Origin of the sequence: Myroides sp. 1354 (assembly GCF_030324495.1) — a bacterium.
GTDB lineage: Bacteria > Bacteroidota > Bacteroidia > Flavobacteriales > Flavobacteriaceae > Flavobacterium.
On the sequence record NZ_JACAGN010000005.1, the window covers coordinates 173,015 to 230,685 of the forward strand.

At 35.1% G+C, this 57,671-nt stretch carries 56 protein-coding genes and 1 pseudogene; 45 read left to right on the forward strand and 12 right to left on the reverse strand.

Annotated elements, in window-relative coordinates; genetic code table 11:
• The first annotated feature begins 1 nt into the window (after position 1).
• The 4 genes from HX004_RS07645 to HX004_RS07660 all read left to right on the forward strand — a co-directional run bounded on the left by HX004_RS07645 (position 2) and on the right by HX004_RS07660 (position 4,467).
• Positions 2-415: a hypothetical protein gene (locus HX004_RS07645; RefSeq protein WP_286441824.1), complete on the forward strand. Its 414-nt coding sequence runs from the start codon at positions 2-4 to the stop codon at positions 413-415.
• 252 nt (positions 416-667) lie between these two features.
• Positions 668-1,408, forward strand: coding sequence for a sensor histidine kinase (locus tag HX004_RS07650; RefSeq protein ID WP_286441826.1), 741 nt, complete (start codon positions 668-670; stop codon positions 1,406-1,408).
• Positions 1,374-2,084, forward strand: coding sequence for a LytR/AlgR family response regulator transcription factor (locus tag HX004_RS07655; protein WP_286441827.1), 711 nt, complete (start codon positions 1,374-1,376; stop codon positions 2,082-2,084). The genes HX004_RS07650 and HX004_RS07655 overlap by 35 nt, the downstream gene beginning before the upstream one ends.
• Positions 2,085-2,199: 115 nt before the next feature.
• A complete protein-coding gene (locus tag HX004_RS07660; RefSeq protein ID WP_286441829.1) occupies positions 2,200-4,467 on the forward strand; it encodes a cation:proton antiporter in 2,268 nt (755 codons plus the stop codon).
• Between the two features lie 43 nt (positions 4,468-4,510).
• Here the strand turns inward: HX004_RS07660 and mdtD are convergent, their stop codons facing one another.
• Together mdtD and HX004_RS07670 are read right to left on the reverse strand one after the other, a co-directional pair.
• Positions 4,511-5,950 (reverse strand): multidrug transporter subunit MdtD, encoded by a 1,440-nt coding sequence (mdtD, locus tag HX004_RS07665; RefSeq protein WP_286441830.1) that lies wholly within the window; start codon positions 5,948-5,950, stop codon positions 4,511-4,513.
• 165 nt (positions 5,951-6,115) lie between these two features.
• Positions 6,116-6,694, reverse strand: coding sequence for an anthranilate synthase component II (locus HX004_RS07670; RefSeq protein ID WP_286441832.1), 579 nt, complete (start codon positions 6,692-6,694; stop codon positions 6,116-6,118).
• 39 nt (positions 6,695-6,733) lie between these two features.
• Here HX004_RS07670 and HX004_RS07675 point away from each other — a divergent pair, with 39 nt between their 5' ends.
• The 5 genes from HX004_RS07675 to HX004_RS07695 all read left to right on the forward strand — a co-directional run bounded on the left by HX004_RS07675 (position 6,734) and on the right by HX004_RS07695 (position 14,109).
• Positions 6,734-7,702 (forward strand): aminodeoxychorismate synthase component I, encoded by a 969-nt coding sequence (locus HX004_RS07675; protein ID WP_286441834.1) that lies wholly within the window; start codon positions 6,734-6,736, stop codon positions 7,700-7,702.
• A gap of 175 nt (positions 7,703-7,877) precedes the next feature.
• Positions 7,878-8,279 carry a hypothetical protein gene (locus HX004_RS07680; protein ID WP_286441835.1) on the forward strand — a complete coding sequence of 134 codons (402 nt, stop codon included), beginning with the start codon at positions 7,878-7,880 and terminating at the stop codon, positions 8,277-8,279.
• A gap of 121 nt (positions 8,280-8,400) precedes the next feature.
• A complete protein-coding gene (locus tag HX004_RS07685; protein WP_286441837.1) occupies positions 8,401-9,486 on the forward strand; it encodes an efflux RND transporter periplasmic adaptor subunit in 1,086 nt (361 codons plus the stop codon).
• Between the two features lie 29 nt (positions 9,487-9,515).
• Positions 9,516-12,680, forward strand: coding sequence for an efflux RND transporter permease subunit (locus HX004_RS07690; protein WP_286441839.1), 3,165 nt, complete (start codon positions 9,516-9,518; stop codon positions 12,678-12,680).
• Positions 12,673-14,109 (forward strand): TolC family protein, encoded by a 1,437-nt coding sequence (locus HX004_RS07695; protein WP_286441914.1) that lies wholly within the window; start codon positions 12,673-12,675, stop codon positions 14,107-14,109. The genes HX004_RS07690 and HX004_RS07695 overlap by 8 nt, the downstream gene beginning before the upstream one ends.
• Positions 14,110-14,252: 143 nt before the next feature.
• Here the strand turns inward: HX004_RS07695 and HX004_RS07700 are convergent, their stop codons facing one another.
• Positions 14,253-15,794 carry a hypothetical protein gene (locus tag HX004_RS07700; protein WP_286441840.1) on the reverse strand — a complete coding sequence of 514 codons (1,542 nt, stop codon included), beginning with the start codon at positions 15,792-15,794 and terminating at the stop codon, positions 14,253-14,255.
• A 203-nt stretch (positions 15,795-15,997) separates the two neighbouring features.
• On the opposite strand from HX004_RS07700, the gene HX004_RS07705 reads away from it, so the two are divergent.
• The gene (locus tag HX004_RS07705; RefSeq protein ID WP_286441842.1) at positions 15,998-16,816 is read left to right on the forward strand and encodes a hypothetical protein; all 819 of its coding nucleotides are present in this window, start codon (positions 15,998-16,000) and stop codon (positions 16,814-16,816) included.
• A 225-nt stretch (positions 16,817-17,041) separates the two neighbouring features.
• On the opposite strand, the gene HX004_RS07710 is transcribed toward HX004_RS07705, so the two are convergent.
• Positions 17,042-17,581 (reverse strand): response regulator transcription factor, encoded by a 540-nt coding sequence (locus HX004_RS07710; RefSeq protein WP_286441843.1) that lies wholly within the window; start codon positions 17,579-17,581, stop codon positions 17,042-17,044.
• 70 nt (positions 17,582-17,651) lie between these two features.
• Here HX004_RS07710 and HX004_RS07715 point away from each other — a divergent pair.
• The 4 genes and pseudogenes from HX004_RS07715 to HX004_RS07730 form a co-directional block, all read left to right on the forward strand.
• Positions 17,652-18,509: pseudogene (locus HX004_RS07715) on the forward strand (peptidase domain-containing ABC transporter); the annotation flags it as partial.
• A gap of 22 nt (positions 18,510-18,531) precedes the next feature.
• Positions 18,532-19,119: a HutD family protein gene (locus tag HX004_RS07720; protein ID WP_286441844.1), complete on the forward strand. Its 588-nt coding sequence runs from the start codon at positions 18,532-18,534 to the stop codon at positions 19,117-19,119.
• An 8-nt stretch (positions 19,120-19,127) separates the two neighbouring features.
• Positions 19,128-20,474 carry a HEAT repeat domain-containing protein gene (locus tag HX004_RS07725; RefSeq protein ID WP_286441846.1) on the forward strand — a complete coding sequence of 449 codons (1,347 nt, stop codon included), beginning with the start codon at positions 19,128-19,130 and terminating at the stop codon, positions 20,472-20,474.
• Positions 20,475-21,017 (forward strand): RNA 2'-phosphotransferase, encoded by a 543-nt coding sequence (locus HX004_RS07730; protein ID WP_286441847.1) that lies wholly within the window; start codon positions 20,475-20,477, stop codon positions 21,015-21,017.
• 50 nt (positions 21,018-21,067) lie between these two features.
• On the opposite strand, the gene HX004_RS07735 is transcribed toward HX004_RS07730, so the two are convergent.
• From HX004_RS07735 to HX004_RS07745, 3 genes are all read right to left on the reverse strand, one after another.
• Positions 21,068-21,385, reverse strand: coding sequence for a hypothetical protein (locus HX004_RS07735; protein WP_286441849.1), 318 nt, complete (start codon positions 21,383-21,385; stop codon positions 21,068-21,070).
• The gene (locus HX004_RS07740; protein ID WP_286441850.1) at positions 21,357-22,379 is read right to left on the reverse strand and encodes a M28 family metallopeptidase; all 1,023 of its coding nucleotides are present in this window, start codon (positions 22,377-22,379) and stop codon (positions 21,357-21,359) included. The genes HX004_RS07735 and HX004_RS07740 overlap by 29 nt, the downstream gene beginning before the upstream one ends.
• 268 nt (positions 22,380-22,647) lie before the next feature.
• Entirely contained in the window at positions 22,648-24,204 is a 1,557-nt protein-coding gene (locus HX004_RS07745; protein ID WP_286441851.1) for a hypothetical protein, read from the reverse strand.
• Positions 24,205-25,012: 808 nt separating this feature from the next.
• Between HX004_RS07745 and HX004_RS07750 the strand changes: the two genes are divergently transcribed.
• On the forward strand, positions 25,013-25,822 hold the full coding sequence (locus HX004_RS07750; protein WP_286441852.1) for an SDR family oxidoreductase: 810 nt from the start codon (positions 25,013-25,015) through the stop codon (positions 25,820-25,822).
• Positions 25,823-25,904: 82 nt separating this feature from the next.
• Positions 25,905-26,561 carry a fructose-6-phosphate aldolase gene (gene fsa, locus HX004_RS07755; RefSeq protein WP_286441854.1) on the forward strand — a complete coding sequence of 219 codons (657 nt, stop codon included), beginning with the start codon at positions 25,905-25,907 and terminating at the stop codon, positions 26,559-26,561.
• Between the two features lie 205 nt (positions 26,562-26,766).
• On the opposite strand, the gene gltS is transcribed toward fsa, so the two are convergent.
• Positions 26,767-27,972 carry a sodium/glutamate symporter gene (gltS, locus tag HX004_RS07760; protein ID WP_286441856.1) on the reverse strand — a complete coding sequence of 402 codons (1,206 nt, stop codon included), beginning with the start codon at positions 27,970-27,972 and terminating at the stop codon, positions 26,767-26,769.
• Positions 27,973-28,223: 251 nt separating this feature from the next.
• Here gltS and guaA point away from each other — a divergent pair, with 251 nt between their 5' ends.
• The 5 genes from guaA to HX004_RS07785 all read left to right on the forward strand — a co-directional run bounded on the left by guaA (position 28,224) and on the right by HX004_RS07785 (position 34,105).
• Positions 28,224-29,750, forward strand: coding sequence for a glutamine-hydrolyzing GMP synthase (gene guaA / locus HX004_RS07765; protein ID WP_286441857.1), 1,527 nt, complete (start codon positions 28,224-28,226; stop codon positions 29,748-29,750).
• Between the two features lie 68 nt (positions 29,751-29,818).
• Positions 29,819-31,855, forward strand: coding sequence for a LysM peptidoglycan-binding domain-containing protein (locus HX004_RS07770; protein WP_286441858.1), 2,037 nt, complete (start codon positions 29,819-29,821; stop codon positions 31,853-31,855).
• Positions 31,855-32,262 carry an OsmC family protein gene (locus HX004_RS07775; RefSeq protein WP_286441860.1) on the forward strand — a complete coding sequence of 136 codons (408 nt, stop codon included), beginning with the start codon at positions 31,855-31,857 and terminating at the stop codon, positions 32,260-32,262. The genes HX004_RS07770 and HX004_RS07775 overlap by 1 nt, the downstream gene beginning before the upstream one ends.
• The gene (locus HX004_RS07780; RefSeq protein WP_002985168.1) at positions 32,262-32,483 is read left to right on the forward strand and encodes a DUF3820 family protein; all 222 of its coding nucleotides are present in this window, start codon (positions 32,262-32,264) and stop codon (positions 32,481-32,483) included. The genes HX004_RS07775 and HX004_RS07780 overlap by 1 nt, the downstream gene beginning before the upstream one ends.
• Before the next feature lie 317 nt (positions 32,484-32,800).
• Positions 32,801-34,105: an NAD(P)/FAD-dependent oxidoreductase gene (locus HX004_RS07785; RefSeq protein WP_286441861.1), complete on the forward strand. Its 1,305-nt coding sequence runs from the start codon at positions 32,801-32,803 to the stop codon at positions 34,103-34,105.
• Position 34,106: 1 nt separating this feature from the next.
• Here the strand turns inward: HX004_RS07785 and HX004_RS07790 are convergent, their stop codons facing one another.
• Positions 34,107-35,201, reverse strand: a complete 1,095-nt coding sequence (locus HX004_RS07790) for a DUF3810 domain-containing protein (RefSeq protein ID WP_286441862.1) — start codon at positions 35,199-35,201, stop codon at positions 34,107-34,109.
• 65 nt (positions 35,202-35,266) lie between these two features.
• On the opposite strand from HX004_RS07790, the gene HX004_RS07795 reads away from it, so the two are divergent.
• The 19 genes from HX004_RS07795 to HX004_RS07885 all read left to right on the forward strand — a co-directional run bounded on the left by HX004_RS07795 (position 35,267) and on the right by HX004_RS07885 (position 47,963).
• On the forward strand, positions 35,267-35,545 hold the full coding sequence (locus tag HX004_RS07795) for a (2Fe-2S) ferredoxin domain-containing protein (RefSeq protein ID WP_002985161.1): 279 nt from the start codon (positions 35,267-35,269) through the stop codon (positions 35,543-35,545).
• A gap of 24 nt (positions 35,546-35,569) precedes the next feature.
• Positions 35,570-36,391: an AraC family transcriptional regulator gene (locus HX004_RS07800; protein ID WP_286441864.1), complete on the forward strand. Its 822-nt coding sequence runs from the start codon at positions 35,570-35,572 to the stop codon at positions 36,389-36,391.
• 75 nt (positions 36,392-36,466) lie between these two features.
• The gene (locus HX004_RS07805; RefSeq protein ID WP_286441867.1) at positions 36,467-37,231 is read left to right on the forward strand and encodes an MBL fold metallo-hydrolase; all 765 of its coding nucleotides are present in this window, start codon (positions 36,467-36,469) and stop codon (positions 37,229-37,231) included.
• Positions 37,232-37,587: 356 nt separating this feature from the next.
• Entirely contained in the window at positions 37,588-38,844 is a 1,257-nt protein-coding gene (locus tag HX004_RS07810; protein ID WP_286441869.1) for a hypothetical protein, read from the forward strand.
• A gap of 37 nt (positions 38,845-38,881) precedes the next feature.
• Positions 38,882-39,022 carry a hypothetical protein gene (locus HX004_RS07815; RefSeq protein WP_286441871.1) on the forward strand — a complete coding sequence of 47 codons (141 nt, stop codon included), beginning with the start codon at positions 38,882-38,884 and terminating at the stop codon, positions 39,020-39,022.
• Positions 39,022-39,204 carry a hypothetical protein gene (locus tag HX004_RS07820; RefSeq protein WP_286441874.1) on the forward strand — a complete coding sequence of 61 codons (183 nt, stop codon included), beginning with the start codon at positions 39,022-39,024 and terminating at the stop codon, positions 39,202-39,204. The genes HX004_RS07815 and HX004_RS07820 overlap by 1 nt, the downstream gene beginning before the upstream one ends.
• 886 nt (positions 39,205-40,090) lie before the next feature.
• Positions 40,091-40,798, forward strand: coding sequence for a type IV secretion protein Rhs (locus HX004_RS07825; RefSeq protein WP_286441876.1), 708 nt, complete (start codon positions 40,091-40,093; stop codon positions 40,796-40,798).
• A gap of 74 nt (positions 40,799-40,872) precedes the next feature.
• Entirely contained in the window at positions 40,873-41,169 is a 297-nt protein-coding gene (locus HX004_RS07830) for a hypothetical protein (RefSeq protein WP_286441877.1), read from the forward strand.
• 292 nt (positions 41,170-41,461) lie between these two features.
• Positions 41,462-42,331: an RHS repeat domain-containing protein gene (locus HX004_RS07835; RefSeq protein WP_286441879.1), complete on the forward strand. Its 870-nt coding sequence runs from the start codon at positions 41,462-41,464 to the stop codon at positions 42,329-42,331.
• Entirely contained in the window at positions 42,332-42,796 is a 465-nt protein-coding gene (locus HX004_RS07840; protein WP_286441881.1) for a hypothetical protein, read from the forward strand.
• A gap of 1,064 nt (positions 42,797-43,860) precedes the next feature.
• Positions 43,861-44,007: a hypothetical protein gene (locus HX004_RS07845; RefSeq protein ID WP_286441883.1), complete on the forward strand. Its 147-nt coding sequence runs from the start codon at positions 43,861-43,863 to the stop codon at positions 44,005-44,007.
• Positions 44,008-44,221: 214 nt separating this feature from the next.
• Entirely contained in the window at positions 44,222-44,989 is a 768-nt protein-coding gene (locus HX004_RS07850) for an L-histidine N(alpha)-methyltransferase (RefSeq protein ID WP_286441885.1), read from the forward strand.
• A gap of 23 nt (positions 44,990-45,012) precedes the next feature.
• Positions 45,013-45,249: a DUF8617 domain-containing protein gene (locus tag HX004_RS07855; RefSeq protein WP_286441886.1), complete on the forward strand. Its 237-nt coding sequence runs from the start codon at positions 45,013-45,015 to the stop codon at positions 45,247-45,249.
• 149 nt (positions 45,250-45,398) lie between these two features.
• On the forward strand, positions 45,399-45,596 hold the full coding sequence (locus tag HX004_RS07860) for a hypothetical protein (RefSeq protein WP_286441888.1): 198 nt from the start codon (positions 45,399-45,401) through the stop codon (positions 45,594-45,596).
• Positions 45,597-45,600: 4 nt separating this feature from the next.
• On the forward strand, positions 45,601-46,149 hold the full coding sequence (locus HX004_RS07865) for a hypothetical protein (protein ID WP_286441890.1): 549 nt from the start codon (positions 45,601-45,603) through the stop codon (positions 46,147-46,149).
• Positions 46,150-46,232: 83 nt separating this feature from the next.
• Complete coding sequence (locus tag HX004_RS07870) at positions 46,233-46,475, forward strand: hypothetical protein (RefSeq protein WP_286441891.1); 243 nt, start codon at positions 46,233-46,235, stop codon at positions 46,473-46,475.
• Positions 46,476-46,586: 111 nt separating this feature from the next.
• Positions 46,587-47,024, forward strand: coding sequence for a hypothetical protein (locus HX004_RS07875; RefSeq protein ID WP_286441893.1), 438 nt, complete (start codon positions 46,587-46,589; stop codon positions 47,022-47,024).
• A gap of 169 nt (positions 47,025-47,193) precedes the next feature.
• On the forward strand, positions 47,194-47,523 hold the full coding sequence (locus HX004_RS07880) for a hypothetical protein (protein WP_286441894.1): 330 nt from the start codon (positions 47,194-47,196) through the stop codon (positions 47,521-47,523).
• A 2-nt stretch (positions 47,524-47,525) separates the two neighbouring features.
• Positions 47,526-47,963: a hypothetical protein gene (locus HX004_RS07885; protein ID WP_286441895.1), complete on the forward strand. Its 438-nt coding sequence runs from the start codon at positions 47,526-47,528 to the stop codon at positions 47,961-47,963.
• A gap of 424 nt (positions 47,964-48,387) precedes the next feature.
• Here the strand turns inward: HX004_RS07885 and HX004_RS07890 are convergent, their stop codons facing one another.
• Positions 48,388-49,614, reverse strand: coding sequence for an MFS transporter (locus HX004_RS07890; protein ID WP_286441898.1), 1,227 nt, complete (start codon positions 49,612-49,614; stop codon positions 48,388-48,390).
• A 241-nt stretch (positions 49,615-49,855) separates the two neighbouring features.
• Between HX004_RS07890 and HX004_RS07895 the strand changes: the two genes are divergently transcribed.
• The 5 genes from HX004_RS07895 (at position 49,856) to HX004_RS07915 (ending at position 55,374) form a co-directional block, all read left to right on the forward strand.
• A complete protein-coding gene (locus tag HX004_RS07895) occupies positions 49,856-50,725 on the forward strand; it encodes a helix-turn-helix domain-containing protein (protein WP_286441899.1) in 870 nt (289 codons plus the stop codon).
• Positions 50,726-50,811: 86 nt separating this feature from the next.
• Positions 50,812-52,131: a TolC family protein gene (locus tag HX004_RS07900; RefSeq protein ID WP_286441900.1), complete on the forward strand. Its 1,320-nt coding sequence runs from the start codon at positions 50,812-50,814 to the stop codon at positions 52,129-52,131.
• A gap of 17 nt (positions 52,132-52,148) precedes the next feature.
• Complete coding sequence (locus HX004_RS07905) at positions 52,149-53,267, forward strand: HlyD family secretion protein (RefSeq protein ID WP_286441901.1); 1,119 nt, start codon at positions 52,149-52,151, stop codon at positions 53,265-53,267.
• Positions 53,268-53,279: 12 nt separating this feature from the next.
• Complete coding sequence (locus HX004_RS07910; protein ID WP_286441903.1) at positions 53,280-54,854, forward strand: MFS transporter; 1,575 nt, start codon at positions 53,280-53,282, stop codon at positions 54,852-54,854.
• A gap of 160 nt (positions 54,855-55,014) precedes the next feature.
• The gene (locus HX004_RS07915) at positions 55,015-55,374 is read left to right on the forward strand and encodes a four helix bundle protein (protein ID WP_286441904.1); all 360 of its coding nucleotides are present in this window, start codon (positions 55,015-55,017) and stop codon (positions 55,372-55,374) included.
• 59 nt (positions 55,375-55,433) lie between these two features.
• On the opposite strand, the gene HX004_RS07920 is transcribed toward HX004_RS07915, so the two are convergent.
• Positions 55,434-56,195, reverse strand: a complete 762-nt coding sequence (locus HX004_RS07920) for a sulfite exporter TauE/SafE family protein (protein ID WP_286441905.1) — start codon at positions 56,193-56,195, stop codon at positions 55,434-55,436.
• Positions 56,196-56,238: 43 nt separating this feature from the next.
• On the reverse strand, positions 56,239-56,775 hold the full coding sequence (locus tag HX004_RS07925; protein WP_286441906.1) for an AAA family ATPase: 537 nt from the start codon (positions 56,773-56,775) through the stop codon (positions 56,239-56,241).
• Between the last annotated feature and the right edge of the window lie 896 nt (positions 56,776-57,671).

A 57,671-nucleotide genomic window follows, 5' to 3' on the forward strand; every position in this document is an offset into this window, starting at 1 on the left:
TATGAGAAACTTATTTGTGATTATTTGTACCGTTCTACTATTTGTTAGTTGTAAAGAAACGAAAAACAGTCGAGCGTTGGGGGATGAGAATGCAGGAAAGACTTTAATAGGTTGGTATTACTATAATTTAGGAGAAAAAAAGTATGACGATTTAAAACAATATCTCGATGAAGATTTCTTTAAAACGACTACAGAAGCAGAGTTTTTTGGTAAATTAAAAGAGAGAGAAGCTACATTAGGACACATCATTAAAGCCGTTTTTAAAGAAGGTGATTTGATGGAGGAAAACAAAAAAGAAAAAATTAAAGAATTCGAATTTGATTATGATGTACAATATGAAAAAAGTGCAGCTGTCGAAACCTTTCACTTAATCAAAAGAGGGGATGAATTCAAGATTGCTAAGATTGATTTCTAAAATTAGCACCTATAACATACAACTGTAGTTGAAATGAAAAAGAGAAGTTTTAAATAAGCTTCTCTTTTTTTGTTTTTAGAGGAATGATTAAATATTCTATTTGAAGAAAAGGGTATGTACTGAGAAAACTGTACATTTGTTTGCAGTACAAAGTATACCTACTACAACGAAAAGAATACGATAACGTCTTTGTAAAAGTAGTAGAAGTAGCAAGTACTTGTATGGATAAATTAGCCACTAAAAGAGAAACTCATGCAGTATTTATATCTTTTTATCATTTTTTTATTGTTGGTCATCGTTGGAATCTTGCTGTATTTTCTATTGCAATACAATAAACAACGTGTGGCTTTTGAGAAGGAAAAGGATTTATTTGATACAAAAATTAAATATTTACAGTTAGAGAACCTCGAGTCGAGGTTGGACCCTCATTTGTTCAAGAATATTTTAAATTCAATTCAATCCCATGCATATCAAACCTATTATGCTTTGGATAAGATGGCTGGGGTATTGGATTATATACTGTATGATAGTCAACGAAAATTAGTTACCTTAAAAGAGGAACACGAATTTGCCTTGCGTTTGATTGACATTAATAAAATCAAGTTGAATCCCCTTTTTCGCTTGGATGTACGTTCGAATATAGGAGAGGTCGAAGCGCTCTATACGGAAGATTTAGTGGCGCCTTTAATCTGTGTTGAATTGATTGAAAATGCGTTTAAACACGCAGATTTAACAGGAAATGATGCATTTATTACGATTCTTTTTAAGTTGAAAAATGGACAGTTTGATTTGGTTGTTTCAAACAAAAAATCGGCCAAAGGGTCCTTGAGAAAAGAAAAAGGCGGTTATGGATTATCTGCTTTACGCGAGCGTTTACATTTAATATACGGTTCCTATTATAAATTGGAACGATCAGAAGACGAACAAGTACACTCCATGCATTTAAAAATTAATTTGTATGATTTCAAAGCTAAAATGTATACTCTTAGATGATGAGTTATTGGGATTAAAATACTTGAAAATGCTATGTGAACAAATCCCAGAGATTGAAGTAGTAAAAGTATTTGATGATCCGACACAGTTTTTAGAAGAAGCACCTTCTTTGGATTTTGAATTGGCGATTCTCGATATCAATATGCCTGGTATGGATGGGTTGAGCGTTGCTCAATTGTTACCGAATAAAGGAATTGTATTTGTTACCGCGTATAAAGAATACGCATTAGAAGCCTTTGAAGTAGATGCGATAGATTATATTGCCAAGCCAATAAAAAAGGAACGATTGCAACGCGCGATACAAAAAGCCATGCGTCAACTGAAGCCTATAGAGCAGAATATGTCGCTGACCATAAATTCGAATAAAGGCAAAGCTATTTTGCAGTTTGATGATATCTTGTACGTCAAAACGTGTGAAAACGACGGACGTGATAAAGAAATTTTTTTAGAAGGAGATCAACAGTTAATTGCCAAGAATATTTCATTAGATAAGTTAGTGGAAGTACTACCTGCTACTAAGTTTTGTCGTATCAATAAACGCGAAATTATAGCCTTAAAAATCGTGCGTTTTTTTGGACATGATTTGATTACCACCCAACTGCTTACGGAGCAGGGAAAACCTTTGGAATTGACACTTGGTGTTACCTTTAAGACAGATTTCTTAGATAAGATATAATTTCATTACAAGAATTTAGCGTTTCATTACAAGAAAGCTTGGTTTGAACTCAGGCCTTGTTTTTTCATGCTTTATATTTCGGAGTTTTGCTCTAGAAATCGAAAACTTATTTACAATGTCAAAATATAGAAATTCTCTACTTTACGTTTCTATTATTGGTGGATGTACTGCACTTATTTATTGGGTAGTGACCCAAGGATCAAAATTAGAGGTGAATACAAAAGCTGTCGTTTCCGATAATACAGCTTGGGAAAATTTCCTTCAAACATTAATACACAATTTAGAAAGCCCTTTAGCCTTGTTATTAGCTCAGATTGTAACCATTGTTTTGGTTGCTCGAGTATTTGGCTGGATTTGTAAAAAAATTGGACAACCTTCGGTAATTGGTGAGATTATTGCGGGTATTGCCTTAGGTCCCTCTCTTGTAGGAACTTATTTTCCCGAATTTTCCGCTGTGATGTTTCCAACTCAATCCTTAGGAAATTTAAGCTTTTTAAGTCAAATTGGATTGATTCTCTTCATGTTTGTGATTGGAATGGAATTGGATCTCAAAATATTGAAAAACAAAGCACATGATGCTGTTTTAATTAGTCATGCTAGTATTGTTATTCCTTTTGCTTTAGGAATGGCATTGGCTTACTACATATTCGAATCTTTTGCACCTGATGGGGTGGATTTTCTATCTTTTGGATTGTTTTTAGGTATTTCCATGAGTATTACCGCCTTTCCTGTATTGGCGCGGATTGTACAAGAGAGAGGGTTGCAAAAGACGCGAATAGGAACCATTGTCATTACCTGCGCTGCAGCAGATGATATTACGGCTTGGTGTTTACTAGCGGCTGTAATTGCCATTGTGCAAGCAGGAAGTTTTGTAAGTTCCCTTTATATCATTGCATTAGCTATTATCTATGTAATCGTAATGCTAAAATTGGTTCGTCCCTTTTTGGCGCGTATTGCAAAATACCAAGGAAGTAGTAAATTACTCTCTAAGGGAACGGTCGCTATCTTTTTGTTGACGTTAATTATCTCTGCGTATTGTACGGAAGTAATTGGTATTCACGCGTTGTTTGGAGCGTTTATGACTGGTGCTATTATGCCAGATAACATGAAGTTTAGAAACATATTCATTGAAAAAGTAGAAGATGTAGCTGTTGTTTTATTCCTTCCTCTATTCTTTGTTTACACAGGATTACGTACGGAAATAGGCTTATTAAACGAACCGTATTTATGGGAAATTACAGGACTTATCATTCTAGTTGCAACCGTTGGTAAGTTTGTGGGAAGCGCCATAACCGCTAAATTCGTCGGAATAAATTGGCGGGATAGTTTGACTATTGGCGCCTTGATGAATACCCGTGGACTAATGGAACTCATTGTCTTGAATATTGGATTTGACTTGGGTGTTATGACGGGTGAGGTATTTGCTATGATGGTGATTATGGCCTTAGCAACTACTTTTATGACAGGACCTTTACTGGATTTGATTGCCAAGATTTTTGGACCTTTAGGAGATGAACCTCAACACAAAGGCGTAATCATCGGAAAATATCAGGTATTTCTATTCTTTGAAAATAAATTGAGCTTGGCGCCTTTGATGAAATTAGCCAATGCATTTACGGGAAAATCAAGTGTAGATACGCGTATTACTGCTATGCATATGATTGATAGCCAGGAATTAAATTCCTTCAATACACAAGATTACGAGGAAGAAATCTTTGAAGCCGTACAAGAGCAATCTACCGAAATGGATCAAGAAGTCCAGACCTATTACAAAGTGTCTAATGACATTGAAAGTGACGTTGTGGGTATGGTTCATCAAGAAACGTGTGATCTCTTACTAATTGAAATGGGATATTCCATTTATCGCGGTTCAGTTTTAGGAAATATTCTCGGCTTTACAACGCGTATCATCAATCCAGATGTCTTGTTGAATAAAGTTACAGGACGAGAAAAGCTATTTGAAAATTCGTGGTTTAATGCGCGTACACAGCAAATAATGAATCGTACAAAAGTACCTTTGGGAATCTTAATCAACAAAGATTTTGAAAAGTTAGAACATGTATTCTTGCCAATTTTTAGCAAAGGTGATTTGAAATTATTGCCTTATGCACAAAAAATGATTCGCAACAATGATGTACAAGTTTCGATTTTAGATGCCACAGGTGAATTGGAAAATCACACAGAGTTTAAAGAAAATATAAGGCTTATCGAACAGTATAAGCCGAATCATATACGCATCGTTAGCAATAAGGTGGTGTCCAAAGAATTCATAGAAGAATTTGACCTCATGCTCATTACCTTAGATAGTTGGAAGAAGTTGATTGAAACTAGAAGTATTTGGTTAAATCACGCTCCTTCTATGCTGTTGATGCAATCGTTATAACTATTTAGTTATGTTGTTTTATATTAATTTGCAGAACCTCAAGCTATTCAGCTTGAGGTTTTTTATTTGAATTGTAATCTTGGGTACCTGATAAACTAGCTCCGTCGTTTTTGTTGAGTTTCATAAACACGGCACTTGATAAGATGGTGAGTATCCCCATCACTAAAAAGGTGTAATTGAATACTGCTGTAGGGTGATCTGGCGTATCAATAGAACTGTCTCGGAAGAGTTGTAAAAACATAGCAGAGATTGAAATACCCAAACTAATCGCCAATTGTTGTGTGACAGATAGTAAGCTATTTCCATCACTGGAGGTTGAATTATCTAAATCCGCGAGGGAAATTGTATTCATCGAAGTAAATTGAACGGCGTTAAAAGCACCATTACAAACCATTAATAGGATTATGATAAAAAAAGGAGTGTTTTGATCTACGAAGAAAAAGAGACTGATGAGTATTCCGGTTGCAATTGTATTGAAAACTAAGGTTTTTTTATATCCATATCGCTTGACAATAGGGATAACAAAGTTTCTTGAAATGAGGTTGGATAGGGCTTGAGGAATCATCATCAAACCGGCGTAAAAAGCAGAATAACCAAAGCCCAATTGTAGGAGAAGTGGAATCATCAAAGGCATTCCTCCAATACCAAATCGCGTGACTAAATTGCCGATTAACCCAATATTAAGCGTTTTAATTTTGAACAAATCGAGTTTAATTAATGGATGGGAACTTCTTTTTGCGTAAGCGATATACGCTACAATAAGCAGTATGGCCAAGATTAAAAGTCCAGCCAATTGAAGCACAGATAAAGTGGGCGAATTCCAGCGTTCAATGACTAAAGTTAATAGGGTTAATCCACCACTGAAAAAAATCCATCCTATTACATCAAAGCGTTCAACTTTGTTTGTGAAGTTGGGGATGATGGATCGCGCAAGGATAATCGCGATTATTCCCACAGGTAAATTGATTAGGAAAATCCAGTGCCACGATAGTTTTTCGACTAAAAACCCCCCAGCGGTAGGGCCTAACATGGGACCAATCAAGGCTGGAATTGTAATGAAGTTAATGATTTTTAAAAGTTGATCTTTAGGATACGCATAAAGCAGCGTTAATCGCGCAACGGGCACCATCATAGAACCTCCAATTGCCTGAAATATACGGGCAAAGATCAGTTCATTTAAGGTATTCGATAAAGCGCAAAATAAAGATCCCAACGTGAATAAAGCAACGGCAAGAATAAAAATTCGCTTGGTACCAAATCGATCTGCAAGCCATCCACTTAGGGGAATTAACAAAGCTACCGTTAGGGTATAAGAGACAATAATACTCTGCATTTCTAAGGGAGATTCTCCCAAACTTTTAGCGATAGAAGGAAGACCCGTATTTAGAATTGTACCATCTAAAGCCTGCATGAAAATAGCTAAAGCGCCTAAATAGGGAAGGTATTTCTGAACTTTGGGGTCTTGTATGATTCCAGCTTTCATCTAAAAAATGTGTGTTTTATATCAAAGACTGAATTTACCATTTTACATTTAGGCGGACAATATTTTTTAGAAGTTTTATGATTTGTCTACAATGGGTATAAAATTCGAATAAACAATACGCTTTAAAAAGTAGTATAAAGACGAGGGATTTTATCCAAAATGTCATTATTGTTCAATCCAATTGGCTAGCATTTGTCGCCCCATTAGGGTGATATACGATTCGGGATGAAATTGTATTCCTCGAACGTTTTTGGTTTGGTGCCTAAAAGCCATAATCACTTGATCATTGCTCAAGGCCGTTATTTCAAGCGTTTCAGGGAAGTTTTGTTGAGCTAATGCCCAAGAATGATACAATCCAATTGGAGTTTGATTGGGAATATTGTGGAAGAGTAAATCAGAGGTCATCAATTGTAAGAAACGCGTTTGTCCGTGAAAGACTTGGTCTACATTGTATAGTTGTGCGCCATAGTATTCACCAATTGCTTGATGCCCCAAACAAACGCCAAGAATAGGTTTGCTATCTTCAAAACGCGCAATAATATCAAATAAGATAGGGTAAGCGCGGGGTACATCTGGCCCCGGAGATAAAACTAACTGATCATAGACCTCTAAATCGTCGAGTTGCACTTGATCACTTTGTACAATATGAATATTGCAAAGTGGGTGTTCATCAAAAATTTGATACAAATTGTAAGTAAACGAATCTCGGTTATCGATAATTATAATTTCCTTCTTCTGGCTCATAAACAATTTGTATTTTTGACCTTCAATTTAGATTAGATTATGGGCATCAAAGATACAATTATCTCAAGTATGAATACATGGGGAAAGGAGAGAAAACCTTTTTTATTTTTTGTGGACTACCAAGGAGAAAATGGTCAGGTTATTCCCTTAGATGAAGTTGATAACAAGGAAATAGGATATAATTTTAATGGTCAAACCAATCAATTAGGACCTTTTGATTTTAAACTTCCAATATTAACTGCTCAACCTATCGCTTTTAAAACCTATGAAACGAAATTTAATCAAGTCATGCATCAAATTCAAAAGGGAAATACCTATTTGATTAATTTAACGGTATCAACCCCCATTGAACTAGAAGGAAGTTTAAAAGATATTTTTCACGCGAGTAAAGCCAAATATAAGTTGTGGGTAAAGGACAATTTTGTTTGTTTTTCACCTGAGATATTTGTTCAAATCAAAGAAAATAGAATTTATTCTTATCCGATGAAAGGAACGATAGATGCTTCAATTCCTCAGGCTGAGCAGTTGATTTTAGCGGATGACAAAGAAACGGCAGAGCATTATACGATTGTTGATTTAATTCGCAATGATTTAAATATTGTAGCAAAAAATGTAGGAGTTGATCGTTTTCGTTATTTGGATCGGTTGCAGACCACAAAAGGGGAGTTGTTGCAGATGAGTTCACAAATTAGCGGAGATTTACAAGAAAATTGGCAAGATCATGTAGGTGATATTTTAGCTCAATTGCTACCCGCTGGATCCATTACAGGTTCGCCCAAAGAAAAAACAGTTGAAATTATAGCCGAAGTAGAAGGCTATGCTCGTAAGTATTATACGGGAATTTGCGGCATATTTGACGGCACAACCTTAGATAGTGCAGTTATGATTCGATTTGTAGAACAACAAGAGAATCAAATGGTATACAAAAGTGGCGGAGGCATAACTTTTGCCAGTCAAGCAGAAAAAGAATACAAGGAAATTTTACAAAAGATCTACTTGCCTATTTAAGAGATTTTATTGGGAAATAGATTGTTTTTATTCAATATCTACCTTTCCCATATCTAATGAATCTACTTGATTTATAGGATGTTTCTCTAGGAATATTTTGTTTGGTTTTTCATCGTGTTAAAAACAGTTAAGTCGAATTATAGATGCAAATCTCGCATTATATTTGGTACGACTTATGAAAAACATTTACACCCATATTTTTCTTCTCTTTTTTCTTCTATTTGTAGGAGCAACAAAGGTATTGGGTACACCAGTGAATGTTGAAAATATAAGTTTAAAGGCTGTCAATAAGGCCATTGTATTTCAGGTAAACGAATTTGAACAACTGAAGTATAGTGAGACCAAAATTTACAATCCAGTTAATGCCTTTTCAACGATAGAAGCGGATAATGGAGATTTTAATTTTCAAGATCAACAAGATCAGCTTGTTTTAGGACTTCCTTTAGTTAAGGTGTTTTTCTATGCAATCTCCTTGCATTTTATCTTTTTTGCTATTAAAAGACGCCGTACTTCCTATCAGGCGCTTATACAATTATTCGATCATAAATATATTGTATATCGTATACTGAGAATTTGATTTACATCGGTTCTAAATTCTTACTTGTACTTCCTTAAATCTTAGTTAGGGAAAGTATATAGCGGGCTTATGTGTTATAAGCACCGATTTTTAAATCCATTTATTTAGCAAAATTTATTGTATGAAAAGAGTAGCATGTATTGTTTCTCTCAGTACTGTTTTGGCGGTAGTTAGTTGTAATATGTCAAAGCAAGAAAAAGAAGAAGTTAAGGATTATCCCATTGCAAATCCGATAACGATGGATACAGTTGTAGCCAAAGATTATGTTTCACAAATTAGATCTGTTAAGAACATTGAAGTTCGTACACAAGAAAAAGGTTATTTAGAAGCCACTTTTGTTGATGAAGGACAATATGTTTCTGAGGGACAGTTGTTATTTCGCATTAAACCTCAATTACATAAAGCTGAATTAGAAAAAACGAAAGCAGAAGTAACAGAAGCGCAGCTAGAATTGCAAAATGTTGAAACACTAGCGCGTAACAATGTTGTTTCAAATAATGAAAAGGCAGTAGCCATGGCGCGTTTACAAAAGGCAAAAGCAGAAATGCAACTCGCTCAGATTCACCTTAATTACACTGAGATACGCGCTCCGTTTTCTGGATACATCGGACATTTACCCAAGCGTTTAGGAAGTTTATTAGAGGAAGGAGAACTATTAACTACGCTATCAGATAATAGCAATATGTATGCCTATTTTAATGTATCAGAAGTAGAATATTTAAACTATACCACTCATCCACAAGGAAAAGGAAGTGATGGCGTTGATTTGATTATGGCAAATAACACCGTTTTGCCAGATAAAGGAAAAATTGAGACAATAGAAGGAGAATTTAACAATGAGACAGGTACCATTGCATTTCGCGCTAAATTTCCCAATCCCAATCAGTTACTTCGAAATGGAGAAACGGGAAAAGTCCGTCTTTTTATACCCTTAGTACACGCATTGCTTATTCCTCAAAAAGCAACCTATGAGCAACAAGATAAAAAATATGTTTTTGTGGTGAATAAGAAGGGAGAGATACAGACTAAACAAATCGAAATTAGTCAGGAATTACCTGGTTTGTATGTTGTAAATCAGGGAAGTATCGCTGAGACGGATCAAATACTACTTGAAGGAATTCAAAAGGTAAAAGAAGGGGATCACATTCGAGGTCGTGTTCAAGATTCGAAAGAAGTGTTACGATCATTGCATTTAGATGCAAACTAGTTGAGTAGTAAATAATTTAGTGTTTAAAGATGTTTAAAGCATTTATTCGCAGACCCGTTCTGTCGATTGTTATTTCGTTAATTATTGTGTTCTTAGGTATTTTATCCTTGCTAAAATTGCCAGTCACACAATATCCTTCCATATCTCCACCCAAAGTAAATATTACAGCTGAATATCCAGGTGCTAATGGTGAATTGTTAATTAAATCCGTTATTATTCCATTAGAAAGAGTCTTAAATGGTGTTCCTGGTATGAAATATATGGAGTCTAATGCAGGGAACGATGGAGAAGCCTCTATTCAAGTGATTTTTGAATTGGGAACAGATCCAAATTTAGCTGCAGTTAATGTGCAGAATCGAGTTTCTTCAGCTGTAAATAAACTTCCGCCACTTGTTGTGCGAGAAGGAGTTAAAATTACACGAGAAGAATCTAATATGTTGATGTATTTGAATCTGTATAGTGATGATCCTAAGGCAGATCAGAAGTTTTTATATAATTATGCAGATATTAATATTCTATCTGAATTAAAAAGAGTAAACGGCGTAGGAGTTGCGGATATCTTAGGAAATAGAGAATACGCGATGCGTATCTGGTTAAAACCTGATCGAATGACTGCTTTTTCTATTTCTTCCCAAGAAGTTATGGAAGCACTACAAGAACAAAGCATAGAAGCTTCTCCAGGGCGTATTGGAGAAAGCTCAGGTAAAAAAGCAGAAGCTTTTGAGTATGTATTAAAATATACTGGACGTTTTAACTCTGAAAAGGAATACGGAGATATTATTTTGAGAGCTACACCAGATGGAGAAATTCTTAGACTCAAAGACATTGCAGATGTGGAGTTTGGAAGTACGATGTATGATATCTACTCTAATTTAAACGGTAAGCCTTCGGCAGCCATTGTAATTAAACAATCTTTTGGAAGTAATGCTAGTGATGTAATTAAACAAGTAAAAAAATTAATGACAGAACTACAAGAAGACTTTCCCAAAGATATGCATTATGAAATTAGTTATGATGTCTCTTCTTTTTTAGATGCATCCATGGAAAAAGTAGTGCATACCCTAGTTGAAGCTTTTGTATTAGTAGGGATTGTCGTATTTCTATTTTTAGGAGATTGGCGATCAACTTTAATTCCAACCTTGGCAGTACCGGTATCCTTAATAGGGACATTCGCTTTGATGAGTGTATTTGGGATTACCTTAAATCTAATTTCTCTGTTTGCGTTAGTGATGGCGATTGGTGTGGTAGTCGATGATGCTATTGTCGTCATTGAAGCTGTACACGCCAAGATGGAAGTGGAGCATCTTTCCCCTTATAAAGCAACACAAGAGGCAATGAAAGAAATCAGCGGAGCTATTATTGCAATTACTTGTGTTATGGCAGCGGTATTTATCCCTATTGCATTTATGAGTGGACCTGTTGGAGTCTTTTACCGTCAGTTTTCCATTACCATGGCTACCGCAATTATTTTATCAGGAATTGTCGCTTTGACTTTAACTCCCGCTTTATGTGCGATGATTCTAAAAAATAATCATGGCAAAGTGAAGAAATCAACTTTATTGAACCGTTTTCTAGCTGCATTTAATCGCTTATTTGTAAAGGGAGCCTATCGTTATAAAGGATTACTAAATAAAACAGTGAGTAGAAGGCTGGTAACTTTTGGTTCGTTAGGAGTATTTTGTGTGGCCATTTATTTCTTGAATACAAAACTGCCAACGGGATTTATTCCCAATGAAGATCAAGGGATGTTTTATGCTATTATTCAAACTTCACCAGGTGCTACTTTAGAGCGCACCAATCAAGTAGCTGCTCAATTACAAAAATTAGCTGAAGGAATTGATGGGGTACAATCCGTATCCTCTTTAGCGGGATATGAGATTTTGACAGAAGGAACAAGTGCTAATACAGGATCTTGTTTAATCAATTTAAAAAGTTGGGAAGAACGCGATCAATCGGCTCAAGAAATTATAGAAGAATTAGAGGAAAAATCGAAGAAATTGACAGGTGCAACGATTGAATTCTTCCAGCCACCAGCAGTACCAGGATATGGAGCAGCGGGGGGATTTGAGCTTAGACTTTTAGACAAAGCAGGAAGTGGAGATTATAAACAAATGGAGGAGGTGAGTAAAGAGTTCGTAAAAGAATTGAGTAAACGCCCAGAAATAAGTGCAGTATTTACTTTTTATAGTGCGAGTTTTCCTCAATATGTACTCAAAATAGACAACGATAAAGCAGAGCAGAAAGGAGTGTCAATTGCTACGGCTATGGATAATTTATCTACATTAATCGGAAGTGATTATGAAACCAGTTTTATCAAATTTGATAGACCTTATAAGGTAATGGTTCAAGCTGCACCCGAATACAGAGCGTTGCCAGAAGATGTGTTACATATGTTTGTTAAAAATGATAAAGGAGAGATGGTTCCATACGCTGCTTTTTTGACGATGGAAAAAGTATATGGATTGTCGGAGTATACGCGTTTTAATATGTATAATGCTGCAGAAATTAGCGGAAGTCCAGCTTCAGGATATAGCAGTGGTGCGGCGATTCAAGCGATTCAAGAAGTAGCAAAAAAAACGTTACCTCGTGGATATGGAATTGATTGGGCCGGAATTTCAAAAGATGAGGTCTCAAGAGGAAATGAAGTTATTGGCATTTTTGCCATTTGTTTGGGATTTGTATATTTAATATTAGCTGCTCAATATGAGAGTTTTATCTTGCCTTTGCCTGTTATATTATCGTTGCCTGCAGGTATTTTTGGGGCCTACTTGTGTTTGAGTATGTTAGGACTAGAAAATAATATTTACGCTCAAGTAGCTCTAGTGATGCTCATTGGTTTATTAGGTAAAAACGCAGTTCTTATTGTTGAATTTGCCCTATTTATGCACAGGCAAGGAAGTAGTGTGTTCAAAGCGGCTATCGAAGGTGCAACTTTGCGTTTTCGACCTATTCTGATGACCTCGTTTGCTTTTGTTGCAGGGCTAATTCCATTAACATTGGCAAGTGGTCCTGGTGCAATCGGCAATCGAACGATTGGTACAGCGGCGGCTGGAGGTATGTTAATCGGAACACTTTTTGGATTACTTGTAGTACCAGGGTTGTACTATATTTTTGGGACCCTAGCAGAGAAAACAAAATTAACGCATTATGAAGAGGAATCAACCATTTATGAACACATTGAAAAAGATGAATAAAGCAATCTTACATAAAGGAAGTATACTTATTCTTGTTAGTTTGAGCTTGTGGAATTGTAAAGCTCCGCAAGAGGCGATTGACTTTAATAGTGAGGCTAAACTCCCAACAAGTTATAGTGGGGAAACAAGCACTGTAAATTCTGGATTAATTCCTTGGAAACAGTTTTTTACAGATAAAAACTTAATTCTTTTAATTGAAGAAGCATTAAAGAATAACCAAGAACTTCTGATAACAATTCAGGAAATTGAGGTGGCAAAAAACGAAGTTTTGGCTAAAAAAGGAAAGTTGACGCCACAGGTTAATGCTAAATTAGGAGCAGGAGTGGAAAAAGTAGGTAGATATACTAGCCAAGGTGCTGGAGACGCAGGAACAGAAATGAAACCAGGAATGAAGGTTCCAGAGCAAATAGGTGATTTTTCGGCCGCACTTTCAGCTTCATGGGAAATTGATATGTGGGGAAAACTCCATCATGCTAAAGAGGCAGCAGTCAAACGTTATTTGAGTACAGTCGAAGGAAAAAATTATGTTTTATCTTCTTTAATAGCTGAAGTAGCTACTTCTTATTATGAATTGTTGGCTTTAGACAATCAACTTGATCTAACCATGCAATATATTGAATTACAGCAAAAAGCTTTAGCGGTTGCAAAGATTCAGAAGCAAGCAGCTAGAGGAACAGAACTTGGGGTAAAAAAATTTGAGGCAGAGTTATTGAAATCACAGAGTTTAGCTTTTAGTATTCATCAAGAAATTACTGAAACAGAAAACAGAATTAATGCTTTATTGGGACGTTACCCTCAACCAATTGTACGAGAGAAAGACAGTTTTATGCATTTAATTCCGTCAGTTATCAAAACGGGGATTCCTTCTCAGTTATTGTCAAATCGTTCTGATATTAAACAAGCGGAATTAGAATTAGAAGCAACTAGATTAGATGTAAAAGTTGCGAGAGCGGAGTTTTATCCCTCTTTAGAAATTTCTGCAGCTATAGGATTAAATGCTTTTAAACCTTCTTATTTAACTAGATTACCAGAATCTGTGATGTATTCTTTTGTAGGGGAATTAACCGCTCCCCTAATTAATAGAAGTGCAATAAAAGCAGCGTTTAAAACGGCTAATGCACATCAGATACAAGCGTTATATGAATACGATAGAAAACTGCTCAATGCTTATTTAGATGTTGCTAATCAGATGACTAATATTGACAATATGCAACAAGCATTTGAATATAAGAAGCAGGAGACGCAAACATTATCTGATGCAGTAGTTATTGCAAATGAATTATTTAAATCCTCAAGAGCAGATTATCTAGAGGTATTAATGACACAAAGAGAAGCAATGAATGCAAAAATTGAATTGGTTGAAGCTAAATCAAAACAATTAGAAGCTGTAGTTGATATTTACAAAAGTTTAGGTGGAGGATGGCAATGAGTTAATGTATATTAAAAGTTAATAATTCAAAAGTTCCAATTACCTTTTTTTAGGTAAAGGGACATAATAAAAAAAGGAGCGTAAGCTCCTTTTTTGTTTGGTTTTATAGTAAAAATCGATTCATAAAAATGCCTTTGTTGTGCTTACTCTGTTGACTCGTCAATTGCTATGGTATCTAGTAATTGTTGAAGTTGTTGCATCACAAGGGAATCTAAAATTAAGTTGTTTTTTTTCTCCTTCTTCTTATTGATGGTATAGGTAAGTACGGTAGGAACTAATGCCTTGTAGAGGGCATGTAATTTAGTTGTTTTTTGGTTTTCGGCATACAAGGCCAAATGAAGTAATGTATTTAGGTTGTTGGTATTGGGTAGATAATGGAGGTGATGTATAATGTAAATTTTGAATTTAGCGCTTAGGCAAGTATACAATTGATTCGTGGTAATAAACGTATGATTTTGAGAGTTTTTTAAATCTTGTCGAAGGGTTTGATGGATTCGTTCTGTACGTTCTTTTAAGGGGCTAGTAAAATCGCTGTAATCCTTCATTTGACTTTTGTACCAGTGAATTTGGGGATAATAGTCACTGGCGTAAATTTTGTTTTTGGGATGTAAGGCGGTTTTGAAAAAATCAGAAAATTCATAGACAGACTCTTGAATGTAAAAACGAGTATGCGCTAATAGCGTAAATTGAATATTCTCTTTTTGAGCTTCAATTGTTTGGATGATTTTCTTTATTTCTTTTGAAGGAGTTTCTTTGGTAAGTACTACTAAATATACGTGTTTTTGCGGATTGGTTTGGTTGAGAAATAGCATTTCGTGAAATTGATAAATCTCTTCTATCTGATTGGTACTTAGTAAAGGAAGTAATTTTTCTTTGTATTTGAACGGTTTAATTTTTTTCTTTTTTAAGGTTCTTTTTGATTGGATAATCGTGGTTTGTCCATCAATTTGCTCGAGTACAGTCAGTACGATATGATTGAGTTTTTTTTGAACTTTTTGCAAGGATAATCCCCACATATTGTAGGGGACATCTTCTGTATTTTGTGCTAAATCATTGAGGATGTAGTAAACATCGGCTTGGCGTTTGACAAATAATGTTTTCATTTTAGGTATAATTTGTTCCAAGACCAATAGACGATGGGTTAAGGTAGCTGTGGTTTGTTTAACGCCAAGTAAGACCGTTTCTAAGACATCGAGGTCATGGGTAAATGATTTTAAAAAGGCGTGACTACTTCCGTGGAATTGTTGCTCTAGGAAATCATTACAGTAGGAAGACAACAAAGCTTGTTTGTCTTGATAGAGAGCAATGAAGTTTCCCATCGATTTATTTACACCAAAGGAAGGAGGAAGGGACGTTGTTTGATAAAGGATTCGATTTGCAGTTAGACTTGTCTTGAATAGAGGATTCCCTATGGATGCGTGGTAGTTAAAATCTACGGTGTCTAAGGAAATGAAAACAAGTTGTTCTTCGTCTAACAGCGTTTTGATGTAGGACGGAGTAAATAACGCTTTTACTTGCTGTTTATCCTTGGTGTACATCCATAAGCCACGAAGGGTTGGAGAGGCCCAAATGGGACCGTACCAAAGAGTCAATACGTTTTTTGTTTGAATGCAATCGCTTAACTTCTCGAGAAGTTCTTGCGAAAAATTTTGTTGGGATATGTCTGAGCATGCTGTTTTCATCATTATCGTTTTTTAGAGGATTAAATATTTGTTTTTTATAATAAAATCTATTTTTATTTGAATTATTATAAATAAAATTGATTATTTGTTGTTGAATTTTCTGTAATTTTGCTATTCAGGTATAAATTCAAATATACGTACAAAGTTTTTTTCTACCATGAAAAATTACGTATAACGTTCGTGTATTTTTTGTAAATTTTTTAGATATGGATAAAATTCAGCGCCTCAACGAGGCTATTAAGTGGATTGTTTTTGAAGGTTTGGCTAAAAACCATACCGACCTTGCCCAAAAATTAGGGTACAAGAAATCTTCTTTCTCACAAATCGTCAATGGGAAAGTTAACATCAGTAATAGTTTTATTAATCGATTGGTCTCTTTTGCTCCGATATTGAATCGGAAGTGGTTGCACAATGGAGAGGGAAGTTTATTTATTTCTCAGCCCAAAACAATTCACAAAGAAGCGATTAGAGGACAAAAAAACGGCATCAACTTATTATTTGAAAGCGAAGCAACTTATTTGACAAAAAGTCAGATTCCCGAAGTTTTCTATAATAAACGAGGCAATACGTTTACGTTCTATTCGGGGGGGAAAATGGATATTGAGGTGTTTAAAATCCCGTTTACAGCGCATACGGCCTATATTGAAAAATACAGAGACGTTCAGTTGCTCCAAGATCATTTTGTTCGGGTAGAATTCAGTGTGGATTATTTTGAGTTGGGCTATTATCAAGCATTTGAAGTAGTTGGAGACACGATGAATGGAGGAAATATTGAAGATACACCCAATGGAGCACAAATCCTAGCCAAAGAAATCAATAGAGATTTATGGGAAGGAGGTTTTAAAGCCACGAGATATGGTTTTGTCTTAGTGACCAAGGACCATATTCTACATAAAGATATCGTTGATTACAATGTTGAAACTGGAATGTTGAGGTTGTCTAATCGCAATGCTAGCTACTCTACGATGGAATGTTCAATGCAAGAGGTTAGCCAGATTTTTTACGTCATTAAACGCTTTTTTTAAGTCGATAAAAACAAACCAAAAAAACTAACGCTTGAAATAAAGAGAAATCTTTTTAGGTCTAATATACAGTTCTCATTTGTATATTAGACCTATTTATCTTGTAGCAAGACCAATTAATGTTCCTTTTCTGTTTCAAACCTGGGGGAGAATACAGGGAGGACTGCTAATGGAAAAGAATACCTAATTAGAAAATCAATAGATTAATCTGATACTTCATTTCGTAACTTATAATAACTTATGGACTATAGCAAATCGAATAGCCTTTGCTATGGTGCTTACCTGTAGTTTTTCTAACACTTTTCGTCGATGAAATTTAATTGTATCTGTAGAGAGATACAATAGAGCAGCTATCTCCTGAATCGTATATCCTTGGAAGGCGTACTGTATAATTTCTAATTCTCGATGAGAAAGCTTTGGCTTTGTTTGCTCTTCCCAAATTGCTCGTTCTAGTGTATACATCCATAGTATAGGAGAATTTACTTTAAATATTTTAATATTTCCAGATTGGGATGCTGTCGATAAAGATACAATACAAATGGATTTCCACAATTTTCCTGTTGCCGTTAAAAGTAAGGGAGTCATTTCATGATGTATTAAAGTGGTGTGTTTTAAATGATGGATAAGGTGAATGTCAAATGATAAAGTATAGTTTTTTCGCTCTTCTATAGGAAGAGAAGAAAAAAAGGAAAATCCTGCTTTTGCTATTTGAGTCAACATTTCTCGTTCTTGGACAAGGATGCACCGATTGTAAAAATCAAACCCCATTGCTTTCACTTCTTGAGGAGAAAAACCGCAACAAAATAGGGGATTGTCTGATACATATTCAAATTTTTTACTCCAAGATGCAAAGTTGAGTTTAACTCGATTAAATGAAGTGCAACAGCATCCCATTGAGGAACATGAGTTCTTAAGACCATTAACTATTACAAAAGAGAAACAAGAAAACGTTACAATCCGTGGGATTTATTTAAACAATGTATCCTTTCAGTATGAAGGTCCCAAATCGCCTTATGTATTGAAAAACCTAAATTTGTGTTTTCCAGAAGGTAAGGTCACCGCTATTGTAGGGGCTAGTGGAAGTGGTAAAACAACACTGATGAAGTTGCTTTTGCGATTCTATGAACCCACCCAAGGGAGTATTCGGTATAATGGAGAAGATATATCAACCTTATCTCCCAAAAGCATCAGAGAAAATACTGGGGTAGTCATGCAAGACGGTTACATTTTTTCGGATACGATCGCACGTAATATTGCAACAAGTGATCAAGCAATTAGTGAATCAAAATTAGCTAATGCTGTACGAATAGCTAATATTGAATCCTTTATCTCAGCATTACCTTTGGGGTATCACACTAAAATTGGTGCCGTAGGCAATGGTATTTCTGGAGGACAAAGACAACGTATTTTAATTGCTCGCGCCGTGTATAAGAATCCGCATTACCTCTTCTTTGATGAAGCGACTTCTGCTTTAGATGCTGAAAATGAAAAAGTCATTCACGATCATTTACAAGCTTTCTTCAAAGAAAAAACTGTATTAATTATTGCGCATCGACTATCTACCGTTAAACAAGCCGATCATATTGTAGTATTGCAACACGGACAATGTATAGAACAAGGAAGCCATCAAACCTTAGTCAATCAAAAAGGAGCCTACTACAACGTAGTAAAAAATCAACTAGAATTAGGGAGTTGAGGACGTAGAAAATGTAGTAATTTTGAGTTTTCAAGAACCAATGAGCATGCATATTGAATTCATAGCAAAAGAAAGCGCAACCGCTAGTCAATGGACAGGCGGACAAACGAGAGAATATAGTATCTATCCCAAAGAGGCCCTATATGGTAATCGAAATTTTGATTTTCGAATCAGCAGTGCCACCATAGAGGCTATTCCTTCCGAATTTACCAAATTCGAAGGCTACCATCGCTATTTGGCTATGCTTGATGGTCAGTTGCAATTAACCATCAATGGGATAGATAAACAATATCAAAATCACGAATTGTTTACTTTTCAATCGACGGATGATATAACTTCTTATACGCTAGGAACTGATTTTAATTTGATGTTGCGAAATGATATTGTTGATGAGGTTGTGGAAGTGAGAAATCAACCTTTTCTAACCAATCAACCTTTTATTTTGTTATTTGCGTTAGAAGAAGGAACTGTAGAAATCAAGGAAGATTCCCTGGTTTTGAAACCCTGGGATGCAGTATTAATTGCAAACGAGCAGAAAGAAACAGTAGAGGTAATTTTGAAACAACAAATGATAATAGCATATTGGTCTATTCCTGAATTAAAGCAGTAGAAGTGAAAATGAAAGAACAAATTAATAGAATCAAAGAAAAGTTAGTAAACATTGAACAATACGATGAGGACTTTGAAGTGTTTGGAGCAGATTCGCATGAATATCAAGTAGGCCCTTGTGTAACCACTACTGAAGTAAGCACTTTTGAACAAAAGTGTTCCATTGCATTACCTGAAGCTTATGTGACATTTGTTACCCAAATAGGCCATGGTAGTACAAATGAAAATGCCTATATGGGAAGTGCTGCGGGACCCTATTATGGCATTTATCCCATGGGAGAAGGATTAGACGATTTACCTGTAGGTGATAATAAAAAGTATCTAAGTTATCCTTGTTTGTTGCGCCCTGACATGACTGATGAAGAATGGAACATGCTAACAGTACCCATGAATGACGATAATTTGTCCGATGAGGCTTATGATGCGATTGTAGGTCCTTTATATGGTGGAATATTGCCCATTGGAACCCAAGGATGTGCAATTACGACAGGTTTAATTCTCAACGGAACCTATAAAGGGCGAATCGTTTACCTCAATGAAGACTACAAGCCCATATTTGCCTACGAATCTCATTTTTTGGATTGGTATGAACGCTGGATAGATGAAATTATATCAGGTGATTTACGCGCAGAACACGCAGGTTGGTTTGGGTATAGAAGAGGAGGAACAAGTGCGTTTTTATGGGAGGCCTTTCAAACTGCTAGGGAAGAAAAAGAACAATTGGAATATCTGGAGGGACTCATCAATAAAGGTGAGATTAGCGATGAAATTCTTCAAGCCATTGTACAGAAAATTCCTTTGGCAACTCCCGATGTAAAAGAAAACTTAATCACAATATTAGCAAAAACAAAATACGATTTAGCTTTGCCATTTTTACTCCAAGAAGTGGAGGTAAATTTGTTGTTTGTCTTACAGAAGATTCACTGGTACGGAAAAAACGAGGCTGATTGGTTGCCGATTTTAGATCGATATAAAGAGCAAATAGACGAAGAAGAAACGTATCGTTTTTATACCTATATTGCTAGTAAAGCAACGGAAGATTTTGCTCATTTGATTCTACCAGGCTTATCTTCGAGTAAGGCATCAATCCGAAGTCAGGCGATTTATACCTTGGGAAAATTGAGTACTAAACAAGCCTATGTCTCTTATTTTATTACCGCTCTAGAAGACGACGATGAAAGTGTTGTCCTTTATAGTCTGCAAGCCTTAAGAGGAGTAGAGGATGATCGACTGTCTCAAGCATATACTTCAGTGTATCACAAGTATAAAAATAGGGAAGAGGAGAATTATATTCTGATTAATCTAATGCATCGTTTAGAGGAAATGAAATTAACATTAGAAGATTTACAAGGATAAATGGAAGAAGCAAGAAAAAAGAGTATAGGAAAGTTTTTGTCTTTGATTTTACGACACGAACCTAGTAAAATTGGCATTCAATTAGACGCTAATGGTTGGGCTGATATTGAAGAACTAATTCAGAAGTGTGGAAAACACCGCGTTTCTTTTACTCGAAAAGAGTTAGATGAAATTGTCGCAACAAATAATAAGAAAAGGTATTCGTTAAATGAAGATCAAACAAAAATAAGAGCTAATCAAGGACATTCCATTGCAGTAGATATGGAGTTTACCCCTCAAGAGCCTCCTGCTTTTCTGTATCATGGAACAGCTGATCGTTTTTTACCCTCTATTTACAGCGAAGGCATCAAAAAGATGAGTAGACAACACGTACATTTAAGTCAGGATAAAGAAACGGCAATAGCTGTTGGTTCTCGTCATGGACGCGTGGTGGTACTCACTATTTTAGCCGGAAAAATGCAAGAAGAAGGCTTGTTGTTTTATTGCTCAGCGAACGGGGTTTGGCTAACCGATTATATTGATCCTAAATATATCTCTAGTTGATGATTGGGAGTTACCAACGAACGACGTACAACAAACAACGTACAATTCTCCTATCTCAAAATAAAAATAAGCACATAGGTAATTACCAACGATTTAAAAGAAAGAAAAGCGAAGGAGTCCACGGATAATTTTCTGTTGATTACACTAAACCCTAAAGCAATAGGCAGAGCGTAAAGTGCATAATACATGGGAGTATACAATTCATTGTATACCCAAGCGGCCCATTCTCCTGTGTGAAAACCCGTGAGGTAGGAAGCGCGTATAATCCAAAGAATTAAGTGAATAAAGCACAAAGCAAAAATTGAAATATCAGCAATTTTTGCCCATTTTACTCTTGTTTTAGTTGAGTTTTGGTCGATGTTCTCCATTTGCTAATTGCCAAGCCGTTTCAAAAATAAATTGCGTTCTCTTCGTTAAAATAGGAAAGTCGATTTTATCAAACGTATCTGAGGGAAGATGATAGTCATCATGTGTGCCGTTGTAAAAGAAGATAGCTGGAATATTGTGCTTCGCAAAATTATAATGATCCGAGCGATAATAAATGCGTTGAGGATCATTGTCGTCATTAAATTTATAATCCAATACTAAATTGACCGATTCTTTATTGGCTCTTTCTGCCGTATGATGTAAATCTTGACTGAGTTTATCCGAACCTACTAAAAAGATATAATCTTGTGTAGAAAGATGCTCTGTACTACGTCTGCCAATCATGTCAATGTTTAAATTGGCAATTGTTTGTTTTAGTGAAATAGGCGGATTTTGGGTGTAAAATTTAGATCCAAATAAGCCAAACTCTTCTCCTGTTAGGTGGAGAAAAAGAACTGAGCGTTTTGGTCGAATACCTTCTTCTATGAGGGATTGAAAAACACGTGCAATTTCCATTACTGCTGAGGTACCTGAACCGTTATCATCTGCTCCATAGTATATTTTGTCTAACAAAATACCCATATGATCAAAATGAGCTGAAATAACTAACACTTCCTCTGGTTTTTCACTTCCTTCAATATAAGCCCAAACATTTTCACTGTCTTTTAGTTTCATTTGCCAATTCGTCATGAAAGAAGCAGGGATGGGCTGAAAATAACTGTTAGTATTAGGAGGTGTTCCAATACCCAGTTTTTGATAGTAATTCGCTAGATAATGAGCTGCTTTTCGCTGACCAGGTTCTCCAGTACGACGCCCTCCCAAACTATCTGCTGTTAAAACCAATAAACTCTTTTTAATCGAATCAGAAGAGATACGGGTAAAATAAGCCTTTTGAACTTCTGTTGTATTGCTTTGTACTGCGGATTGTGGGGATTGACATTGAACAAATCCCATACCAAACAAACAAAAGGCAGATAAAAGCAGTAGTTTTTTCATAAACAATCAAATTAACGATGTAGTCTCGTGAGTAGACAAAAATACTAATTATTTTCCGTTGTATATAATGGTTTTTACCTATTGTGCTGAGACGTTTAAAACCTTGATAATTTATTTAAAATGCAAAAAAATGATGTATTTAATAATACTATTGCAGGTTTCTCCTTGCTGTAGTATAAAGATTTTGCGTGCATATATTTTAAAAACATAAAAAACGAGCTAAAATACCATGATATCTTAGCTCGTTTTTTATGCTAATCATTTTGAGTTAGTAATCCGCGTTTATTAAATTGTGATTAACTGGTAAATAACAACTATACACCGTTGTATATATTGATTTGATTTCCTCTTCAATAGGTTCTCCTAGATTATTTAAAGGGCGAAGCTTAATTAAGTAGTTGCCGGGTTTTTTAAATGAATGCCTAAGCTCCTCAACATTATCAATAATTAGAGGACCATCTCCTTCATCAAAATCGATTTCAATTCTAGCAGCGTTTGAACTGAGAGTGTACACCGCCTCTTCACCTACACAAATAGTTGTACTACCTTCAATTGCTACAAAAAAAGAAGATGCAAAAGTTGGAAGACCAGCACGAGTTCCTGATACACCATCAGCTCCTGTTCCTATTCCTGGAGATAAATCTTTCAACGTATAAACCTTTGTGGTTAATGGTTCATTTGGGGTTTCAAACATATATAATATTGATGGATATGAGACAGAATAGTTAGGAGGGCTCATAGTCATATACATACGAAGATCTGGCCCTAATTGAATCGCTCCACTAAAATAGTAGTTCGTTGGAACATCGTATTTTTTTAGAATCGCAGCATTTCCACGAAGCAATTCTTTAAAATCAAATACAGAAGCTACATATCTTGTTGTACCACCAGAACTTACGTATAAATAATTCCCGTCAGGAGAAAACTCTCCTCCATAATTGGTAATAGTTTTATTTGTACTTGCTTTATAATTGCTGATATTGGTAAATTCTCCTGTTTTATTATTAAATTCTCCCCAATATATATTATTTGCAAGATGTTCCATTAAAGCAAAATATTTTCCATTAGGTGAAATTTTAAGATAGCCATAAGCTGAACTACCTGGATTAAGTATACTATTTTGAATTGGAGATGTTACGGGATAGCTTGATACACCATCTTTAGTTAATAACCAAGCTACCATTTTTGAATTGGCTGCAGCTCTGGATACAGCAATAATCCAATAATCAATACCATTAGCATGTTTTGTAGCTGCTAATGATTCAATAAAACTTGATTTCACAACCCCCGGAGGCATCACAAATTGTCTGTTTTTGGGTAATTCGAGTTTTCCTAAACCATTGTTTGCTTCAATATCAAGTATATTGTATGCAAACATGTTTAGACCAGTCATTCCAATTGAAATGGCAACATACTTCTTTTTATTTCGCGGAAATGGAACAATAATACCCGACTGAGCTGAGCTATAATGTCCTTCTAAATCTGTTGCATTTTCCATTATAACGTGGTTAGCGTTGTAGATGGTACTACCACTCGAATAAAACAATAGATTACCTTGAGGATCCGACAATGAAAAAACACCTTCTCTTGTACTAATAGGATACATTTCAGGTCGAACGCTTTGAGGTTCATAACGTGTAGGTATTCCCGTCAATGCTACTGTTGTGTTAGGTGCATCAATTGACGATGCATTAAAAGTTTGTGTCTTATTCCAAGTAATTCCTTGACCTGATCCATAAAACCAATTGTACGTTTCTTTTTGTGCAAAAACATTGAAACTGAGCATAATTAATACTATACTACAACATAAATTCACTTTTTTCATTTTCAATTTTATTTTATCTATTATAGATTTAAATTCTTTCTAAGACTCTTGATACAAGGAGACTTAAATCATTTTAGGAGGATATCAATTCCTAAATTTTAACAGGAATTACGTCTTTGGAATTAGAAAACCAAATACCTGACTTTATACTCCCTTTCATCTGATTCATGCTATTGTTGTTTTTAGTATTGTTTTATACTTCTAAAAGATATTCTGATGATTCCAAAGAAAGGCTCCTATAGTAACAACACTATAAATAATTGTTCCATTCCTTTTTTATACTATTTAACTGTTATGGATTAATGTATATCATTTTTTAGCACAACGACTTGTATAAATTTAAATGTTAACAAGTGTAAATATATTAATTAAAAACAATTAAATGTGTGGTTAATTTGTATATAATTTATTTTTAAAAGTGTTTTATGAATAATCTTAAAAAATAATTCTCAATTAGTTAATCTATTTTCTTTATTTTTTTCAAAAACTACTTTTTGTATATTAATTCAGGTATAAAGTTCTCTTTAATAGAGGTTGTTAAAAATGTTGTTTTGGTCTTTTTTATATGTATTATATAAAGATTAACAAAGTATACGCGCGAATTTTGATTATTGCACTAATGCTTTTTTAAGTAGTTAAAAACAAAAACACTAAAGGCTGTTAAAAAATAGAACATCACGATGTTACAGTCAGTAATAAAATATGGAGTTACTCAAGTACATTCATTTTGTTTTTCCTTTGTTTATATCTTCACTTACAATTGTCCTTTTTATTAGTTGTGCTATATTTGTTGAAATAAAGAAAAAACATGGCGAAGGTAGTTTTTATTACAGGTGGATCATCTGGTATTGGTAAATCAATCGGTAACTTTTTATGCGAAAAAGGTTTTAAAGTGTATGGTACAAGTAGAAATCCTGAGCGCGTAACTACGTCGCTATTTCCCTTAGTTCAATTGGATGTTCGAGATGAGCTTAGTATTGCTAAGGCAATTCAGACCGTAGTAGAAAAAGAAGGACGCTTGGATATTCTAATTAACAATGCAGGAGTGGGAATTACGGGAGCCATTGAGGAAGTACCAACAGATGAAATTGTCAATAATTTTCAAACCAATGTATTCGGACCTATTGCGGTAATGAAAGCAGCTTTACCAACGATGCGTCAACAAAAAAAAGGATTGATTATCAACGTAACATCCATTGCAGGATACATGGGACTGCCTTTTCGTGGGTATTATTCTTCTTCCAAAGGAGCGTTGGAATTGATTACAGAATCCTTGCGTATGGAATTAAAACCTTTCGGAATTGAAGTAACCAATGTGGCACCTGGAGATTTTGCTACCAATATTGCTGCAGGACGTTATCACGCACCTGTGATTGAAAATTCCCCTTATGAAGAAATCTATAAAATGTCGTTGGATATGATGAATGAACACGTAGATAGCGGGGGAGACCCAATTGAAATGGCGCAGGCTATTTACAAGATTATTCAAACACCTAAGCCTAAAGTGCGCTATGTAATTGGAGCACCCATGCAAAAGTTCTCTTTGTTTTTGAAAAAAATTCTCCCAGGCAAAACCTATGAAAAGCTCTTGATGAATCACTATAAAATTAAAGGCTAAAAAAGAAGAGAGAGAATGGCGGAAACGCGAATTAATATTGTATTTTTGACACACAACATAACAAATTTTAAGTTTTAAAATTATGAAGTTTTTTATTGACACCGCTAACTTAGATCAAATTAAGGAAGCAGAAGCGCTGGGGGTATTAGATGGAGTGACGACAAATCCTTCTCTAATGGCTAAAGAGGGAATTACAGGCGCAGCAAACATTTTAAACCACTACAAAGCAATTTGCAATATTGTAGAAGGAGATGTAAGTGCAGAAGTAATTTCAGTAGATTACGAAGGAATGATTAAAGAAGGAGAAGAGCTTGCTGCTTTACACCCGCAAATCGTTGTAAAATTACCCATGACAAAAGAAGGAGTAAAAGCGTGTAAATACTTTTCATCAAAAGGTATTCGTACAAACGTTACTTTAGTATTCTCTGCAGGTCAAGCTTTATTGGCTGCTAAAGCAGGAGCTACTTATGTTTCTCCTTTCATCGGTCGTTTGGATGATATTTCAACAGATGGATTAGTACTTATTGAAGAAATTCGCCAGATTTATGACAACTACGGATATGAAACACAAATCTTAGCCGCTTCAGTTCGTCATACGATGCATATCGTAAACTGTGCAAAAATCGGAGCTGATGTAATGACAGGTCCATTATCTGCAATTTTAGGCTTGTTGAAACACCCTTTAACAGATAACGGATTAGCTCAATTTTTAGCGGATTACGCAAAAGGGAACCAATAACCTTTACAATACAAAACTTATTTACAAACATACAAACTAAAAAAAGCCAACTTCGAACGAAGTTGGCTTTTTTTAGTTTGTATGTCGTTTGTTGATTGTTGATTGTTGTTTGTTGTTTGTTGAATTCTCGATGAAAGAAAAAGTATGCTTCAATCAAGAAAATCCGCGGTCAACCGTTAACCGTTAACTGATAACCGTTAACCAATTACGAGATAAAAGTTAAAAATATATTTAAAATCAAGGCGTTGATAATATCAATAAAGAAAGCACCTACTAAAGGAATAATTAAAAAGGCTTTATAAGAAGGACCAAATCGATTGGTAACCGCTTGGATATTAGCCACCGCAGTTGCAGTTGCACCAAGTCCAAAACCACAATGTCCAGCACTTAAAACGATAGCATCATAATCTTTCCCCATCCAACGATACGTAACATAAGCGGCGAAAACGAGCATAAGAACGACCTGAATCAATAGAATTAGTAAAATAGGTAAAGCTAAATCGACAATTAACCACAGTTTTAATGACATTAATGCACAAGCTAAAAAGATAGAAAGACCCGTATTTCCAACCACATCAATATTTCTACTGTGTACTTTATATTTAAAGATATAGGTTAAGCTATTGCGGATGATTAATCCAATGAACAAACACCATACAAAAGTAGGTAGTTTAAAGGAGAATTGAGCATTCCAATCCGCCAACCACTGTCCTAAAACGAGGCAGATTGCCATCATAGTAACCGTGTGCATCATGGTGGTATAACTAATAGGAGAAAAATTCTTTGATTTTGTAATATCTTGTTCTTCTTCCTGTTTTTCTATTGTTGCAGGATCCACCTCTTTGTAGTTGTTTTTCTTTAACAGACGATAAGCTAAAGGTCCACCAATTGAACCACCGAAGATAAGTCCGAAAGTAGCGCAGGCCATTCCAATTTCTTTAGCTCCTAACAGCGGATTTCCACTAACAGCAAAATCATCCGCCCATGCACCAGCTGTACCGTGACCACCAGTGAGCGTAATCGAACCTGCAATCAGTCCAAATCTCAAATCGAGATTGAGAATTTTAGCTAAAATTACCCCTAAAGAATTTTGACAAATGATAAACACAGCTGCAATCACGAGAAAAATCACCAATGATTTTCCGCCTTGAAGTAGTTTTGAAAAATCTGCATTTAATCCAATCGAGGAGAAAAAGACAAGCATCATACTTTGTTGAATAGCCTCGTTAAAAGTGAAGTCCGTACCTAAAAAAGAGTGAGCACCCCAAGTAAATAGGGCAATTAAGAACCCCCCAACTACGGGTTCTGGAATATTATATTTTTGTAGCCAATTGACTTTTGATACAATAAAATGACCTAATAAAAGAACTAGACAAGCTAACATTAAGGTTTCATAAATTCCAAAATCCATAGTAAGTATATTTAAGTTTTTTCCTCCTGTTTGTAAGGGAAACAAGCGTACTCGATGCACAAATATAAGTAAAGATCAAGTCAGTTGGCACTATGTGAAATATTTTTTGCGAGTTTTTTAAGTATTTTATTTAGTAGAATGTGAAAATATTTGAATATTTCATTTTATTGCCTGATACTGTTGTGAATTGTGCAATAAAAAAAATGCAGTAAAACTTTTTTGTAGTCTGTGTGAAATATCTATTTTTGCATATGCAACACAATGTACTTATTTTAGATTTTGGTTCGCAATACACACAGTTAATTGCGAGAAGGGTTCGAGAATTAAATATATTCTGCGAAATCCTTCCTTATAACGGTTTACCCGAGGATTTATCAGCGTATAATGCGGTAATTTTGTCAGGAAGTCCTTATTCTGTTCGTTCACAGGAAGCTTTACATCCAGACCTTGCTCAGATTAAAGGTAAAATGCCTTTATTAGCAGTGTGTTATGGAGCACAGTATCTAGCTCATTTCTTTGGTGGTGAAGTAGCTCCATCAGATACACGTGAATACGGAAGAGCGAATCTTGCTTTTATTGCAGAGGATCCTTTCTTAAAAGATATTCCACAAAACAGTCAAGTATGGATGAGCCATAGTGACACAATCAAAGTTTTACCTACCAATGCAGTTTTATTGGCGAGTACGGCTGATGTTACGAATGCAGCGTATAAAATCGAAGGAGAGCAAACGTATGCCATTCAGTTTCACCCAGAAGTATACCATTCAACAGATGGTGCTCAATTATTGAAAAACTTCTTAGTTGATATCGCAGGTGTAAAACAAGATTTCACTCCAGCTTCTTTTGTAGATGAAACAATTGCTGACTTACGTGCGAAAGTAGGAGAGGAGAAAGTTGTTTTAGCGCTTTCTGGAGGAGTTGATTCTACAGTTGCTGCTGTATTGTTGAGCAAGGCAATTGGAGATAACTTACACTGTATCTTTGTAAATAACGGATTATTGCGCAAAAACGAATTTGCTAACGTATTAAAGCAATATGAAGGAATGGGATTAAACGTGAAAGGAGTGGATGCTTCTCAACGTTTTATGGATGCTTTAGCTGGTCAAGAGGATCCTGAGACAAAACGCAAAACAATTGGACGCGTTTTCATCGAGGTATTTGATGACGAATCAAAATTAATTAAAGATGCTACATTCTTAGGTCAAGGAACAATTTACCCAGACGTAATTGAATCCATCTCGGTAAAAGGACCTTCAGCTACGATTAAATCGCACCACAATGTTGGAGGATTACCAGACTTCATGAAATTGAAAATAGTAGAACCTTTGCGTATGCTATTCAAAGATGAAGTACGTCGAGTAGGAGCTTCATTGGGTATTGATCCTGAATTATTAGGACGTCACCCTTTCCCAGGTCCTGGTTTAGCTATTCGTATTTTAGGAGATATCACACCAGAAAAAGTAAGTTTATTACAAGAAGTGGATGCTATCTTTATCAATGGATTAAAAGAACACGGATTATACAATTCAGTTTGGCAAGCAGGAGCAATCTTGTTACCTGTAAATTCAGTTGGTGTAATGGGTGATGAGAGAACATACGAAAAAGTAGTAGCTTTACGCGCAGTAGCATCAACAGATGGTATGACCGCAGATTGGGTACACTTACCGTATGAGTTCTTAATGGAGATTTCAAATAAAATCATCAATAAAGTTAAAGGGGTAAATCGAGTGGTATATGATATCAGCTCAAAACCACCTGCAACAATTGAATGGGAATAAAATTAGAAAAATAAATAAGTCGCTGTATATTTGTATAGCGACTTATTCGCTTTTATAAAAAGACCAAGATGAAAAAGAGAATTGTTATAGCTATTGCAGCATTTATTTTTACCAGTGGATTCGCGTTCGCTCAGGAGCAAAATTATACAACGTATCGCGTGAATAAAGGTGATACAATTAGTAAAATAGCACGTGAACATAAAATTTCTGTCAGTGAAATTTTGCGTTTGAATCCAGAGGCTAAAACAGGGATTAAAGAAGGAGATGTTATTCAAGTTCCCGCAGGTAAAGTGCAAACCCAATCTGCTGTAACGAGTAAATCTGCTATAACTCAAGCCGCACAGTCAACCGATACAAAACGCAAAACACATTTAGTACAGCCCAAAGAAACAGTCTTTGGAATCAGTCGTCAGTACAACGTTAGCGTACAAGATTTGTATCAATGGAATCCTGAATTGGAGCGCAATGGATTAAAAGCGAATACTTATCTTTTTATCTCACCTTCTTCTACTGCGGTTGCAACGGATCCATCAGCACAAGTCAATGTAATGTTACCTGCTACAAAAGCAGTTACTGCTGGAGATAAAGCTAAAATAGAGTATAAGGAAATTGAGATTGAACCCAAACAGACCTTATATAGCTTAGCCGTAGAATACCAAACCAGCGTGCAAAAGATTATGGAGTTAAATCCAGAACTGAACGAAGGATTGAAAAGTGGACAAAAAATAAAGGTGCCTACTTCAGGAAAAACAACCGTTTCAACAACGACTTCAACTGAAGCAAAACCAACAGCTACGGTGAGTGCACCTAGCACACCCAAAGAAACCGAACAATATCGTACGATTACCATAGAACCTAAGCAGACTCTATTTAGTCTGGCGAAGGAAAATAATATTTCCATTGAAGATTTAATTGAGCTTAACCCTGAGTTGAGAAAAGGATTGCAGGTAGGGATGGAAGTAAAAATTCCAAAAACAGGAGAGTCCAAAGGGAGTAGTATTACTGCGCAATCCAAATGGAATCTCGAATCTTCCGGTAGTTTTGTCGATTTGACTCAAAGTTTAGATCGTTATACTTCCAAAGAATTGGTGTTGTTGTTGCCTTTTAATACTTCGCGTATTGGGGATAATGCCAATGAGCGTATGAAGACGGATGGTTTCTTGAATATGACGATGGATTTCTATTTAGGAGCCAAATTAGCTATTGATAAAGCAGTGGGAATGGGATTGCCCCTTACAGTTAAAGTTTTTGACTCTAATGAGACGAAAAGCAGCTCTGATGTAAAGCGAATCTTAGAAAGTGAAAACTTAACTAAGGCAGAAGTGGTTATTGGTCCTTTTTTCCAAAGCAACGTAGATGATGCAGTCAAAGCATTGCCTAATACCGATATTGTCTTAGTATCTCCTTTATCTAATGAAAAAGCGAATCCTTCTTCTCAATTGGTTCAAACCATGCCTTATGGTGATGTACTTAAACAGAGCTTGTTGGAGTATTTTATTAAAAAAGACAGTAAGATTACCGTTGTAGTGGATGAGAAAAAAGCGTCAACTAAGCGCTTTATGCAACGCCATTATCCTACTATTAAGGTGATAGAAACCAAAGAATTAAAGGATATTGACAAAACGCTAGTAGCTGGAAAAAATAATGCTTTTATTCTAGATTCCAATAGTATTGAGTCAGCACTGTTATTGACAGATAAATTAAAAGGAAAAACCAATAGTTTTGATATACAAGTAGCCTCTTTTGATAAAAGCGAAGTCTTTGATTACGGAGAAATAAAGATTGAAACATTGGTTGCTTTACACTATACCTTTCCTTCTGTAACAAGAGATAGTGAATCGAGTTTGGATACAACCTTTGCGCGAGAGTATAAAGCACAAAATAACGCACTACCAAATCGATTTGCAATTCGCGGATATGATGTAACCTTAGATGTTATTTTGCGTATGTTCCAAAAAGAAGGATTTACAGGAGCCTTAGGATTGAAATCGACTGAAATTGAGAATAAATTTGTGTATAGTAAAAATCCAGAGGGAACTGTGCGAAATAAAGGGGTATATATCCTACAATATAATGATGATTTAACCGTAAAAGTAGTAGAATAATGTTGTCAAAAATAACGTATTTAGGAGATTTAAGAACAGAATCAGTTCACATACAATCAGGAGAACATATTATTACGGATGCCCCTGTAGATAACCACGGAAAAGGACAAGCTTTTTCTCCTACAGATATGGTGACCAATGCCGCAGGATCTTGTGCCATGACGATCATGGGAATTAAGGCCAATGAATTAGGCGTAGATCTAGTGGGATCTACCATTGAGGTATACAAAGAAATGCAGGCCGATCCAAGGAGAATTAAGAAGATTACCTTGCATATAACGATGTTGAGCACAGCCAATGACAAAGAACGCACAATTCTTGAACGCGTGGCCATGCATTGTCCCGTTTTGTTGAGTTTGCATCCAGAAATAGAAAAAGAAGTAACTTTTAATTGGATTCAAAAATAATGCTAGACAATCAAAAAGAACTGATTGAGTTGGCTAAGGCCAAAATGCCCTTCGGGAAATACGAAGGCAAATACCTGATTGATTTGCCAGAGTACTATGTCGTATGGTATCACAATAAAGGCTTTCCAAAAGGAAAATTAGGACAACAACTAGCTTTAGTATACGAATTGAAATTAAATGGACTAGAGCCGTTAATTCGAAATATTCGAAATAATTTTTAGAAAAAAAACCGACGTAATCGTCGGTTTTTTTTTGATTTTTATCTCGGCTATCTACCCTGCAAATGCCCGTGAATAGGGTGAAAACTGTTAATTCTTTCTTTAAATAAAAAATTATATCAAATAAAAAAAGGAGAAGGTATTTTGCTTAATTTTTTTGAATTGATAGTTTAAGCCTCTTTTTTTACTAATTGAATAGTAAAAACCTTTATTTTTTGTGTAGTAGATAACGGAAAAGTTCGCTTTTTCCTCATGCTTTAGGAGAGGAAACTAAATACTTGATAAATAGTCGTAAATTTGTATGATAAAACAGCGTAGTTATGATGAATATTCCTACATCTAATCGCTCCAGAGTAGTAATTATCGGAGGAGGATTCGGTGGATTAGCATTAGCTAAGAAATTGAAAAATAAAAATTTTCAAGTTGTATTATTAGATAAGCATAATTATCATACGTTCCAACCTTTACTGTACCAAGTCGCAACAGGCGGTTTGGAGTCGGGATCTATTGCATTTCCGATTCGTAAAGTGGTTCAAAATTATGAGGGAATTTACTTTCGCGTAGCTCAAGTTCAACGTATTGATACCGCAAACAAGAAAGTTGTATCGGATATTGGTACCATCTTTTTTGACTATTTAGTTATTGCAACGGGGTCAAAAACTAATTTCTTTGGCAATACAGCTATTCAACAAAATAGTATGGCGATGAAAACGATTCCGCAATCGTTAAATATTCGAAGCCTGGTATTGGAAAATTTTGAAGAAGCCCTATTGACTAATGATGAAAAGGAAAAAAGAGCATTAATGAATTTTGTTATTGTAGGAGCAGGACCAACAGGAGTAGAGCTCGCTGGTGCTTTAGCAGAAATGAAAAAACATGTATTGCCTAAAGACTATCCTGATTTGGATATTAGACAAATGGAAATCAATGTAATTCAAGGAGGTGCTAAGGTTTTGGATGCAATGTCTGATAAAGCATCTCGTAAAGCCCAAGAGTTTTTAGAGAAATTAGGGGTGAATGTATGGGTGAATGAAATTGTAACTGATTTCGATGGAAAGACGGTACAGACAAAATCAGGAAGAGAATTTAAAGCAGAAACGGTTATTTGGACAGCAGGTGTAATGGGAGCTGTGATTGATGGATTTGAAGCTTCTGTGATTCAAAGAGGAAATCGATTAAAAGTAAACGAATACAATCAAGTAGAAGGGTTTGATTCTATTTTTGCTATTGGAGACGTAGCGGCTATGGTAACGGAAAATTTGCCCATGGGACACCCGATGATGGCGCAACCCGCGATTCAACAAGGACAATTGTTAGCGAATAACTTAATTCAATTGAGAGACGGAAAGCCGTTGAAAAAGTTTGTATACAACGACAAAGGATCTATGGCAACTATTGGTAGAAATAAAGCGGTCGTTGATTTGCCTAAGTTTCAATTTAGTGGATTCTTCGCTTGGTTCGTCTGGATGTTTGTGCATTTAATGTCGTTAATTGGATTTAGAAATAAATTCTTGGTATTTTGGAACTGGATGTACAACTACTTGATGTTTGATCGTCAAGCGCGTTTAATTGTTCGACCATACAAGAAAAAAAACGAAGAAAGTTTTACAAATAATAATGAATAAACTAAAAAGAGCCTGTAAACACAGGCTCTTTTTTATTGTAGTGAATCAGTAAATCAATAAACTTATTGTAGGAGCGAATGCCCTCTTTTTGATTGTTAATTTTGAGGAAATTACTGTAGATAAACTTGAAAATAGAATCTGTTATCGTTTTATAGGATTGCCAGAATAAAGTATTTTCAATTAAGTTGGTGTGTACTCCTGGGTGAATCTCCTCAAGTAAAGCTTTAAATTTAACTTCTGTTTCTTCGGATTCTAAGGCTTTTAGAAAATAGCGCAAGGCAAAGATATTGGCGGAATATTGATAGCGGATATCCTTTTGTTTTTTAGCGGCAAGAAAACCGATAAAGTTGGCTTCATTTTCTTTAGCATAGCCGACTTGATGTGCTATTTCATGAGAGGAAGTGACGATAAGTGTAGAGGTGGGAATTTTGGTGTTGACTTGGGCTTCCAAGGTAAAGGGATTCACATAACCTGAAAAACCCATATAAGTGAGGGGTAAGCTATACAAAGAACCTTTGGCTTTTTGATTTCGATAAGTGAACCATTGCGTAGATTCGCTTAATTGTTCCATTCCAAATTGCGCATCTTGTCGAATTTGATTTTTGTCAGAAGGCAAGACAACGGCTTGTAGAGAATCACCTGTAATTTCGAGTTGTAATGCATTGGTTTGTTGAATCATGACATGAGTTAAATCTAAAAGCTCCTGTTTGGAATAGCCCTGTTGTAAATCCAACTGAGTAGCTAAGGGAATTCTGTAGTTATTCAATCCCCAAAAGAGGTTAAATGCAGTATAGAAAATAAGACAGCTCTTGATGATTAAACGGGTATAGGTACGTGTTTTTTGTTTCAGTGTAGGATTCGTTTTCCATACAAGACGGATTTTCCACAAGAGAAATAACCCAATTAAAAAGTAAAGTACATCGCCAATTGAAAAGGGAAATAGGTTGGTACACACGGTAATTAGACGCAAGTAAAACGCATAAAATCCATGCGTATAAAAGCGCTCAATCCATTCGGGATTTGAGGTTAGTATAGTTTTAAGTATCAGAAACAGAGCGAATCCGATGAGATAGTATCTGATTTTTATTGGGCGCATTTTAACTAAAAATTTATTTAGAATAGATAAATATAACCATATATTTGCAGCAAACTTTGATCCAAATGAGTAAAGTTAAGAAAGGTGAGCGAACAATCTTCGTTTGCGATGGAAAAAAATGTTGCCGATACAATGAAGAAGCCAAAGCATGCTTTGAAGATTTGCTTGAAGAAAGTGGTCTTGGAGCGGATTATGCGTTGTGTAAAATGAAATGTCAAGGCATGTGTAAAAAGGCTCCCGTAGTCTACCTTTCAGAACACGATACCTATAAAAAGGAAGTAACGAAGAAAAAAGCAAAGAAAATTTTTGAGAAATACGTTACAGCTGCTGTTTTATCTTCTTAAATTTAGTCTTTAGTTAAAGACAATATGAACATAAAACTTTTTGAACCGCCTGCTGCTTTACATTGGATTGTGAAAGGGTATTGGTATTCCGATGCAACAAGTGGGAAGCATGCTTCTTATCGAATCTATGCAGATGGCTATCCTGGGTTGATCTTCCAACACCAACAAGGACAATCCGGTTTATTTAGGGGAGACACTCCTTTGCCCTTGTGTTTTGTTTATGGTCAAAAGACTAAAGGATTTTGTTTGAATCAATGTGCAGACGGAACACTGTTCTTTGGCATTCAATTTCAACCCTATGCTTTGAAGCACATTTTTGGGATTGATACTGCTCAATTGACAGACCTTTGTATCGATGCTCGGGAATTGTTTGAAGGCATTCAACTTGAACCATTGTTGCACTTGACTAATGAGCAGCAGTTGCTCGATTATTTTACGACTTATCTGAGTCAGTTTATCCATCAAAACGTAACTCAACCATCTTATATTGTGCTAATTGCGAAATCTTTTGAGCAGTATATTGGTTGTTCAAGTTTACAGTTAGCAAAAGAATATCGTGTTTCTTCTCGTACTTTTCAACGTGATTTTAAAGCGCATATCGGATTGAGCTTTGAAGCTTACAAACAATTGATTAAATTTCAAATGGCTGTTGGTCATTTGCAACAATTGAAGGAGGAAAAACTCGTCCATGTGGCTTACGACTTGAATTATGCTGATCAGGCTCATTTCGGACGTGTATTTAAAAGTTATACAGGTTATACTCCTAAGGAGTTTGTACAAAAGATTGCGGGTTGTAAGGCAGGAGAGCTTTTACATACCCAGCGTTTGCGCATTATAGCGGATTAGTTTTGTCGTTTTTGTTCTATTTTTTGTGAAGGAGATATCCGTAGTTTGTTTTCTTCATTTAAAATTTGAATACTGATGAAAATTCACCACCTGAATTGTGTAGCCATTCAATCTCCTACAGGCGATAATGCCATTGGACATTGTGTATTAATTGAAACTGCTGCAGAATTAATTCTGCTTGATGCTGGAATCAGCAGTATTGATTTAGCTCAACCTTCTCTTCATTTTAGCAAAGCGCTCATACAACAAATTGGACTTAATTTGACTGAAATCCGATCGGCAAAAGAACAAATTCTCGCTTTGGGATTGGATCCCAATTGCGTAACAACTGTAGTGCTGACACATCTTGATTTTGACCACAGCAGCGGATTGCTCGATTTTCCACAAGCAACAGTTCACATAGGTGTAGAGGAATTAGCTAGTTTTGTTCAAGGAAATCCGCGGTACTTGTCTTTTGTTTTGGAACATCAACCCAAAATAGAAGTGTATGCTGCTTCTCCTGAGCATTGGTTGGGATTTGAAGCGAGGTATCTCTCGATTCATTCGGATTTAAAAATGGCTCTAATTCCCCTATTTGGTCATACGATAGGTCATTGTGGTATTACTTTTGAAGTTGATAAACAAGTGTATTTCTATATTGGGGATGCATATTATTTACGAGCAGAATTAACGGATCCCCACCATCCTGTACATGAGTTAACTGCCACTAGGGCTGTGAATAATACGCAACGCATTGAAACGTTAAACCGATTAATGACTTTTGTCAAAGACCATCCAGAAGTTTGTGTATTTGGATATCATGATGCTGCGGAGTTTGATGATGAACTGGGGGCGTTTTAATCCGTTAATTTCCATCCAAAGCGATTACCTATATCTTTTTGATTATTCAAGTATTTCTCAAGTGTATCATACAGAATGTAAAGGAGTGGATTGCCTACACAGTATGTAAATTATAGCATAATGTATACAATTTCTTTCGTTTGTTGTTGTCTGCAATAAAATTAATCTAGTGACTTTAGATAAGGGGTGATTTAGGCGAAGTAATTTGACAAGAAGAAGGAAATCTGAGTTTTTCACCAAGTTTTGACGTGTTTTGAAGGGGGTATATTGATCCGAGAACCAAAGCACCTTCGTATAGTTTAGATAGTTCGATTACGCCTGTAATTATTCTAAAAGAAGAGGATGTAGCGCCTATATTGAATCCAATACCTCAGGTGGATATGACCAATGGACCCATGGATATTGTTATGGTTTGGCGTGCACCAAAACCAGGACAGGTTAAAGTGTCTGGAACGATTACTAAACAACATGTCGGGCTAGAAAATGGAGTGAAGTTTTCTATTGAGCGTTTACATGAAAGCAATATGGGAAGTGCAACCTATGTTTTAGGTCCTAATTTGATGTTGTCTACACAAGAGAGTCACTATCATACCCTGACTGTCGAGAAGGGGGATTTGTTGTTTTTTAGAGCACATACCAATCAAACCCCTTTTGAAGAACTAGGAGTGAAGTGGAATCCTCGTGTTGAATATACAGGTGAAAATCCAGATCCAATTCAAGAGGCGTCTCGTCATGAATCATCCTATGATGAAGGGGTTTTAGTAGGAACTAACCTTGAACATACATTTAAAAAGAAAGGAAAATTCCGCTTGGAGTGGCCTAATTTTAATAATTATGATGAAGATCGCGTGACGATTCGCGTTTCTTTTTTCAAAAAGGGAACCGATGGAGGAGGAAATCTACCTGTAGTAGGAAACAATGTGGTGATTTACGAGAAAACAAGTGATATACGTGAATATACGAGTTTTAATTCCCCTAATCTAGATTTAGATATGAGTTCGATTACCAGTGTACCTAGTAGTTTTCTTTATGTCAAAGTAGAAGTGTTGAGTGATTCTGAAATTGATTGGGGACAACTAGATCGAAAATTTAAACCCAAATTAGTCTCTCTCAATCGCGACAATACGGATGTGTATTTAACGCCTTATTACGGAAATTACAATAAAGTTCACACGAGCCATCCCCCTTTAGAGTATATTGCTTCTGGGCCTAATGTTCGTGTAACAATAAAAAATAATTTCAGCTTATCTGATTGTACAGAGGCTGTTTGTCAAGATCGTTATGTATATTTGGTAGCACGAGGGGGAAGTGGGCAAATTATTCCTTTAGTCAATATGAGAACAGATGAGCCAATAGGATACATGAAGTTTCGTTATAAATTTAATGCGGCGGGTACTATTGTGCAAAAACAGCGTTTGAATGAGAATTATCAATATGTTAATTTAGATGATACCTATGAAATTACCTTAACTTCTAATATTGGATCGAAAGACTTTTTTGAATACTATACTACAGAATATAAAATTGGAGAGTTGTTGGATGCCTATCAAGATAGTACAACAACTCCCTTAATTAAGGTAACAGGAGGAAGTCCTGCTCCTTATACTTATTGATAATAATTTTAGTGAAGCAGGACAAAGTGCAGCATTTATGATTGGAGATGAACTGCTTAATGCAGGGATGAATAAAGTTGTTCCTGGACCAAAAAATGATTTAGGTAAAGAAATCCTTAAACAAGGCGCCTCTTTAAAGTTTAAGATAATTGAGAACGAAGTTAAAAAAGAAAATTAATGAAATTAGTTTATTCTATCCTATGTATTTTAGGAAGTAGTGTATATTTAGTTTATTTATTTAGAAAAAAAAATAAAGATTCTAACTTTTGGGATAAGTCAATGCAAATAAAGGGACTTTTAGGAGGAATTGGTCTTTTTTTGATGGGAATAATAATGTTATATAGATATTTTTTTAATTAAATAGCTATATATTGTATGAAAGATGTATAATTAACACCCACCCCAACCTTCCAAACGGATCCGTTGGGGTTTGTTATTTAGGGGGGATTGTTTAGCAGAAAAAGAAACACCCTACCACCGTTACACTATTTGGCCACCACGCCACCTGGCTCCATCGCTAAAAATGTCTACCAGACATTTTTTTAACGCTCGGCCCTGACATATCCAACGACAATGGCAAAAGTGTTTCAAAAAGGTAAAGTACAGCCAAAGACTACAAAAAAGCAACAGTGGTGTAGTAAAAAAAGTAGTTGGGTTTTGGACAGCTATTTATTATAAAAGAGAATAGAAACTGTTCACTGTAAACCGTTTACTGTCAACTATATTTATCGTCGGTGGAGTAGTGAAGAGGAACGAAGTGAGTCGAAGGCTACGACAGTGAGGATAAACAATGTAGTTTTACAAAGACTACTTTTTTACGTTGAAGACAAAGACTACAATTGAAAAGAATAAAAACAGCCAAATGAAAATTAAAAGATTGTATGCATTTATTTTTACAACATAGTAATTGATTCATTAAAACAAAGTAAATCGATTGTACGAAGTATTTACTGCATTAAAACCAATGGTTAAAGCAAAGAATGATACTGCATTTACTTTATTGAAGTACAAAAGCAGAAAGTCGTCGACGTATTAAAACTACAAAGAAGAAATACCCGATCGCGCGGATTTAACTTCGTTCAGTTCGGCTGAAGCCTCGGGTGCAATCCGTGCGCATAAATTTTGTTTATAAAATAGCCTGTAATCTTCTTTAGTAGGACTTTTTAATCAAATAAACCTTATTTTTATAGGAACAGTTGGTCTTGTAAAGCCCAGGTTGCGTTCGCGCGAGCAAAAGAAGGAGTAGATGTGGTTGAGTGTGGATCCGTTGGCGGAGAAAATGCCTAATTATAATCCTTATGTTTATACATATAATAATCCGATTATGTTTACAGACCCAACAGGAATGATAGGGGAGGAAGTAATTATAAAAGGAGAAAAGAAGCAAGAAGCTTTTGAACAGTTAAAAGCATCGACGAAGTTGAACTTAACTATGGATGCAAATGGTAAAGTTGGAACAGATAATACTAAAGCTAAATCGAAATCGGATAAAAAGCTACTCGAAGCAATTAATTCAACAAATGTTCAAGTTAATGTAAACGCTACTGACAGTAATTATAATTCATCGGGTCGATGGATTGTGGGAGGTTCATATGAAGGAAGTGAGGTAGATGAATCAGGGGTAGTACAAACAATGCAGACAGTTAATCCAAGTCAAACAGATAAGATAGACGGATTTTATAAAATGAAAAAAGGTACAACAATGAAGCATGAAGTATTAGAGTCATACTTAGGAGGAATTAGATCGCCTGGTTTAGGTCAACCTACAGAAGAAAATACGTCAAATTATGATGCTTATTTAAATGCACATAATGATGCAATGAGACTTGATAAAAAATTTAAGGAACCTAATGTGATTTTAGACCCCAAAGGAGTGTATATAAGTAAAAAACCGTATATAGAAGGTTCAAAGAAGAAAAATCCTGAAATTTTAATTAATAATTTAAAAAGATGAAAATAAAAATGTTTTATTTGTTTATTATGTTTTTTTCAGTAAGTTACTGTTTTTCGAATGAAAAAATAAAACTTATGAGAGTCATTAATATACAAGAATTTAAAGAAGCTTATCTGATCAGTTGTCTTTTTGAAAAAAGAGATACGATTTTGGTCGTATCAGAAAAATATGATAATGTTGGAGATTGTTATTTAGAAATAGAAAAGGATAAATGTTATGAAATTAGTTTGATTAATCGACCAAATATTAATATAAATAGTTTTGTTGTAAGAGTTAAAAATACTGTATTTTGGAAAAAAGGAGATAGAATTGATAGAATTCCATATTTCGCAAAAAATATTAAAGGGATTTGTATTGAAAATAATATTTAATAATCCCCCCCAACCTTCCAAAACGGATCAAAGGGGTGGTGTTATTTAGGGGGGATTGTTTAGTGGAAAAAAAGAAACACCCTACCACCGTTACATTATTTGGCCACCACGCCACCTGGCTCCATCGCTAAAAATGTCTACCAGACATTTTCTTAACGCTCGGCCCTGACATATCCAACGACAATGGTAGAAGTGTTTCAAAAGGTAAAGTACAGCCGAAGACTACAAAAAAGCAACAGTGGATTTTAGTTGACAGTTTACTGTTAACAGGTAAGGGTCTCATAGCGACCATTTGGGTAGTACGTCGTATATTACCGATGTTTTAGGAACACCCGTACAATACATTGAGTATTTACCATTTGGAGAGGTTATGGTGGAACAGAGCACCAACAACATTTTAGAGAATGTGTATAAGTTCAATGCGAAGGAGTTAGATACACAAACAGGCTACTATTATTATGGAGCGCGATATTACGATCCAGGAGCGAGTATATTTTTGAGTGTGGATCCATTGGCGGAGAAAATGCCAAATTATAATCCTTATGCTTATACGTTTAATAATCCAATTAACTTTACGGATCCTACAGGGATGGTTCCAGAAGGAGGAGAATGGATACCTGGTACAGATGGTAAGAAAATTGATTTTAAAATAGATGATAAAACACAAAAACCTATTTGGACTTCTAATACTTCTGAAGAGTTTAAAGAAGTTGCTAACACTATGTTAGAAACTAAAATAGGTTCTGAAAATTTAAGAGAAGCTTTAGATAGTAAAGTAAAAATGAGTGTTGAATTTAGTGATGAAAGTAGAGTAGAAGGAGGATCAGCTGAATTTGGAGAAAATATTCCTTTAAAATTATCAAAGGATGGTAAAACAATTTTGGAATCCAAAATTATTATTTACAAAGGGACTACTGATTATTTAAATTCTAATTATGGAAGTGATTGGACAATAGAAAACCCTGATACAGGAGGAGTAATGCATAGTGGTAAATTAAGTAAAATTCAGAATATGGCAGGTACGTTAGGACATGAATTTATGCATACATTAGACAAAAAATCTTCAAATGCTTTGTCTCCTGATAGTAAAGTAGAAGAAAGAGAAAGAAGACCACGACAATTTTCTGAAATGTTCCATTTTCAAATTTCAAACAAAAAATAAATGAAGAAAATTATATTATTATTGTGTTTAGTTTCGATTATTGATATGAGAGCTCAAAATATTGATTCTAAAATTAAAGAAACCATTTATCAATTTATTTATACTGAAAATAAGTACAATGATAGATTGGATTGGAAAAATGAAGCGCAATTGAATTTGTTGATTTATGTTAAGCCTATATATAGCAATATTGAAGGAATAGATGTTTATTTTTTTAGAGTTTTGTTAAAACCAGAACGAACATATTTATTAATAAGCCAAAAGCAAGACATAATAGTTGTAGGGAAAAAAAATAAAGATATGTTTGAAGAAATGAAAGAATTATACGATTTTTTAATATGTTCAAAAGAAGAAAAGTTAAATTTTCTTCAGTGTATATCAAATGATTTGTTCTTTATTTATCAAAATAATTTACAAGTTGAAAATAGTAACAGAATAAAGGTAAATGGTAAATATATTGAATAATATGATGGTATTTAACAATAAAAATATATCATTGATTATAATAAGATGATGGTGTACTGATAATCTAAACCCCAACCTTCCAAAACGGATCAAAGGGGTTTTGTTATTTAGGGGGGATTGTTTAGTGGGAAAAGAAACACCCTACCACCGTTACACTATTTGGCCACCACGCCACCTGGCTCCATCGCTAAAAATGTCTACCAGACATTTTTTTAACGCTCGGCCCTGACATATCCAACGACAATGGTAAAGTGTTTCAAAAAGGTAAAGTACAGCCAAAGACTACAAAAAAGCAACAGTGAATTTTAGTTGACAGTTAGCTGTTAACGGTTAACGGAAGATTTTCAATATAAAGAGAACCAAAACAGCACACAGTAAACCAAAAAAAGTAGTTGGGTTTTGGACAGCTATTTATTATAAAAGAGAATAGAAACTGTTCACTGTAAACCGTTTACTGTCAACTATATTTATCGTCGGTGGAGTAGTGAAGAGGAACGAAGTGAGTCGAAGGCTACGACAGTGGGGATAAACAATTGTGGTTTTACAAAGACTACTTTTTTACATTGAAGGAAAAGACTACAATTGAAAAGAATAAAAACAGCCAAACGCAAATCAAACGATTGTATGTATTTATTTTTACGACAGAACAATTGATTCATTAAAGCAAAGAAAATCGATTGTACGAAGGATTTACTGCATTAAAACCAATGGTTAAAGCAAAGAATGATAGTACATTTACTTTATTGAAGTACAAAAGAAGAAAGTCGTCGACGTATTAAAACTACAAAGAAGAAATACCCGATCGCGCGGATTTAACTTCGTTCAGTTCGGCTGAAGCCTCGGGTGCAATCCGTGCGCATAAATTTTGTTTATAAAATAGCCTGTACTTTTCTTTAATAGGTCTTTTTCAATCAAATAAACCTTATTTTTATAGGAAGAGTTGGTTTTGTAAACTCGATTGCGCGTATTTAACTTCGTTCCCTTCGGCTGAAGTCTCGTGTTTAGTGTATGAGGATGAGGTCTAAAAAGGCACGGATTGCAAATCCGCGCTATCGGATTATGCGTTGTGTAAAATGAAATGTCAAGGCATGTGTAAAAAGGCTCCCGTAGTCTACCTTTCAGAACACGATACCTATAAAAAGGAAGTAACGAAGAAAAAAGCAAAGAAAATTTTTGAGAAATACATTACAGCTGCTGTTTTATCTTCTTAAATTTAGTCTTTAGTTCAGGCGAAAATGATTAGAATAACTAGTTGTAAGTGGAAATAAAAGTACATAATGTTTCCTGTTCAGTCTGTATTATATTCTTAATTTCCAGCCTTATTTTTATAAAAATCACATAAAACCCTGCTAATTTTTAGTAGATTATAAGTGGTATTTCCATATAGTCTCAGTAGCTTAGTATACAATTTTAAAAGAGTATCGTATGCCTTGGAATCCCGCAGTATATAACAAGTTTAAGCAGGTTCGTTTTTTGCCTTTTTTCGATTTAAGCGAAATGATTCAAGAGACACAACGAATGAAATCAGTAGATTTAGGATGTGGTACAGGAGAACAAACAGCATTATTGGTCGAGAAGTTCAAACAGGCTACTTTTGTGGGTATAGATTCTTCCGAAGAAATGCTTGAACAAGCAGAACTTTTAAAATCAGATCGGTTAGAGTTTAAATGTCAAACCATAGAAAAGTTTGTAGAAACGAATGAATCATGGGATGTTATTTTTAGCAATGCCGCACTGCAATGGTCTGATAATCATCAAGAATTATTTCCAAAACTTATTGCTAAGTTAAATCCAGGAGGACAGTTTGTTGTTCAGATGCCCTATCAACCTGAAAATATACTAAATAAATTACTTTACACCCTTGCTGAATCAGAGCCTTATCGAACCCAACTAAAAGGTTGGAACAGACCTTCTTCTGTATTGTCATTAGATGACTATGCTCAAATGATGTTTGATGGTGGATTAAGTCAGCTGAGTATTTCTCAACGTATTTATCCCATAATAGCGCAAGATCATCATGCGTTATATGAATTTATTTCAGGCTCAGCTTTAATACCTTATATAGAAAGGTTAAAAGAGGAGGAAAAGGCTTCATTTATAGAAGCTTTTAAAGCAGAAATAGCGAATTCTTTTAAAAAACTCCCTGCTTTATATGCTTTTAAAAGAATATTGCTTTATGGTAAAAAAGAGTAAGATATTTTTTTAAATTAAGTGTTATGCCTAAAATGAAATGTACTTGTGGTGAAATTATAAATTTAGGTGGAATACCTTCTCCACATCAATATCTATTTATCTCGGATACTGATTTTGATCAATTTCAAGATACTATTGAAGCAGAGGAGGTGTATTTAAAAATGAAAATTTGTATTCAATGCCCTTTGTGTTTGCGTTTGCATATTTATAAAGAAGGATTTGATCGATCAGGACAAATTTATCTTTTAGAAAAAGAATAAAACAGCTTATAGGATTGATGGTTTTGTCTTGCAGGTACTCTTGATATAAAACAAAATCATATTGAAACATTTATAAGCGTACTTAGCAGGTGTAACACAGTTAATCTAGCTTTAATTTAGAAGTGAGATACTAGAGAAAAAAGAGGATAATGGATGAGAGGTTAAAAGGTATGACAATCAATGAACGATTGTATACAAAAGGGTTAATTAATGCTTTTGATAGGGCTATTGTACAACGTGATGTTGAAAAGATTATTGAAATTTTGAGTGAAGTAGAAGTTGAAGATGAACATTCTATTCAGCATATTTTGCAATCGCTAAATCTTTTAAGTACTAATTTCGAATAGCTATATGGGAAGTAAACAGATTGTGTTTTTTGCTCTTCTAGAAGATATTAAACCTCTTCTTTTAGAAATTGAATCTACTATTGAAATTTCATATTATTTAGTTGGATTACAAACTGATTTAAAAATAACTACATTTCATGGGGTTGATGAACTATCGAATATTGGTTTTGTTTCATTTGGAGATTGGAATAAAATTGATCGATATTTAGTTCAAAAAAAAGGAGAAGCTTTGAATCGTAGAGTAGTCATACAAAAAGATGGAACTACAAAATTTGCTATAGATCAAATGATTAATCCTAAATCAATTGAATTGAAAGTAGGAGGTATTTATTTAGCAGAAGAAAAAGTAATTATTGCAGGTAGAGTGGCTACAATCTCTAACGGCATGGATTCTAATGTTTTATTTAAACTATTCGCCTCTAAAATAAAAAAGTCTTTTCGTGTAATTGATTCTTTTTATGTTGGTCCTCTTGCAGAAGTAAGGTTAAAAAAAGGTTGGCGATTGGTTGCAAATACGAAATTAGCTAGAGATTTTGATTTAAAAGTACAGTAAGTATTAGTTATAGTAAAAGTTGTATTATATGGTTAGAGAGAGGGATTTGAAAAAGTTTCGTTTAGGTAAAATGAAATTTTAAAATGGTAGAAGTCTTTATAAAGAAGTATTGGGATGAAGAAAATGTAATGTTTTTTATACATTTTCAAGAGGGTAAAGCAATGAGACAAGTGGAAATCAACCCCACGTCCAAATTGTTGCTTACAGCAGAGTGTCCAATGAAAGGAGATTCTATGTTATATGATCAATCTTTAGATGAATTAGAACTACAAGAGTCAGATTTTATTACACAAGAGGAGTTTGAATTAATTTGGGAAGAGAAATAGTTTGGATAGAATTAAAACCACGATTCAATTGTTATATTGTTGATATTGAGTCTATTTGATAAAAACAGAAATTTGAGTTTAATAGTCCACAAGATATAGATAAAGTAGTAAATGAAAGGAAAGAAAAGGAAGGAGGATTTTTTTGAAACAAGAATTGAAAAAACAACTATTTTGTTTATTCTATTAGGTATGTTTTTTCTGATAATTGGTCAGTACATTTTCGCGGGCTTGTTTTTTATTGCTATTGCTTATTCTTGTTATATTTTTCTCCAGCATGGATTACTATCGATTTATTTCACAAATGATCGGATACAGTATAGATGTATGCATAAGTTTAGAATTTGTGTAGGGGAATTATTACAAAGTGAATTAGATGAAAGCAGTTTGGTGCTGACAAGGAAAATGACAGGATCAAATTCTTATGAAGAACTCCTGTTTTTTCAGGATAAAGAGATTTTGTTTAGAGATAGTGAGCTAGGGTTTAGAAACTTAAGTAAAAACAGGAAATCTGCCTTAATAAAAAGGATGGAACAATTGATTAGTAAGTAATAACTAATTAGTAATCGATGGTGCGGATTGTACCTTAAATTCGTGCCATCGGAGAGAGCGAATTTGTCATACCACAAAAAAGCAACTAGCAAAAAAACATTTTGCTACAAACACTATTTTTCTTTATCAAAATTTAAATCGTAGTTTTATCCCTTTAAATACACACCCATTGAAAAAAGGAATCATCATCGTCATTGTTGTTGTGGCTGTTGCTGTACTGCAATTCAGTCATTTTATGAAGAACCAGCCAAGCAAAGTAGAAGTAGTACAAACCGAAGCGATTGATTTTGTTGTTGACAAAATTGAGGTTTCCTCTGATGGAACCTATTCTTTTTATGATGATGCAGGTAATCTATTTAGTAGTTATACCTTTGATGCACCTAAAGAAATCATTAAGGGTGATCATATCGTACAAGATGCAAATTCAGCTGAACTAATCGTGTATCGCTTTGATCAAAAGGGAACGAAACAAGTGTTTCTTCGAGTAAATCGAAAATAAGAATGAATTATACCTATGCGATCCAAATAGATTATTTTATGCCTCTGTTTTTTTTCATTGGCGGAGGAGCTATTGGATACGCGATGGAATTGGATTACTTAAATATCTTTTTGTGTGCTATTGCTATTCCTGCAGTTATTGCGTTGTTTAGTTATGCATATGCCGATATTGAGATTCAACTTGATGGTGTACAGCGGCAATTTATTTACACTTATAGTCGATGGGGGAAAAAAACAACAGAACGTTACCCTTTAGACGAATTGACGTATGACTATAGCTCGATGTTTACCCAGCAGGGTAAATCGGCTAAACTTCATATACGACATGGAAAAAAGACGGTATTCAAACCAAGAATAAGTGCGCATTCACTCCATGTTGAGCAACAAGAACACTTGGCCGGTTGCTTAGAAGAACTCGGTATTAAAAGAAGGTTTAACTAGTTGATCAACAGATTAACAATTATCAGATAAATGTTCTGATTTAAAGATGTATTTTCTTTAATCCAAAATTATCTTGATTTGTTATTTTGCTTAATCGATTAGATTATCTAACCCTCCTAAACATTTTTACCTTCTTAACCCATTAAAATGCAATCAGTTAGTTTTATAATTTAAGGATGTATTTTTCTTTAATCAATAATCTAGCAAAAAAGCAACTTGCGAAAAAACGAAAAAGCAAATCTAAAGGTTAACAATAATCAGTTAGCAATTGATAAAATAATAACTCAGCGAGATAAAGAAAATACGCGTTCATCTATAATTTGAGCAACTTCATAACAAGCAACATAGTTATCGAAATCTTCTGAATAGCAAATTGCTCTTTAATAGGAAGAGTTTACAAAAACACAAAAAGTCAACAAACAAACTATCGTTTCGTTTTAATCAATTGATTCACGCGATACATCAATACGATACTCAAACAAGAAACGGCAACTACTACATATCCGACAATATCATAGTTCATCAAAGGGCTATTTTTATGCTCTTGGTAAACGATTAAACCCGCAATTGCAGCGGCGATTCCACCCGCAATTTGTTGAATAGAGGAGTTGATACTCATAAAAGCCCCTCGGTCTTGCCCCTCTGGAACGGCACTAGTTAGGGCAGAAGAAGGCACCATACGACTCATAATGCCAAACATCATTAAGATATTGATTACCATTACCAGCCACAGTGGAATTTGCGCCATATTGGTATAGACTACACAAACCAACATCAACCAAATGGAAGCAATACTGAATAAAAGATACTTATTCATTTTATCACTTAGCTTTCCAATGAAAGGCATGAAAATCAAAGAAGTAACACCGGAAACCATAAACAATAACGGCAATTGATCAGGATGAACCCCTAGATTATTCACCGCAAAGATTGTCCCGAAAGGCATCATCATAAAACCACCTACAGAGAGGAAAGTAGTAGCGACAAAACCAATGCGGTATTCTTTGTTTTTCAGCGTATTCCACAAGTGCATGAGTGGTTTGTGATCTTGTTGTAGTGCTAAATGTGCATTGACAGGGCGCAAATAAAAACCAATGAGCAGCGCAATGACAATAGAAAGTGCGACAATTAAAAAGAAAGGCGCTTCCCAAAACCATTTGTTGGCAATATATAAACCAATGGGAATACCCAATACCTGACTGGCACCAAATCCCATTTGAACAAATCCCATCACGCGTCCACGTTGTTGTAAACTAAAAATATCCGTAATAATCGCCATAGAAATAGAACCAATCACACCGCCAAATAAACCCGTAAAGATTCGAGCGGCAACTAAGGTTTCATAGGAATAAGCCAATCCACAAAACAAAGTTCCAACAATGAAACCAATGTAGAAAAAAAGCAACAATTTCTTGCGGTCAAATTTATCTGCGAAACCCGCTGTAAGCAATCCCGATGCCCCAGCACTAAACGCATAAGCAGAAACAGCAATACCAAAGTCCTGTGTATCCATAGCTAAACTTTTGAGCAATAAGTCCCCAAGAGGAGCCATAACCATAAAGTCTAGAATAACAGTAAATTGCGTGATAGCGAGTATAAAGATGACAAATTTCTCATACCTTGAAAAAGGCACTGTTGAAGTTGTTTCCATAATTGATAATGAACTAGGTTGAGTTTTACGATTCCTTTGCTTCTAAAAAAGACTTAAAAGCAAAAGCATGCAAATATAGGGGATTATTCCCTCTAGAGGGGAACCGTTCGTCAAGTAGTACGCTAATTTAGAATAAGATAAAATAGTTGTTCGTTGAGATGTTATCAAACTTACCCCATTTTACAAAAAAGCAGAAAAAACAAAATTCATTTCGTAATTTGTACACCATAAGATAGAACACATGAACGACAGAATAAAAGAAGAACCTCAGATTTACGGGGCCCTTCGCATTTACAATGAAGAGACGTTTTTTGAAACCGCAGCTTTTGGTCGGCCTTATCGACCTAAGCGGTCTTCCATTTTGTTTGTTCATCGCGGTCGCATTCGCATGAAAGAACAGATTCACGAAATGGAGATTGTTGCATATTCTTTTCTACTAATTAATACCAAATATGTATATGAAATTCTAGAAATTGAACCTCATACCGAATTTCGATTAATGGGGTATGATCGCGCTTTTGTTGAGAATAGTACCTTTCAGCTCAATAAAGTAAAAGTATACAAAGACCTTAAAAATCAGTTGAAGCGCATTTTTACTATTTCTCCTTCTGAATTTGCCATCTTTTGGGAGAATATAAAACTGTTGGATTACTATACACAACACTTTCAAACCACAACCTATGCGGAGCAAATTATTCAAAGTTATTTCAATATTTTGTTGTATCATCTCGTGGGAATTGTGGCCCCATTACACGAAGAACAATTGTCTCAACTCAACAGACAACAAAAGTTAACCTATAACTTTGTCAATTTAGTTTCAGATTGCTATCTACAAGAAAAAAGTGTACAATTTTATGCCGATGCCCTATCGATTTCCATTCGGTATTTAAGTGCTGTAGTAAAAGAGGTGGCTCAACGAACTCCCAATCAAATCATCAGTGAATTTATTGTAAACGAAGCGAAAGCTCAATTAAGTGATTCGACTATTTCGCTTAAAGAAATTGCGACTAAACTTCATTTTAGCGATCAATATGCTTTTACCCACTTCTTTAAAAAACATCTTGATATGAGTCCAACGCAATATAGAACGTTGGTTAATAAGATTAAATAGTACTTTTAAACATCTTATTGCTCATTTTAATCATTGTAGACCTCTGAAAGTGCTTCTACCTTTGTAGGGATCAAACAAAGGAAAGAATGAAAAGAAAATTGCGCACAATACTCGTTGGTTTTGGTGCTTTATTGTTTTCATCTATAGGAAGTTATGCTCAAGAAAAAACGAAGCAACTGTCCGTAGAAGAACTCATTGAATTAGCATTAGCCAATCACCAACAACTCAAAATAAGTGCCCAACAAAAAGAAATTGCAACCCAACAAACTCAAATTTTAAAACAACAACAATTACCAACGATTGGTGTTTCTGCAACAGCGGCCTATATTGGAGATGCTTTGATTCTCGATCGGAATTTTTCAAAGGTTATGACTAAGGATATGCCTCATTTTGGCAATTCCTATGCCATACAAGCTTCCGAACTACTCTATAAGGGAGGAGCGATAAAAAAGGCAATTGAACTTTCTACCATTGGTCAACAATTGACTGAATTAGATTGGATTAAAGACCAACAGAGTATTAAGTTTCTGGTGATTTCCAATTATTTAGATCTCTATAAATTGTTGAACCAACAAGAAGTCTATCAAAATAACAGACAATTAGGAGCAATCCGATTAGAGAATGTCAAACAGTTTTACAGTCAAGGCATGTTAACGAGAAATGAGGTAATTCGAGGAGAATTAGCCCTTCAAAATATCGATCAAGCCCTTTTGGTTGTGGACAACAATGTTTCGATAGTCAATTACAATTTGAATATTGCTTTGGGATTGGAGGTGAATAACCGCATTATCCCTTCAGAAGTAGTAGAAGAAAAAGAATTGATTGGGCCTTATGACAGTTATTTAACCTTGGCCTATGAGCATCATCCTAGCTTGCAACAAACACAAAAGGCGATAGAAGCAGCGAATAAAAAGATAGAGCTAGCTAAGACCGATCAATATCCTGCCTTAGTTGCTATGGGAGGCTATAACATGAGTCGACCGATTACAACCTCAAACCCCGTGATGGACATGTATTCCAATACTTGGCAAGTAGGCGTGTCGTTGAGTTATAGTTTAGATAATTTGTATAAAACGCCTCAAAAGGTCAAGTTAGAAAAATTAGAAAAGACCAAGGCGAAAGATACTCAAATACTAGCTTTACAACAGGTTGAGATGAGTGTTCACGAGGCTTATGCTAAATATGAAGAGTCTATTCAACAAGCACATCTTTTAGAGAAAAGCCAACAATTGGCACAAGAGAATTACCGTATTATTGAGGCAAAATACTTAAATCAATTGGCGATTCAGGCAGAAATGACAGATGCTACCAACGCAAAACTCGAAGCAGAACTGCAATTTGCCAATGCACAAATCAATGTACTTTATCAATATTATAGTTTATTAAAAGCAACGGGAACGTTGTAAAAATTGCTACAATTATCATGGAACAAACAGACAATACTACCCATACAGAACCACAAGAAAAGAAAAGTTCTCCTATTACGATTAATAATAAACAGGATGTAATCAAAAAACGCAAGATTATTGTGATCAATACCTTGACTTTTTTGATTGTCGCTTTTGCTTTCTATTGGCTTTTGACCAAATATTTTCACATAGGCGATAAGGACTATACCGAATCAGCGCAGGTTGAAGAATACATCAACCCGATTAATACACGCGTATCGGGCTATATTAAAGAAATTAAATTTATTGAACACCAAATCGTCAAAGCAGGGGATACCTTGGTTATTTTGGATGATCGGGAGATTCGCACTCAAGTAGAACAAGCAGAAGCTGCTTATTTAAGTGCTCTAGCGGCTAAAGAAGTGACGTTGTCTAGTATGCAAACGGCAAGTAATAATATTGGGGTATTCGATTCTAATATTCAAGGAGCGCAAGCGCGTTTGTGGAATGCGGAGCAAAATAAAAAGCGTTTTGAGAATCTATTAAAAGTAGAAGCAGTAACCCAGCAACAGTATGATCAAGTAAATACAGAGTATCAGGCGGCAAAATCGTCTTTTGATGCGTTGAAAAAGCAACAGACAACGACGCGTTTATCCGTTTCGGAAATTCAAACACGCTTAGCCTTAAATGAAGCCGATATAAAACGCACAAAAGCCATGTTGGATATGGCGGAACTCAATTTGTCTTATACCGTAGTGAAAGCTCCATACGATGGAACCATGGGGAGACGTTTGATTAATCCAGGACAATTGCTCAATCCGAGTCAACAAATAACAACGATTGTTCGCGATAATGAAAAATGGGTAACGGCTAATTTCCTAGAATCACAAATGCCAGATGTTCAAATTGGAACGGTATTGACTATGACAGCGGATGCAGTTCGTGGAACCCAATTCGAAGGGGTAGTAACCGCTATATCCGCAGCAACAGGAAACCGATATTCTAGTGTGCCAACAGATAATTCAACTGGAAATTTTGTTAAAGTACAACAGCGAATCCCAGTGCGTATTGAGTTTACAGCTGCCAATGCTCCAGAAGCTATTCAGCGCTTGAGAGCCGGGATGAATATGAATGTACAATTAAAAAATAAGTAGGACCAACAAATTATGTATAATCAAGGATTATTTCACTCTTGGGTACCCAAGTCAGTCATGCTATTGCTTATCGTAGTCATTGCATTGATTTTCTTCGGAATTAGTGCCATCTATACCCCCAATATTACCTATTTGGTAGGAAGTACAGGTGCCATGAGTGAATATTATTTATGGGCTAACTATGCTAGTGTCGTGGGAATGGGAACGGTGATGCCCTTAATTGTTCGAATCAAAGCGCGTTTTAGAACCAAAGAAATCCTAGTGGGGTGTTTGACGGGAATTGCACTTTTGTTTGTTGTGATGGGAACAACTCATCAACCTCAGGTCATTATTGGAGCCTCTTTTTTAATTGGTGTGTTTAAAATGTTGGGGATGATGGAGGTTGTATTACCTCTGATGTTCATCTTAGCAAAAGATGGTAATCGCGGGCGTTTTTACAGTATTTTTTACACAGCAGTACTTATTGTAACACAAATTTCTGGATACTATATTACTAAAATTTCTTACTATGCCAATTGGCAATTTGGTTACTTCGTTTATGCATCTATCTGTTTAGTAGCAGCGATGATTTGTATCGTCTTTCAACACAACCAACGCTTTATGCGCAAAGTGCCTTTGTATTATATCGATTGGTTCAGTGTATTGTTATACATCAGTTCTTTTATGATTTTGGGCTATATTTTAGCATTTGGAAAACAACAAAACTGGTTTGAATCCAATCAAATGAAATATGCAACACTGACTTTTATTATACTGACCTTTGCCTTCTTTTTTCGACAACAACTCTTGACTCGTCCTTTTTTATCGCTAAAAGCGTTTAATAAGAACAATGTACGTCATGGTATTGTTATGTTGATGTTTTTGGGCATGTATTTAGCAACTACTAACCTCCAAAATACATTTGCAATGGGAGTATTGGGGTATAATGCTTTAACCAATGCATCATTGAATATGATGATGATTCCCGGTTTGCTCATGGGGGCTATCATTTCGTATCATTGGTTCAATCGATTGATCCCCATTCGAATGCTTACCTTTTTGGGATTTGCTTCTTTTATGTTGTATACGGTGATGATGTATTTCTTCATGGTACCCGAATTGAACTACAATTTATGGTTGTTACCTCAATTCTTTAAGGGAATGGGAATGAGTATTTTGTTTATTGTGATTTGGTATTATACCCTGGATAAATTGGATATCCCAAGCTTATTGAGTTTAATCGGTTTTGTCCTACTTTGGCGTACGTTTATCTCATTGGGAATATTCAGTGCGTTGTTTACATGGCTACAATATAAATTACAATTGCAGAGCTTGAGCAATTTGGCGGTGTATTTAGATGATGTTTGGTTAAGTCAATCAGGTGGAGGAGGTGTACTTCGTGTAGTACAGCTCAATGCTGTCTTAGCGGCAAATAAAATTATCTTTGGATTTATTAATATCTTGGGAATAGGGATTTTACTTTATGCTTTATTCCATCATTATGGCCGTACGAAAGATGTGTTAACCCGCATTCGAATGTCGAAAATCGGACAATTGTGGATCAGCAATAAAGACAAAGAAAAGATTGATGAACAATTGCATGGGTAAGGTTATAGGTTTGTACGAAAAGCAGTTTTCTTTTATTAGAGGCTGCTTTTTTTGTGTGTTGCATGTTGATTGTTGTTTGTTAAAATCTTTTTGAGGGAGTAATTTTGGAATACCTTTTGTTTTAATTGTAAGATAAAAATCTTTATACTGTGTTCGATTTATGCATATTTACTCTTTTGAAAAATTAACTGTCTGGCAGAATGCAAGAAACACAACAAAAACAATCTATTTATTGACAAGAAAATTCCCTGAGGAAGAAAAATTTGGTTTAGTTTCTCAACTAAGAAGAGCTATGACAAGTGTTACGGCTAATATTGCTGAAGGAATTTCTAGATCTACATCCAAAGATAAACATCGAATGTTGAATATTTCATATTCATCTGCAATTGAGGTGATTAATTTTTTAATTCTATGTTTAGATTTAGAATTGATTACAGAAGAGGAATATCTCGATTTACGAAAGAAATTAGAACATATTACCAATCAGCTTTATAGTTTATGTAGGAAGTTAAAGGATTGAGTATGTTGTTTGTTGAACAAATGCCGTTAATCGTGCAACAAACAACCAACAACCAACAATCAACAAATCTCATACCCAAAACGCACAATAGCCACCAGCATAATAAAAAGGAAAACATAGCGCACCCATTGTTGCCCTTTTAAAATGGCTAATTTCGCACCACAGTATCCACCAATCCCATTACATACAGCCATGGGAAGAGCAACAGACCAGATGATTTGACCTTTGAGTAAGAATAAGCCAATGCTTCCTAAATTGGTAAAGAGGTTGATTAGCTTCGCATAAGCAGAAGCTTTATAAAAGTCGAACCCAATGAGGAAGATGAATCCCATTATAAAGAAAGTACCCGTTGCAGGGCCGATAAATCCATCGTAGAATCCAATAACTAGAGCAATAATTACACCGTAGACATAGCGTTTTTGCGTAGTTATTTCCGTTAAGTGTTTTTTGGTAAAATCCTTTTTAAAATAGGTAAATACCCAAAGCGCAATCAGAATGACTAAGAGCAAAGGCTTCATAAAGTCATTGTTGACAATTGTTAGAGTATAAGAACCAACAAATGCACTACCGAAGGAGATTAGAGCAAGAAAGAGAAAATAAGACCATTGAATACGCGTCTGTTTGAGGTATTGAAGAACAGCTATGGCAGTTCCTGAAAAAGCGGGAATTTTAAGCGTTCCAATAACGGAAGAAACAGGAATATTAGGTAATAAAGCTAAACCTAGAGGTGTCTGGATCAAACCACCACCACCGGCAATGGCGTCAATAAAACCTGCACAAAACGCAATAATACACAGATAAAAAATCAAATCTATTTCCATAAAAAATGCACCCATTGGAATTATGGATGCAAAGGTAAATCTTCTACGGATTTAATCGGAGATAATCCAAAATAAAATCCACGCGTTTTTCAATTGTTGTACAAGGGATTGTAACCAATTGATAATTGAATTTTTCATAGGTTGTTCGCATGATCTCATAAGTTCGAATTGCAAGGTCAAAATTCTGTTTTCGCTCCTTGTCTTGGGTGTAAATACTTTCCCAAGGAGAAAAGATAAATACTGTTGTAGCATACAACAGCTGTTTTGCTAATTGGTATTGATTAGGATGGATGGTTAGTTGTTCCAATTGCGCATATCCGATGCTGTCGAGTAAACCGCGATCAAAAAAAGTAAGTTGATCTGTCTGTTGTTGATAATCGATAAGAGAAGATTCAAACATCAATTCAAAGAACCGCTGTTTATTAAGCCAAGGTAAAGCATCACCTTGTTCTTGAATTTGTTGTTGGATGATGGCACGTCCCACTTCTGGAACAGTACAATAGCCTAAAGTAGACAACGCTTCTAATGTGGTGGATTTTCCACTACCTGGACCACCAGTAAAAATATAATAAGGTATCATAACAAATGAATATAGTTAGTTATATCCTGTTTAGTATTGCATAATACAGTGTATTAAACAATTAGGATTCGAATTAAAAAAAGCACAGTATTGAATTAAAAAGAGGGAGAAGCGGGAAAGAATAAAAATGAAAAGTGTAAGACACAGTTGTAGAAAAATTCCCAAAAAAGTAGAAAAAAGAGACAGGACAACCAAAAGAAAATGGGTAGGTCGTCAATAGCAAATATAGTGTTTTTTAGTGGAATTTTGATGAAAAGGTATAAGGGTGAGAGGGTAAAAAAAGTAACCTTTTTCTACAAGAGAAAAAGGTTACTTCGGGTTTGTTGTTTTTGCATGTAATATGCGGCTACTTTTGGGTTGTCTTATATTTGCAGTTTGGGTATTTAGTATACTACAAAACCCGTGCCAAAAATAGTTATCAGTTATGGGTTATGGGTTATCAGTTATGGGTTATCAGTTATGGGTTATCAGTTATCTGTTATCAGTTATGGGTTATCGGTTATGGGTTATCGGTTAATTTTCTGATTTAAGGATATATATTCTTTAATCGATAATCTGACAAAAAAGCAACTAGCGAAAACACGCAAAAGCCAATCTAAAGGTTTTCAGTTATCGGTTAATTTTCTGATTTAAGGATATATATTCTTTAATCCGAAATTCTCTTGATGGGTTAATCGGTTAAACCATCTAACCTTCCTAACCCATTAAAAATATTTTTTCTTTAATCGATAATCTGACAAAAAAGCAACTAGCGAAAAAATGCAAAAGCCAATCTAAAGGTTATCGGTTAATTTCTGATTTAAGGATATATATTCTTTAATCGATAATCTGACAAAAAAGCAACTAGCGAAAAAACGCAAAAGCAAATCTAAACATACAGATGCAACCCCATTGCA

Bases quoted from the DNA above. Each gene is read 5' to 3' on its own strand.
- HX004_RS07645 (WP_286441824.1), top strand. From the start codon at position 2: ATGAGAAACTTATTTGTGATTATTTGTACCGTTCTACTATTTGTTAGT.
- HX004_RS07650 (WP_286441826.1), top strand. From the start codon at position 668: ATGCAGTATTTATATCTTTTTATCATTTTTTTATTGTTGGTCATCGTT.
- HX004_RS07655 (WP_286441827.1), top strand. From the start codon at position 1,374: ATGATTTCAAAGCTAAAATGTATACTCTTAGATGATGAGTTATTGGGA.
- HX004_RS07660 (WP_286441829.1), top strand. From the start codon at position 2,200: ATGTCAAAATATAGAAATTCTCTACTTTACGTTTCTATTATTGGTGGA.
- mdtD (WP_286441830.1), bottom strand. From the start codon at position 5,950: ATGAAAGCTGGAATCATACAAGACCCCAAAGTTCAGAAATACCTTCCC.
- HX004_RS07670 (WP_286441832.1), bottom strand. From the start codon at position 6,694: ATGAGCCAGAAGAAGGAAATTATAATTATCGATAACCGAGATTCGTTT.
- HX004_RS07675 (WP_286441834.1), top strand. From the start codon at position 6,734: ATGGGCATCAAAGATACAATTATCTCAAGTATGAATACATGGGGAAAG.
- HX004_RS07680 (WP_286441835.1), top strand. From the start codon at position 7,878: ATGAAAAACATTTACACCCATATTTTTCTTCTCTTTTTTCTTCTATTT.
- HX004_RS07685 (WP_286441837.1), top strand. From the start codon at position 8,401: ATGAAAAGAGTAGCATGTATTGTTTCTCTCAGTACTGTTTTGGCGGTA.
- HX004_RS07690 (WP_286441839.1), top strand. From the start codon at position 9,516: ATGTTTAAAGCATTTATTCGCAGACCCGTTCTGTCGATTGTTATTTCG.
- HX004_RS07695 (WP_286441914.1), top strand. From the start codon at position 12,673: ATGAATAAAGCAATCTTACATAAAGGAAGTATACTTATTCTTGTTAGT.
- HX004_RS07700 (WP_286441840.1), bottom strand. From the start codon at position 15,794: ATGATGAAAACAGCATGCTCAGACATATCCCAACAAAATTTTTCGCAA.
- HX004_RS07705 (WP_286441842.1), top strand. From the start codon at position 15,998: ATGGATAAAATTCAGCGCCTCAACGAGGCTATTAAGTGGATTGTTTTT.
- HX004_RS07710 (WP_286441843.1), bottom strand. From the start codon at position 17,581: ATGGGGTTTGATTTTTACAATCGGTGCATCCTTGTCCAAGAACGAGAA.
- HX004_RS07725 (WP_286441846.1), top strand. From the start codon at position 19,128: ATGAAAGAACAAATTAATAGAATCAAAGAAAAGTTAGTAAACATTGAA.
- HX004_RS07730 (WP_286441847.1), top strand. From the start codon at position 20,475: ATGGAAGAAGCAAGAAAAAAGAGTATAGGAAAGTTTTTGTCTTTGATT.
- HX004_RS07735 (WP_286441849.1), bottom strand. From the start codon at position 21,385: ATGGAGAACATCGACCAAAACTCAACTAAAACAAGAGTAAAATGGGCA.
- HX004_RS07740 (WP_286441850.1), bottom strand. From the start codon at position 22,379: ATGAAAAAACTACTGCTTTTATCTGCCTTTTGTTTGTTTGGTATGGGA.
- HX004_RS07745 (WP_286441851.1), bottom strand. From the start codon at position 24,204: ATGAAAAAAGTGAATTTATGTTGTAGTATAGTATTAATTATGCTCAGT.
- HX004_RS07750 (WP_286441852.1), top strand. From the start codon at position 25,013: ATGGCGAAGGTAGTTTTTATTACAGGTGGATCATCTGGTATTGGTAAA.
- fsa (WP_286441854.1), top strand. From the start codon at position 25,905: ATGAAGTTTTTTATTGACACCGCTAACTTAGATCAAATTAAGGAAGCA.
- gltS (WP_286441856.1), bottom strand. From the start codon at position 27,972: ATGGATTTTGGAATTTATGAAACCTTAATGTTAGCTTGTCTAGTTCTT.
- guaA (WP_286441857.1), top strand. From the start codon at position 28,224: ATGCAACACAATGTACTTATTTTAGATTTTGGTTCGCAATACACACAG.
- HX004_RS07770 (WP_286441858.1), top strand. From the start codon at position 29,819: ATGAAAAAGAGAATTGTTATAGCTATTGCAGCATTTATTTTTACCAGT.
- HX004_RS07775 (WP_286441860.1), top strand. From the start codon at position 31,855: ATGTTGTCAAAAATAACGTATTTAGGAGATTTAAGAACAGAATCAGTT.
- HX004_RS07780 (WP_002985168.1), top strand. From the start codon at position 32,262: ATGCTAGACAATCAAAAAGAACTGATTGAGTTGGCTAAGGCCAAAATG.
- HX004_RS07785 (WP_286441861.1), top strand. From the start codon at position 32,801: ATGATGAATATTCCTACATCTAATCGCTCCAGAGTAGTAATTATCGGA.
- HX004_RS07790 (WP_286441862.1), bottom strand. From the start codon at position 35,201: ATGCGCCCAATAAAAATCAGATACTATCTCATCGGATTCGCTCTGTTT.
- HX004_RS07795 (WP_002985161.1), top strand. From the start codon at position 35,267: ATGAGTAAAGTTAAGAAAGGTGAGCGAACAATCTTCGTTTGCGATGGA.
- HX004_RS07800 (WP_286441864.1), top strand. From the start codon at position 35,570: ATGAACATAAAACTTTTTGAACCGCCTGCTGCTTTACATTGGATTGTG.
- HX004_RS07805 (WP_286441867.1), top strand. From the start codon at position 36,467: ATGAAAATTCACCACCTGAATTGTGTAGCCATTCAATCTCCTACAGGC.
- HX004_RS07815 (WP_286441871.1), top strand. From the start codon at position 38,882: ATGATTGGAGATGAACTGCTTAATGCAGGGATGAATAAAGTTGTTCCT.
- HX004_RS07820 (WP_286441874.1), top strand. From the start codon at position 39,022: ATGAAATTAGTTTATTCTATCCTATGTATTTTAGGAAGTAGTGTATAT.
- HX004_RS07825 (WP_286441876.1), top strand. From the start codon at position 40,091: ATGTGGTTGAGTGTGGATCCGTTGGCGGAGAAAATGCCTAATTATAAT.
- HX004_RS07830 (WP_286441877.1), top strand. From the start codon at position 40,873: ATGAGAGTCATTAATATACAAGAATTTAAAGAAGCTTATCTGATCAGT.
- HX004_RS07840 (WP_286441881.1), top strand. From the start codon at position 42,332: ATGAAGAAAATTATATTATTATTGTGTTTAGTTTCGATTATTGATATG.
- HX004_RS07850 (WP_286441885.1), top strand. From the start codon at position 44,222: ATGCCTTGGAATCCCGCAGTATATAACAAGTTTAAGCAGGTTCGTTTT.
- HX004_RS07855 (WP_286441886.1), top strand. From the start codon at position 45,013: ATGCCTAAAATGAAATGTACTTGTGGTGAAATTATAAATTTAGGTGGA.
- HX004_RS07860 (WP_286441888.1), top strand. From the start codon at position 45,399: ATGGATGAGAGGTTAAAAGGTATGACAATCAATGAACGATTGTATACA.
- HX004_RS07865 (WP_286441890.1), top strand. From the start codon at position 45,601: ATGGGAAGTAAACAGATTGTGTTTTTTGCTCTTCTAGAAGATATTAAA.
- HX004_RS07870 (WP_286441891.1), top strand. From the start codon at position 46,233: ATGGTAGAAGTCTTTATAAAGAAGTATTGGGATGAAGAAAATGTAATG.
- HX004_RS07875 (WP_286441893.1), top strand. From the start codon at position 46,587: ATGAAAGGAAAGAAAAGGAAGGAGGATTTTTTTGAAACAAGAATTGAA.
- HX004_RS07885 (WP_286441895.1), top strand. From the start codon at position 47,526: ATGAATTATACCTATGCGATCCAAATAGATTATTTTATGCCTCTGTTT.
- HX004_RS07890 (WP_286441898.1), bottom strand. From the start codon at position 49,614: ATGGAAACAACTTCAACAGTGCCTTTTTCAAGGTATGAGAAATTTGTC.
- HX004_RS07895 (WP_286441899.1), top strand. From the start codon at position 49,856: ATGAACGACAGAATAAAAGAAGAACCTCAGATTTACGGGGCCCTTCGC.
- HX004_RS07900 (WP_286441900.1), top strand. From the start codon at position 50,812: ATGAAAAGAAAATTGCGCACAATACTCGTTGGTTTTGGTGCTTTATTG.
- HX004_RS07905 (WP_286441901.1), top strand. From the start codon at position 52,149: ATGGAACAAACAGACAATACTACCCATACAGAACCACAAGAAAAGAAA.
- HX004_RS07910 (WP_286441903.1), top strand. From the start codon at position 53,280: ATGTATAATCAAGGATTATTTCACTCTTGGGTACCCAAGTCAGTCATG.
- HX004_RS07915 (WP_286441904.1), top strand. From the start codon at position 55,015: ATGCATATTTACTCTTTTGAAAAATTAACTGTCTGGCAGAATGCAAGA.
- HX004_RS07920 (WP_286441905.1), bottom strand. From the start codon at position 56,195: ATGGAAATAGATTTGATTTTTTATCTGTGTATTATTGCGTTTTGTGCA.
- HX004_RS07925 (WP_286441906.1), bottom strand. From the start codon at position 56,775: ATGATACCTTATTATATTTTTACTGGTGGTCCAGGTAGTGGAAAATCC.